Origin of the sequence: Nitrobacter sp. 62-23 (genome assembly GCF_001897285.1) — a bacterium.
Classification (GTDB): domain Bacteria; phylum Pseudomonadota; class Alphaproteobacteria; order Rhizobiales; family Xanthobacteraceae; genus Nitrobacter.
In genome coordinates this window covers 1-57,671 of the sequence record NZ_MKSM01000128.1, presented here as the reverse complement: position 1 = coordinate 57,671, position 57,671 = coordinate 1, and the positions used below count along the sequence as shown (strand labels likewise).

50 protein-coding genes, 1 tRNA gene and 1 other RNA gene (1 of these 52 running past the window's edge) are annotated in these 57,671 nt (G+C 62.2%); 29 read left to right on the top strand and 23 right to left on the bottom strand.

The window, feature by feature from the left end; genetic code table 11:
• On the bottom strand, window positions 1-513 hold the start of the coding sequence (locus tag BGO16_RS15040) for a UDP-glucose/GDP-mannose dehydrogenase family protein (protein WP_292619690.1). The gene continues 798 nt to the left of window position 1, outside the view; 513 of the gene's 1,311 nt are visible here — the first part of the coding sequence; it begins with the start codon at window positions 511-513; its stop codon lies beyond the left edge, outside the window.
• A gap of 218 nt (window positions 514-731) precedes the next feature.
• On the opposite strand from BGO16_RS15040, the gene BGO16_RS15035 reads away from it, so the two are divergent.
• The 3 genes from BGO16_RS15035 to ahcY all read left to right on the top strand — a co-directional run bounded on the left by BGO16_RS15035 (window position 732) and on the right by ahcY (window position 5,320).
• Window positions 732-2,084, top strand: coding sequence for a hypothetical protein (locus tag BGO16_RS15035; protein WP_292619688.1), 1,353 nt, complete (start codon window positions 732-734; stop codon window positions 2,082-2,084).
• A 384-nt stretch (window positions 2,085-2,468) separates the two neighbouring features.
• Window positions 2,469-3,665 (top strand): methionine adenosyltransferase, encoded by a 1,197-nt coding sequence (metK, locus tag BGO16_RS15030; protein ID WP_292619686.1) that lies wholly within the window; start codon window positions 2,469-2,471, stop codon window positions 3,663-3,665.
• A gap of 194 nt (window positions 3,666-3,859) precedes the next feature.
• Entirely contained in the window at window positions 3,860-5,320 is a 1,461-nt protein-coding gene (gene ahcY, locus BGO16_RS15025) for an adenosylhomocysteinase (protein WP_292619684.1), read from the top strand.
• A 234-nt stretch (window positions 5,321-5,554) separates the two neighbouring features.
• On the opposite strand, the gene BGO16_RS15020 is transcribed toward ahcY, so the two are convergent.
• Window positions 5,555-5,839: a hypothetical protein gene (locus BGO16_RS15020; RefSeq protein WP_292619682.1), complete on the bottom strand. Its 285-nt coding sequence runs from the start codon at window positions 5,837-5,839 to the stop codon at window positions 5,555-5,557.
• A gap of 232 nt (window positions 5,840-6,071) precedes the next feature.
• On the opposite strand from BGO16_RS15020, the gene BGO16_RS15015 reads away from it, so the two are divergent.
• Entirely contained in the window at window positions 6,072-6,281 is a 210-nt protein-coding gene (locus BGO16_RS15015) for a cold-shock protein (RefSeq protein WP_292619680.1), read from the top strand.
• A gap of 490 nt (window positions 6,282-6,771) precedes the next feature.
• On the opposite strand, the gene BGO16_RS15010 is transcribed toward BGO16_RS15015, so the two are convergent.
• From BGO16_RS15010 to BGO16_RS15000, 3 genes are read right to left on the bottom strand one after another with little or no spacing between them, the layout of a single operon-like run.
• Complete coding sequence (locus BGO16_RS15010; RefSeq protein WP_292619678.1) at window positions 6,772-8,595, bottom strand: aminopeptidase P family protein; 1,824 nt, start codon at window positions 8,593-8,595, stop codon at window positions 6,772-6,774.
• 57 nt (window positions 8,596-8,652) lie between these two features.
• On the bottom strand, window positions 8,653-9,549 hold the full coding sequence (locus BGO16_RS15005) for a 50S ribosomal protein L11 methyltransferase (protein WP_292619676.1): 897 nt from the start codon (window positions 9,547-9,549) through the stop codon (window positions 8,653-8,655).
• Between the two features lie 21 nt (window positions 9,550-9,570).
• Window positions 9,571-9,855 (bottom strand): hypothetical protein, encoded by a 285-nt coding sequence (locus BGO16_RS15000; RefSeq protein WP_292619675.1) that lies wholly within the window; start codon window positions 9,853-9,855, stop codon window positions 9,571-9,573.
• 460 nt (window positions 9,856-10,315) lie between these two features.
• Between BGO16_RS15000 and BGO16_RS14995 the strand changes: the two genes are divergently transcribed.
• Window positions 10,316-10,462 (top strand): hypothetical protein, encoded by a 147-nt coding sequence (locus tag BGO16_RS14995; protein WP_292619673.1) that lies wholly within the window; start codon window positions 10,316-10,318, stop codon window positions 10,460-10,462.
• 4 nt (window positions 10,463-10,466) lie between these two features.
• Here BGO16_RS14995 and BGO16_RS14990 read toward each other — a convergent pair whose 3' ends face one another.
• Window positions 10,467-12,074, bottom strand: coding sequence for an NAD(P)/FAD-dependent oxidoreductase (locus BGO16_RS14990; RefSeq protein WP_292619671.1), 1,608 nt, complete (start codon window positions 12,072-12,074; stop codon window positions 10,467-10,469).
• A 38-nt stretch (window positions 12,075-12,112) separates the two neighbouring features.
• Window positions 12,113-12,925 carry a L,D-transpeptidase gene (locus BGO16_RS14985; RefSeq protein WP_292619669.1) on the bottom strand — a complete coding sequence of 271 codons (813 nt, stop codon included), beginning with the start codon at window positions 12,923-12,925 and terminating at the stop codon, window positions 12,113-12,115.
• Window positions 12,926-13,207: 282 nt separating this feature from the next.
• On the opposite strand from BGO16_RS14985, the gene BGO16_RS14980 reads away from it, so the two are divergent.
• A complete protein-coding gene (locus tag BGO16_RS14980; protein ID WP_292619667.1) occupies window positions 13,208-13,543 on the top strand; it encodes a hypothetical protein in 336 nt (111 codons plus the stop codon).
• Between the two features lie 75 nt (window positions 13,544-13,618).
• On the opposite strand, the gene BGO16_RS14975 is transcribed toward BGO16_RS14980, so the two are convergent.
• The 3 genes from BGO16_RS14975 to BGO16_RS14965 form a co-directional block, all read right to left on the bottom strand.
• Window positions 13,619-14,380: an ABC transporter permease gene (locus BGO16_RS14975; RefSeq protein ID WP_292619665.1), complete on the bottom strand. Its 762-nt coding sequence runs from the start codon at window positions 14,378-14,380 to the stop codon at window positions 13,619-13,621.
• 1 nt (window position 14,381) lies between these two features.
• Window positions 14,382-15,302, bottom strand: a complete 921-nt coding sequence (locus tag BGO16_RS14970) for an ABC transporter ATP-binding protein (RefSeq protein WP_292619663.1) — start codon at window positions 15,300-15,302, stop codon at window positions 14,382-14,384.
• A gap of 119 nt (window positions 15,303-15,421) precedes the next feature.
• Window positions 15,422-17,971, bottom strand: a complete 2,550-nt coding sequence (locus BGO16_RS14965) for a UvrD-helicase domain-containing protein (protein ID WP_292619661.1) — start codon at window positions 17,969-17,971, stop codon at window positions 15,422-15,424.
• Between the two features lie 243 nt (window positions 17,972-18,214).
• Here BGO16_RS14965 and BGO16_RS14960 point away from each other — a divergent pair, with 243 nt between their 5' ends.
• Entirely contained in the window at window positions 18,215-18,391 is a 177-nt protein-coding gene (locus tag BGO16_RS14960) for a DUF1328 domain-containing protein (protein ID WP_292619659.1), read from the top strand.
• Window positions 18,392-18,403: 12 nt separating this feature from the next.
• Here BGO16_RS14960 and BGO16_RS14955 read toward each other — a convergent pair whose 3' ends face one another.
• Window positions 18,404-18,919: a thioesterase family protein gene (locus BGO16_RS14955; RefSeq protein WP_292619657.1), complete on the bottom strand. Its 516-nt coding sequence runs from the start codon at window positions 18,917-18,919 to the stop codon at window positions 18,404-18,406.
• Window positions 18,920-19,178: 259 nt separating this feature from the next.
• On the opposite strand from BGO16_RS14955, the gene BGO16_RS14950 reads away from it, so the two are divergent.
• Complete coding sequence (locus tag BGO16_RS14950; RefSeq protein WP_292619655.1) at window positions 19,179-23,084, top strand: AsmA family protein; 3,906 nt, start codon at window positions 19,179-19,181, stop codon at window positions 23,082-23,084.
• A gap of 221 nt (window positions 23,085-23,305) precedes the next feature.
• Here the strand turns inward: BGO16_RS14950 and BGO16_RS14945 are convergent, their stop codons facing one another.
• The 6 genes from BGO16_RS14945 to ssrA form a co-directional block, all read right to left on the bottom strand.
• Window positions 23,306-23,704: a ribbon-helix-helix domain-containing protein gene (locus tag BGO16_RS14945; RefSeq protein ID WP_292619747.1), complete on the bottom strand. Its 399-nt coding sequence runs from the start codon at window positions 23,702-23,704 to the stop codon at window positions 23,306-23,308.
• A 437-nt stretch (window positions 23,705-24,141) separates the two neighbouring features.
• Window positions 24,142-24,393, bottom strand: a complete 252-nt coding sequence (locus tag BGO16_RS14940) for a ribbon-helix-helix domain-containing protein (RefSeq protein WP_292619653.1) — start codon at window positions 24,391-24,393, stop codon at window positions 24,142-24,144.
• Window positions 24,390-24,578: a DUF4169 family protein gene (locus tag BGO16_RS14935; RefSeq protein WP_292619745.1), complete on the bottom strand. Its 189-nt coding sequence runs from the start codon at window positions 24,576-24,578 to the stop codon at window positions 24,390-24,392. The genes BGO16_RS14940 and BGO16_RS14935 overlap by 4 nt, the downstream gene beginning before the upstream one ends.
• A 241-nt stretch (window positions 24,579-24,819) precedes the next feature.
• Window positions 24,820-26,229: a class II fumarate hydratase gene (fumC, locus tag BGO16_RS14930; protein WP_292619651.1), complete on the bottom strand. Its 1,410-nt coding sequence runs from the start codon at window positions 26,227-26,229 to the stop codon at window positions 24,820-24,822.
• A gap of 89 nt (window positions 26,230-26,318) precedes the next feature.
• Window positions 26,319-26,831: a ClpXP protease specificity-enhancing factor SspB gene (locus BGO16_RS14925; protein WP_292619649.1), complete on the bottom strand. Its 513-nt coding sequence runs from the start codon at window positions 26,829-26,831 to the stop codon at window positions 26,319-26,321.
• A gap of 181 nt (window positions 26,832-27,012) precedes the next feature.
• Window positions 27,013-27,383, bottom strand: a transfer-messenger RNA (tmRNA) gene (gene ssrA, locus BGO16_RS14920).
• Between the two features lie 171 nt (window positions 27,384-27,554).
• On the opposite strand from ssrA, the gene BGO16_RS14915 reads away from it, so the two are divergent.
• The 6 genes from BGO16_RS14915 (at window position 27,555) to BGO16_RS14890 (ending at window position 33,011) form a co-directional block, all read left to right on the top strand.
• Window positions 27,555-28,349: a thymidylate synthase gene (locus tag BGO16_RS14915; protein WP_292619647.1), complete on the top strand. Its 795-nt coding sequence runs from the start codon at window positions 27,555-27,557 to the stop codon at window positions 28,347-28,349.
• Between the two features lie 20 nt (window positions 28,350-28,369).
• The gene (locus BGO16_RS14910) at window positions 28,370-28,882 is read left to right on the top strand and encodes a dihydrofolate reductase (RefSeq protein WP_292619743.1); all 513 of its coding nucleotides are present in this window, start codon (window positions 28,370-28,372) and stop codon (window positions 28,880-28,882) included.
• Window positions 28,883-29,041: 159 nt separating this feature from the next.
• The gene (gene hflK / locus BGO16_RS14905) at window positions 29,042-30,190 is read left to right on the top strand and encodes an FtsH protease activity modulator HflK (protein ID WP_292619645.1); all 1,149 of its coding nucleotides are present in this window, start codon (window positions 29,042-29,044) and stop codon (window positions 30,188-30,190) included.
• On the top strand, window positions 30,187-31,083 hold the full coding sequence (locus tag BGO16_RS14900; protein WP_292619643.1) for a protease modulator HflC: 897 nt from the start codon (window positions 30,187-30,189) through the stop codon (window positions 31,081-31,083). The genes hflK and BGO16_RS14900 overlap by 4 nt, the downstream gene beginning before the upstream one ends.
• Before the next feature lie 23 nt (window positions 31,084-31,106).
• Window positions 31,107-31,307, top strand: coding sequence for a DUF2065 domain-containing protein (locus BGO16_RS14895; RefSeq protein WP_292619641.1), 201 nt, complete (start codon window positions 31,107-31,109; stop codon window positions 31,305-31,307).
• Between the two features lie 207 nt (window positions 31,308-31,514).
• On the top strand, window positions 31,515-33,011 hold the full coding sequence (locus BGO16_RS14890) for a Do family serine endopeptidase (protein WP_292619639.1): 1,497 nt from the start codon (window positions 31,515-31,517) through the stop codon (window positions 33,009-33,011).
• Window positions 33,012-33,190: 179 nt separating this feature from the next.
• On the opposite strand, the gene serB is transcribed toward BGO16_RS14890, so the two are convergent.
• On the bottom strand, window positions 33,191-34,084 hold the full coding sequence (gene serB, locus BGO16_RS14885) for a phosphoserine phosphatase SerB (RefSeq protein WP_292619637.1): 894 nt from the start codon (window positions 34,082-34,084) through the stop codon (window positions 33,191-33,193).
• Between serB and miaA the strand changes: the two genes are divergently transcribed.
• From miaA to ilvC, 4 genes are all read left to right on the top strand, one after another.
• The gene (miaA, locus tag BGO16_RS14880; RefSeq protein WP_292619635.1) at window positions 34,083-35,042 is read left to right on the top strand and encodes a tRNA (adenosine(37)-N6)-dimethylallyltransferase MiaA; all 960 of its coding nucleotides are present in this window, start codon (window positions 34,083-34,085) and stop codon (window positions 35,040-35,042) included. The genes serB and miaA overlap by 2 nt on opposite strands.
• A gap of 444 nt (window positions 35,043-35,486) precedes the next feature.
• A complete protein-coding gene (locus BGO16_RS14875; protein WP_292619633.1) occupies window positions 35,487-37,262 on the top strand; it encodes an acetolactate synthase 3 large subunit in 1,776 nt (591 codons plus the stop codon).
• A 58-nt stretch (window positions 37,263-37,320) separates the two neighbouring features.
• Window positions 37,321-37,863, top strand: a complete 543-nt coding sequence (gene ilvN / locus BGO16_RS14870) for an acetolactate synthase small subunit (RefSeq protein WP_292619631.1) — start codon at window positions 37,321-37,323, stop codon at window positions 37,861-37,863.
• A gap of 181 nt (window positions 37,864-38,044) precedes the next feature.
• Window positions 38,045-39,064 (top strand): ketol-acid reductoisomerase, encoded by a 1,020-nt coding sequence (gene ilvC / locus BGO16_RS14865; protein WP_292619629.1) that lies wholly within the window; start codon window positions 38,045-38,047, stop codon window positions 39,062-39,064.
• A gap of 79 nt (window positions 39,065-39,143) precedes the next feature.
• On the opposite strand, the gene BGO16_RS14860 is transcribed toward ilvC, so the two are convergent.
• Window positions 39,144-40,703, bottom strand: coding sequence for an ABC transporter permease/substrate-binding protein (locus tag BGO16_RS14860; RefSeq protein ID WP_292619627.1), 1,560 nt, complete (start codon window positions 40,701-40,703; stop codon window positions 39,144-39,146).
• Complete coding sequence (locus tag BGO16_RS14855) at window positions 40,700-41,491, bottom strand: ATP-binding cassette domain-containing protein (protein ID WP_292619625.1); 792 nt, start codon at window positions 41,489-41,491, stop codon at window positions 40,700-40,702. Before BGO16_RS14855 ends, BGO16_RS14860 begins: the two co-directional genes overlap by 4 nt.
• Window positions 41,492-41,668: 177 nt before the next feature.
• Between BGO16_RS14855 and BGO16_RS14850 the strand changes: the two genes are divergently transcribed.
• The 4 genes from BGO16_RS14850 to BGO16_RS14835 all read left to right on the top strand — a co-directional run bounded on the left by BGO16_RS14850 (window position 41,669) and on the right by BGO16_RS14835 (window position 45,336).
• A complete protein-coding gene (locus BGO16_RS14850; RefSeq protein WP_292619623.1) occupies window positions 41,669-42,373 on the top strand; it encodes an NUDIX hydrolase in 705 nt (234 codons plus the stop codon).
• 459 nt (window positions 42,374-42,832) lie between these two features.
• On the top strand, window positions 42,833-44,395 hold the full coding sequence (locus tag BGO16_RS14845; RefSeq protein ID WP_292619621.1) for a 2-isopropylmalate synthase: 1,563 nt from the start codon (window positions 42,833-42,835) through the stop codon (window positions 44,393-44,395).
• A gap of 115 nt (window positions 44,396-44,510) precedes the next feature.
• Entirely contained in the window at window positions 44,511-45,092 is a 582-nt protein-coding gene (locus BGO16_RS14840) for a Spy/CpxP family protein refolding chaperone (protein ID WP_292619619.1), read from the top strand.
• A gap of 168 nt (window positions 45,093-45,260) precedes the next feature.
• A tRNA-Lys gene (locus tag BGO16_RS14835) sits at window positions 45,261-45,336 on the top strand.
• Window positions 45,337-45,762: 426 nt separating this feature from the next.
• Here BGO16_RS14835 and BGO16_RS14830 read toward each other — a convergent pair.
• Window positions 45,763-46,191, bottom strand: a complete 429-nt coding sequence (locus BGO16_RS14830; RefSeq protein ID WP_292619617.1) for a DUF202 domain-containing protein — start codon at window positions 46,189-46,191, stop codon at window positions 45,763-45,765.
• Window positions 46,192-47,205: 1,014 nt separating this feature from the next.
• Complete coding sequence (locus tag BGO16_RS14825; protein ID WP_292619616.1) at window positions 47,206-47,541, bottom strand: hypothetical protein; 336 nt, start codon at window positions 47,539-47,541, stop codon at window positions 47,206-47,208.
• A gap of 37 nt (window positions 47,542-47,578) precedes the next feature.
• On the opposite strand from BGO16_RS14825, the gene BGO16_RS14820 reads away from it, so the two are divergent.
• Together BGO16_RS14820 and BGO16_RS14815 are read left to right on the top strand one after the other, a co-directional pair.
• Window positions 47,579-48,031: a MaoC family dehydratase gene (locus tag BGO16_RS14820; RefSeq protein ID WP_292619615.1), complete on the top strand. Its 453-nt coding sequence runs from the start codon at window positions 47,579-47,581 to the stop codon at window positions 48,029-48,031.
• Entirely contained in the window at window positions 48,028-48,903 is an 876-nt protein-coding gene (locus BGO16_RS14815) for a CoA ester lyase (protein WP_292619614.1), read from the top strand. The genes BGO16_RS14820 and BGO16_RS14815 overlap by 4 nt, the downstream gene beginning before the upstream one ends.
• Window positions 48,904-48,962: 59 nt before the next feature.
• On the opposite strand, the gene BGO16_RS14810 is transcribed toward BGO16_RS14815, so the two are convergent.
• Window positions 48,963-50,237, bottom strand: coding sequence for a serine hydrolase domain-containing protein (locus BGO16_RS14810; protein ID WP_292619613.1), 1,275 nt, complete (start codon window positions 50,235-50,237; stop codon window positions 48,963-48,965).
• Window positions 50,238-50,460: 223 nt separating this feature from the next.
• Between BGO16_RS14810 and BGO16_RS14805 the strand changes: the two genes are divergently transcribed.
• The 5 genes from BGO16_RS14805 to BGO16_RS14785 all read left to right on the top strand — a co-directional run.
• Window positions 50,461-51,681, top strand: coding sequence for an FAD-dependent oxidoreductase (locus BGO16_RS14805; protein WP_292619612.1), 1,221 nt, complete (start codon window positions 50,461-50,463; stop codon window positions 51,679-51,681).
• Between the two features lie 244 nt (window positions 51,682-51,925).
• The gene (locus BGO16_RS14800; protein WP_292619611.1) at window positions 51,926-53,185 is read left to right on the top strand and encodes a Glu/Leu/Phe/Val dehydrogenase; all 1,260 of its coding nucleotides are present in this window, start codon (window positions 51,926-51,928) and stop codon (window positions 53,183-53,185) included.
• Window positions 53,186-53,327: 142 nt separating this feature from the next.
• A complete protein-coding gene (locus BGO16_RS14795) occupies window positions 53,328-54,029 on the top strand; it encodes a TetR/AcrR family transcriptional regulator (RefSeq protein ID WP_292619610.1) in 702 nt (233 codons plus the stop codon).
• A 1-nt stretch (window position 54,030) separates the two neighbouring features.
• Window positions 54,031-55,242 carry an efflux RND transporter periplasmic adaptor subunit gene (locus BGO16_RS14790; RefSeq protein WP_292619609.1) on the top strand — a complete coding sequence of 404 codons (1,212 nt, stop codon included), beginning with the start codon at window positions 54,031-54,033 and terminating at the stop codon, window positions 55,240-55,242.
• Between the two features lie 96 nt (window positions 55,243-55,338).
• Window positions 55,339-57,671, top strand: a 2,333-nt coding sequence (locus BGO16_RS14785) for an efflux RND transporter permease subunit (RefSeq protein ID WP_292619608.1), incomplete at its 3' end; no start/stop codon positions are given.

Below are 57,671 nucleotides of genomic sequence, written 5' to 3'. Positions count from 1 at the left end.
CCCGATCACGATGCGGTCGGGAAACTTGAAATCGCGGATCGCGGCGCCCTCGCGCAGGAATTCTGGATTGGACGCCACCACCACGTCGGCTGACGGATTGGCCTCAAAGATCAGCCGCTCCACCTCGTCGCCGGTGCCGACCGGCACGGTCGATTTGGTCACCACCACGGTGAAGCCGCGGATCGCCGCAGCGATTTCGCGCGCGGCGGCATAGACGTAGCTGAGGTCGGCATGACCGTCGCCGCGGCGCGACGGGGTACCGACGGCGATGAACACCGCATCCGCCTCCGCCACCGGGGCGGCAAGATCGGTGGTGAAATCGAGCCGCGACGCCGCCACGTTGGTCGCGACCAGCGCCTCCAGGCCCGGCTCGAAGATCGGGATCTCGCCGCGGCGCAGCGCCGCGATCTTGTCCGCATTCTTGTCGACGCAGGTGACCTGGTGTCCGAAATCGGCAAAGCAGGCTCCGGACACCAAGCCTACATAGCCGGTGCCAATCATGGCGATGCGCATCGAAATAAACCTATCGGCAGGCGGCCGCCGGAGGCGGCGGTCAGGGCCGCGTCTTAGCAGACGGGCGCGGGGCTGACGAGGCGTCCGCGGCCGTCATAGAGGATTTGAAATCCGGATCGGCAGGGAGATGCCGGCAAGGGTTTCAATGGTGGGCAGATGGTGATAGGAAGGCTAACTTCATTTTTGTTGCCCATTCATATGGCCCATATCGAACCACTGTGACAAACGACCAGCTGCTGAGCCAGATATCCGACTATTGCCGCCGGGCCGGGATGGCGGAATCGACCTTTGGCCGGCGCGCCGTCAATGACGGCAAGCTCGTGCAGCGGCTGCGCGAGGGCAAGCGCATCACCATCGACACGCTGAACCGGATCGAGGCTTGTATCGCCTCGGGCTCGCCGGATGGCGCGGCCTCCATCCGCCGGCCGGAGCCGATCGAGCGGCGCGATCCCCGCGCCAATTTCCGTTTTTTCGAGAACCGGCAGAAATATCTGCTGTTCGTCCATACCTGCAGCGAGAAGCGCGTCATCGCCGACCGCGTCGCTTTGGAGTTCGGCAGCATTCACCCGCGCCCGCCGGCGCTGCGGGTGTTCGACGCGGGCGTCGGCGACGGCACCGTGCTGGCGCGGGTGATGCGCTCCATGCACGTCCGCTTTCCCCACATGCCGTTCTATGTCGCGGGCAAGGAACTCAGCCTCGAGGACATCAAGCTGACGCTCGACAAGGCGCCGGACCGGCTTTTCGAGCATCCGGCGACCGTCATGGTGCTGACCAACATGCACTACGCGGAAGCGCCATGGCTTGCGCCCCGTTCACCCCAGGCCGCGGCCGGCACGGTATGGCGCGAGGTGCCGCTGCGGGGGACATCCTCGGGCGAGTTCGAGACGCAGATCCGGGACCTGTGGCCATATCTCGAGGAGAACTGGCGAGCGAACGTCAGTCCGGTCACGGGGATGCCGATCTACGAGCGGCCGGTCGTCCTGGTGATCTACCGGGAAGACCACCAGTTCCTGCTCGATTCGGTCATCCCGCGGGCAGGGCGGGTCGAAGCCAACTTCGATCTGGTGATCGCTTCGCAGCCTTACCGGGCCAGGTCTTCCCTCAATTTCAGGGCCCGACGGATCATCGCCCCGCTGGCGCGGGCGTTGCGGCCCGGCGGGCGTTTGATAGGAATTCATTCTCACGGTGGTGATCCCGGGCTGGAGATCGTCCAGGCGGTCTGGCCCGGAGAAAACCCTTTCGCCGTGAGCCGTCATGAGCTATTGCGCGCTGTGAAATACGAGCTCGGCTCGGTGGGGCGCGACCTTAATTTCAACGCTTATGCCGATCACCGTTCGATTTTTCGCTACGATATGGAAGCGCTGCCCAATGAGGTCACGGGATCGATCGGTACCTCGACGGCCTTCGCAGCGTGGAATGCGGCGGTTTACGTTGCCCAGGTCGAAGACGACCGGTTGACGGAGATGACCCAAAGCGGCCGCTATCTGGACGCCACCAGGGAGGTTTTGCGCAAGCACAACGGCCTCTGGTTCTACGACGAATCCTACGTCATTTCGCGTCGCCGCGACTGACATCTAGTACCGCCGATTTGAAATTCCTGCACCACTTGCAGCGGGTTCATCTTCGGGAATTTCAAATCGAAAGCGGTACTAGAATCATAAAGTTACTAGTACCCCTTGCTTTCCGAAGTTCGTCAAGGGGGGTGTTGCGATGTCTCACGAACTTCGGAAAGCGGGTACTAGTGTTCCGGTTCGAACATTCGCATCACTTCGCAGCGAGTTGTTATGCGAATGTTAGAACCATGGGAACATTAGCAAAATAAAATATTCTGGTGTGGTTTTGGCTCTGACATTCGCTTGTCGGACTCGCGGCAATACTGAAGCGAATGTCAGAGCCACCACACCAGGTCAACAGCACGAAAGGACCGCCACCTCTGGCGGATGAAGGGACGATTGATGCGCGGATCTTATTTGTTCACGAGTGAATCGGTTTCGGAGGGGCATCCCGACAAGGTGTGCGACCGGATCTCGGACGAGATCGTCGATCTGTTTTTCAGCGAGGGTCCGAAAGCCGGCATCGATCCGTGGGCGATCCGCGCCGCCTGCGAGACGCTCGCCACCACCAACAAGGTGGTGATCGCCGGAGAAACTCGCGGGCCCGAATCCGTCACCAAGGAGAAGATCGAAAGCGTTGTCCGCGCCGCGATCAAGGACATCGGCTACGAGCAGGATGGTTTTCACTGGAAGACCGCGGACATCGAGATCCTGCTGCATCCGCAGTCGGCCGACATCGCGCAGGGGGTCGACGCCTTGCAGCCCGGCGCCAACAAGGAAGAGGGCGCCGGCGACCAGGGCATCATGTTCGGCTACGCCTGCAATGAGACGCCTGACCTGATGCCGGCGCCGATCTTCTACGCGCACAAGATCCTGCGGCTGATTTCCGAGGCGCGCCACTCGGGCAAGGAAAAGGTGCTCGGGCCGGACTCCAAGAGCCAGGTCACGGTGCAATACGAGAACGGCAAGCCGGTCGGCGTGCGCGAAATCGTGGTGTCGCACCAGCACCTCGTCGAGGACATGAGTTCCGATCAGGTGCGCGAGCGCGTCGAGCCCTATGTGCGCGAGGCGCTGCCGAAGGGCTGGATCACCGACAAGACCATCTGGCACATCAACCCGACCGGCAAGTTCTTCATTGGCGGTCCTGACGGTGATGCCGGCCTGACCGGCCGCAAGATCATCGTCGATACCTATGGCGGCGCTGCGCCGCATGGCGGCGGCGCGTTCTCCGGCAAGGATCCCACCAAGGTCGACCGCTCGGCGGCCTATGCCGCGCGCTACCTCGCCAAGAACATCGTCGCCGCCGGTCTTGCCGACCGCTGCACCTTGCAGCTCGCTTACGCCATCGGCGTGGCGCGCCCGCTGTCGATCTACGTCGATACGCACGGCACCGGAAAGGTGCCGGAAGACACGCTGGAGCGGATCGCCTCCGAGGCGATGGACCTCACGCCGCGCGGTATCCGCAAGCATCTCGATCTGAATCGGCCGATCTACGCCCGTACCTCGTCCTACGGCCATTTCGGCCGCACGCCGGACAACGAAGGTGGCTTTTCCTGGGAGAAGACCGACCTTGCCGAGGTGATCAAGCGCGCGGTGTGATATTTCCCTCTCCCCTCGCGGGAGAGGGTTGCCCGAGCAAAGCGAGGGCGGGTGAGGGGTTGATCCGAGAGAGATGAAGAACCCTCTCACCGAGTTGAGTTTGTAGTGCCGCTGACGATGCCCTCTCCCGCAAGGGGAGAGGGCGCAGCAATGGGCGCTACTTTTGCTAATCCCGTGCGATATCAGAGAGTGCCATGACCCAATCCGCTACCGCCACCGCCAAGACGTCCGCCGGCTTCACCGATTACATCGTCAGGGACATCGGCCTTGCCGATTTCGGCCGCAAGGAAATCTCGCTCGCCGAGACCGAGATGCCCGGACTGATGGCGACGCGCGAGGAATACGGCCCCAGGCAACCCTTGAAGGGCGCGCGCATCGCAGGCTCCCTGCACATGACGATCCAGACCGCGGTGCTGATCGAAACGCTGAAGGCGCTCGGCGCAGACATCCGCTGGGTCTCCTGCAACATCTATTCGACGCAGGATCACGCCGCCGCCGCGATCGCGGCAGCCGGCATTCCGGTGTTCGCCGTCAAGGGCGAGACCCTGACCGAATACTGGGACTACACTGCAAAACTGTTCGACTGGCACGGCGCGAAGTCTGGTGAAAGCCTGCATCCCAACATGATCCTCGACGATGGCGGCGACGCGACGCTGCTGATCCACCTCGGCGTGCGCGCCGAGAAGGGCGACGTGGCATTTTTGGATAAGCCCGGCGCGGAAGAAGAGGAGGTGCTGTTCGCGCTGATCAAGCGCCTCTTGAAAGAGAAGCCGAAAGGCTGGTTCGGCGAAGTCGCCAAATCCATCAAGGGCGTTTCGGAGGAGACCACCACCGGCGTGCATCGTCTCTACGAGATGCAGAAGGCCGGCACGCTGCTGTGGCCCGCGATCAACGTCAACGACAGCGTCACCAAGTCGAAGTTCGACAATCTCTACGGTTGCCGCGAGTCGCTGGTCGACGGCATCCGCCGCGGCACCGATGTGATGATGAGCGGCAAGGTCGCCATGGTCGCGGGCTTCGGCGATGTCGGCAAGGGCTCGGCTGCATCATTGCGACAGGCCGGCTGCCGCGTCATGGTGTCGGAAATCGACCCGATCTGCGCGTTGCAGGCGGCGATGGAGGGCTATGAGGTCGTGACCATGGAGGACGCAGCACCCCGCGCCGACATCTTCGTCACCGCCACCGGCAACAAGGACATCATCACCGTTGAGCATATGCGTGCGATGAAGGATCGCGCCATCGTTTGCAATATCGGGCATTTCGATAACGAAATTCAGGTCGGCGCGCTGAAGAATTTGAAGTGGGATAACATCAAGCCGCAGGTGGACGAGATCACCTTTCCAGATGGCAAGCGTATGATCCTGCTCTCGGAAGGCCGCCTCGTGAACCTCGGCAACGCGATGGGGCATCCGTCGTTCGTCATGTCGGCGTCGTTCACCAACCAGACCCTGGCGCAGATCGAACTGTTCGCCAACAACAAGGACGGCAAATACAAGCGCGAAGTCTACGTGCTGCCGAAGTCGCTCGACGAGAAGGTGGCGCGGCTGCATCTGAACAAGATCGGCGTCAAGCTCACCGAATTGCGCAAGGACCAGGCCGACTACATCGGCGTCAAGGTCGAAGGCCCGTTCAAGAGCGATCATTACCGCTATTGAGCGGCCAATTATCTGTCATTCCGGATCGGCTTGCATGGCAGGCTGATCCGGAATCCAGCTTCGCGCGATAACTGGATTCCGGAATAGTCGCGTGTCGATACCCATAGATGCGCAAGCGCGCATCGGGAATGGCGAGAAAGAAAACACGGAAGCCCCGGAGCGATCCGGAGCAGTGCGCGCCTTGTCAATCACTGGCGCTCGGCGGTCACGCAATCAGCCTCACGTCGTTCAGCCTCACGTCGTCCGGCCGTTGCTCTTTTGTGCCGCGAGAAAATCCGACAGCTTGGCGGTTTGCTTGGGCGCTGCCTTCTTGCCCCGGGCCGGTGCTTTTACCGGCTTGGGCTGCGCGGCCTCTTCGGCTTCCTTTGCGAGCCGCAGCGCGCGCAGGCGTTCCATGTTCTTGCGGACGGCGATGTCGCGGGCTTCGATATCGGCGCGCGCCTTCGCGCCCTCGATGGCGGCCGTGCGCATGCGTTCGCTGCGTGCCTGTTGTGCCGGGCTTGGCGGAGACTTGGTCATGGAACCGATATAGTCATGATCCGCCAAAATGCCAGAGCAGGCCGGGATTTGCCTTTTCAGCCGAGAAATGCTATAGTTAAGGGTATTCGATTGCCGGCATTGGTTTTGTTAGAGCGCCGCGGGTCTTTCAAAGACCGAAGGCTCCTTTCCAAAGACATCGCTGAGATTGGATGGCTTGCGCAATCCTGCGCGAGAACGCGCATGTGCGCGCTTTGGAACAAGGACGACTCCGATGACGACAGGGACAGTGAAGTGGTTTAATGGCCAGAAGGGTTTCGGCTTTATCCAGCCGAACGACGGCGGCAATGACGTGTTCGTGCACATCAGTGCGGTGGAGCGCGCGGGCCTCAGCGGCCTCAATGAGGGCCAGAAGGTCAACTTCGAGGCCAAGACCGACAAGATGCGCGGCAAGGTCAGCGCGGAAAACCTTTCCCTCGCATAAAGCGGGATGAGGGCTCGACCGTGCATCCATCCTGTCTTGAAGATTGATGGATCGCCGGGCCAAGCCCGGCAATGACGGACAATCGAGATGCTTCCGTCAAGGTGTGAAGCACCCTATAGCGTTTTCGAGCGAAGTGGATGCCGGTTCACGTGAAGAAAACGCGTCAAATCAAGAGCCTATAGCGTTTTCGAGCGAAGTGGATACCGGTTCGCGTGAAGAAAACGCGTCAAATCAAGAGCCTGAAGTCTTTCACTGTTTCCATGAAACGGTGAAAGACTCCAGGTCTCATGCTTCGTTTCACGGATGTACTGAAACGGACGCTCAGGAGCCTCGTCAGCGATGACGGGGCTTTTTGTTACGCCGCCATTCCCCACGAGACGGGACATGGTTGGCCGCCCGGAACTCGTTTCCGGGTCCTTGCCGGATTGTGTCTTGCGCGAATGGTGCCACGCGAGTTTTCGTGACATGAACGAGGCAGCCCTCGCGCGCGCTATGCCAGCGGTTCGGTCGCCGCGTCGAGCCAGACCTTTGTGGCCTCATCGAGGTGCGGGCGCACCTCGCGGCGGACGCGGGCGTGATAGTCGTTGAGCCAGCGCACCTCATCGGTGCTGAGGCTGCGGTCGATCAGGCGGCGGTCGATCGGCGCCAGCGTCAGGGTCTCGAAGCCGTTCATGGCTTTCTCGGCACCCGGTATCTCGACGGCCGCGACCAGCACCAGATTTTCGATCCGGATGCCGAATGCGTCACGTTTATAATAGCCCGGCTCGTTGGACAGGATCATGCCGCGCTTCAAGGGCGTGGTGCCGAGCTTCGAAATCCGCGCCGGGCCTTCATGCACTGACAGATAGCTGCCGACGCCGTGGCCTGTGCCGTGCTCGAAATCGACGCCCGCCTGCCATAGGAACTGCCGCGCCAGCGTGTCGAGCTGCGCGCCGGTGGCGCCGTCGGGAAACACCGCACGCGCAATGGCGATGTGGCCGCGCAGCACGCGGGTGAAGCGGTCGCGCATCTCGTCGGTCGGTTGGCCGATCGCGACGGTGCGGGTGACGTCGGTGGTGCCGTCCTCGTACTGCGCGCCGGAATCGATCAGCAGCAGGTCGCCGGGCGCGATGCGGCGGTTGCTCTTGCGGGTGACGCGATAATGCACGATGGCGCCGTTCGGTCCGGTGCCCGAGATGGTGGGGAAAGAAACGTCCTTCAGCGCACCGGTGTCGCGGCGAAAGGTCTCCAGCGCCTCGACCACGTCGATCTCGGTCAGCGTGCCCTTCGGCGCCTCGCGGTCGATCCAGGCGAGAAACCGCGCCAGCGCCACGGCGTCGCGCTGATGCGCGCTGCGCGCGCCCGCGATTTCGGTCGGGTTCTTCACCGCCTTCAGCAGCGCGACCGGATCGTTGCCGCGTACCGGTTTGCCGCCGGCGGCCGTGATCAGGCGGTTCAACGCGTCGGCGGCGGTGGCATTGTCGAGCCCGATGGCCGCGCCGGATCTGGCCGTTGCGGCCAGCGCCTCGGTCAACGCATCCGGCTCGCGGACGTCGGCTTCGCGCTCCAGATGATCGCGGCTGACGTTGGAGAGTTTACGGGAATCGATGAACACGACAGGGCGGCCGTCCTTGGGCACCAGCGCATAGGACAAGGGCAGGGGGGTGTGCGAGACGTCGGCGCCGCGGATGTTGAAGGTCCAGGCCACCGCATGTGAATCCGACAGCACCAGCGCATCGACGCCGAGCTTGGTCATCTCGGCGCGGATGCGCGTCAGCTTGTCGGCCTCGGTTTCGCCCGCGAACGCCGCCTTGTGGATCGTGACCGGGCCAAGCGGCGGCGCGGGCCGATCGGTCCAGATGCTGTCGACAGGGTTGGTCTCGACGGGTATCAGGTCGGCGCCGGCCTTCGCGCAAGCCTTTGCCAGGCGCTCCGCCGCCGCGGACGTATGCAGCCAGGGATCGTATCCGAGCCGGTCGCCGGCGCTGAGATGCTCCGCCAGCCAGTTTTCGGGAGGCGGATCGACCAGTGAGACGATGGCCCAGGCGTGGGTATCCACCTGTTGCGCCGCCTGCAACGTGTAGCGGCCATCGACGAACACCGCGGCTTCCTTCGCGAGCACGACGGCGAGGCCGGCCGATCCGGTGAAGCCGGTGAGCCATGCCAGCCGCTCCTCGGAGGGCGCGACATATTCGTTCTGCTGCTGGTCGGCGCGCGGGATGACGAAGCCGGTCAATTGCCGCCGGTGCAGCTCCTCGCGAAACGCGGCGAGGCGGGCGGTGAGCGCGACGCCGCCCTCTAGGTCCTCGAAGGTCTGAAAGTGGGCTTCGAACATTACGCGAGTATTCTAGAATTCCGGGATGGCGGCCGCAACGGCGGAGCAGGGCAAGCGTTACCTTCTATTCTGCATCAGCAGGCTGCACCATCCGTCGATCCGCATCTGCCGGATCAGAACGAGCCCCTGCGCGCGATAGGCCGCGATCACGCCGCGGGTCTGATGCGGCAGCAGCCCCGACAAAATCACCATGGCCTCGGACGCAAGGTGGGTTGCCATAACCGGCGCCATCTGCCGCAGCGGATTGGCCAGAATATTCGCCAGCACCAGATCGAACGGCGCGCGGGCGCGAAACAGCGGTGCTGAAAAGCCGGTCGCGCAGATCGACTCCACAAGATCGCCGACGCCGTTCAGCGCGGCGTTCTCTTTCGCCACGATCGCTGAACGCGGGTCGATGTCGCTGGCCAGCACCTTCCGACGCAGCGCCTTCGCCGCGGCGATGGCGAGGACGCCGGTGCCGGCGCCGAGATCGAGAACCCGCCGCGGCATCTTGCTGCGCAGCACCTGATCGAGCAGCAGCAGGCAGCCGCGGGTCGTGCCATGGTGACCGGTACCGAATGCCAGCGCGGCCTCGATCTCGATGCCGAGTTTGTTTGGCGGGACGCGCGCGCGGTCATGGCGGCCGTGGACGACGAAGCGGCCGGCCGGGACGGGCGCCAGTCCTTCGAGGCTGGCCTCGACCCAGTCCCTGGCGGCGATGGTATCGAAGACGACGGTTTGGGCGACCGCATCGCCGGCGACCAATGTGATCTGCGCGCGAATTCGCTCTTCATCGGGCGGGGCGGCGAAGTGCATCGAAACGCCCCAGCGCCCGTCGCTGTGTTCAAATGCGGCGATCGCAAGTTCGCCGTCGTCCAGTGTCTCGGTCAGGAGGTCGACCACCCGCCGCGCGACCTGCTCCTCGCCGATGGCGAAGGTGGCGCGACTGGTCGCCGGCGTGACGGTGTTGGTCATGGAAGTCCGACGGACAGGAGTTCAGGATCCGGTCGTGCTCCAGGCCCTGGCGATGAGATAGCCGACGCCATAGGCCGGTCCGGCCACCATGAGAATGGCGATGGCCATCAGAAGCCAGCCTTTCAGAACACCGGCCCAGCCACCCGTTTGCCAAAGCTCCCGGGGCCCCGGTTGCGCGTAGGCCCAGAACGACCATGACGTGGCCAGGAGCAGGTAAATGTCGAAGGTGTTCAATGATGTGCCGAGGTAACCTCCGATTATCGGGATAACGATCGTGAGAAAGACCCGGCCAAGAATTTGCAGCACATAGACCCCCGGTTATTTGCCTGCCTTTGCCCAATATTTGCTTTGGTGCAAATGCGAAACTTATAGCGTTTTCGAACGGCGTGGATACCGCTTGGCGTGAAGAAAACGCGTCAAATCAAAATCATAAAGTTCTGCTCCTGGTCGGTCCGATGCCGGAATACTCCGGACGATCACTGTGTCCTCCAGCAAATCCGAACGGCCGTTGCACGCTTTCCGGGATCGTTTTCCACAGTTTTTCCACAGGTGTATCCACAGACTTGTCCATGGCCTGATATCAAGTTTTGCGTGGGATTTCGACGGCCTTGTCAGCAGACGGGAGCGACGAGTTGCCGCGAATTGCACGGGTGCCCGCGAGGGTTAATCCCCGGTAACTCCTGTGTCCAAATCACAGCGAAATCGCGGCGAAGTTTTTTAGAGGTTGACCGATATCGATGCTTCCCAGGCAGAACGCGGGGGCGTCATGGAATCGCAAAACATCGGCGAGGTCGAACCGGCGGAAGGAATGTCCGGGATCGCGGCCGAGGACATCATATGGGCGTTTGTTGTCAGCGCCATCGTGCTCGGGCTGACGCCGGCGGTATTCATTTACGCACTGTTGGTTGCTTGAGCCGTCACCGGCGAGCGAACGGCGCCCGGTGATCGCGCAGGATCGTGCGCGCTGCGTTATGGCCGGGCGCGCCGGTGACGCCGCCGCCGGGATGCGCGCCGGAGCCGCAATGATAGAGACCCTTCAGCGGTCCCCGGTAGTCGGCGTGCCCCAGCATCGGACGGGCGGAGAACAACTGGTTCAGCGCCAGCGCGCCGTGGAAAATGTCGCCGCCCAGCAGTCCGAATTCGCGTTCGAGGTCGAGCGGTGACAGGATCTGCCGGCCGATCACGCTGGCGGCAAAGCCCGGCGCGTAGCGATCGACGGTTGCGATCATGAGGTCGGCGACCTGGTCGCGGCAATCGTCCCAGGACGCGCCGTCAGGCAATTGCGGCGCGACATGCTGGCAGAACAGGCTCGCGACATGGCGGCCGGACGGGGCGAGTGAATCATCGATCACGGATGGGATCAGAACCTCCACTACCGGTTCGCGGCTCCAGCCGAACCGGCGCGCATCCTCCCAGGCGCGGTCCATGTAGCCGAGGCCGGGCGCGATGATGATGCCGGCGCTGAGATGGTCGCCCTTGCCCGGCAACGCGGAGAACGAGGGCAGGGCGGAGAGCGCCACGTTCATCCGGAACGTTCCGGAGCCATTGCGCCAGTTCTTGATGCGGTTGAAGAAGGCGGGAGACAGGGAGCCGGCGGGCAATAGCCGGGTATAGAGCAGCTTCGGGTTGACGTTTGCCGCGACATATCTTGCACGGATCGTTCGTCCGTCGTCGAGGATCACGCCCGCCGCGCGGCCGCGCTCGACAACGACTTCGCTGACGCCGACTCCGGTTTCAATCTCGGCGCCATGCGCACGGGCGGCCGCTGCCATGGCCTGGGTGATCGCGCCCATGCCGCCGATTGCGTGACCCCAGACCCCCTTCTTGCCGTTCACCTCTCCGAAAGCATGGTGCAGCATCACATAGGCAGAGCCTGCCGCGTAGGGGCTCGCATAGTTGCCGACGATGGCGTCGAAGCCGAACAGCGCCTTGACCAGATCGGTTTCGAAGCGCTCGTCGAGCATGTCCCCGGCCGATCGCGCAAACAGGTCGAGCAGGTTGCGCTGCTGCTCCAGCGACAGGCCGCGCAGGATGCCCGCCGTGCCGACGGCATTGACGAACTCATGCGCGGTGTTGATGCTGAACCCTTCAACAAGGTTGGGCGGAGCGCGCAGCACGAACTGCCGGATCACGTCGGCGATTTCGTCCAGTTCGCGCATGAATTCGCCGATCGCGACCGCGTCCCGTTGGCTCAGGCGGGCGACCGAGGCCGCGGTGCGGCCTTCGCCGGTGAGGAGGTACCGACCGTCGGGCGCGGGCAAAAAGTTCTGGGCGCGGCGTTCGACGATCCGCAGGCCGTGGTCGTGCAGCCGCAAGTCGGCGATGACCTTCGGATTGAGCAGGCTGACAGTGTAAGCCGCGACCGAATTGCGGAATCCGGGATGAAATTCCTCGGTCACCGCAGCGCCGCCCACCACCTTGCGCCGTTCCACGATCCTGACCCGCAGTCCGGCCATCGCAAGATAGGCCGCGCAGGTGAGCCCGTTATGGCCTGCGCCGATGATGACGACGTCGGTGTCCGGCATGATCCGCTTCGACTGCTACGGGGACGTCGTCTCGTCGGTCAGTCGCCGAAGTCCGTGAAAAGGCCGCGAGGCCGATAGGGCTGCGGCGCGTAAACCTGCGGCGGATAGGGCTGCGCATAACCGTAATCGGCTTGATCGCTGTAGTAATATTGCTGCCGCCGGGGAACGTTCTGCGCATCGCGGAGACGGCGAGAACTGCGCGGCGCAGGATAGCGCTGATCGCTGGAACTGCCGTCGGCCGGGTAGATATAGCCGTCGTCGCCGCGAATGGCGGCCTGCGGCTGCTGAGTTGGCGCAATCTGTCCCGGCGTCAGTTCGATCGGATTTCCGGCATTGTCATAAGACTGATCGTCCGCCGGCGGATTATGGCGGGCGACATCGGTTTTGCGCTTGCCACGGGGATTGCGCGCCAGCGCGACACGGGACGATCCGGTCAGCGTGACGGTTGTATTGAGGACGCCTTCTTTCCGGACCAGCGCATAGAGGGTCGATGCATTGGCGCGCGAGATGCGCACACAGCCATGCGAGACGGGACTGCCGAGACTGCCTTCGGAAAACGTGCCGTGGATGGCATGACCGGCCTTGGTGAAGAAGATCGAGTGCGGCATCGGCGCGTCGTCGAACTCCTTGGAGAAATGGTCGGCTTCCATGCGGAAGGTCTGGAAGCGGCCGTTCGGGGTTTCGTGAGACGGATTTCCGCTCGACACCGGCCAATGATAGCGCTCGACGCCATCGACGGAGACGGTCATTTTCTGATTGTCCTTGTCGACAAGGATCGACACCTTCGCCTGCGCCACGCTGACCGCGCCAAGAAGCAGCAGACCGGCGACGGGAATACAAAACATACGCATGTACCTGGGCCTCGGATGCAGCCTGAAATCCCCGTCTCTTATATGCGCTCAAAACGGTTCTGCTTCCAGTAGCGGATTTCGTCATCGTTAAATGTCGAAACGGCATAACCAGGGCCGAGACAGCGCGCGAAAATCAAAAAGCCCTATGGACAAGGAGTTCGGCAGCAAGCGACCGCCACCCCCGCGGTTCGGAACTTTTGGAACACGATTGCGTTATATTCATCCCGATCCGTTTTGATCATGGCCCGTTCGCGGCCGAACCAGCAGAGGATGTAGGCACACATGAAGACCAGAATCGCAGCATTGCCGATGACAGCTTCTATCCGGATTCAGTTCGCGGCGGTGGCCGCGGCCGCCGCGCTGGCCCTCGTTTCCATTCCGCATCTGGCGCACGCACAAGGCGTGTTTGGCGGCATGGAGCGTGGCGCGAACCAGGGTGCGCGTGAAGGCAGTCGTGCGGCTGGTCCGGTCGGCGGTGCGATCGGCGGCGCAATCGGCGCCGGCGTCGGCGGTGCGGTCGGTGGCGTCAAGGGCGTGCTCGGCATCCCAGATCATCACCACCACCATCGATGCCGCGGTTACTGGAAGCATGGGCATTATCACTGCTACCGCCGATAAATACGTCCTGCAACGCAAGGCGGGCGGTCCGGGAGCAACCGGGCCGCGCCCTTTGTGATCCGCATCAAGCGTGGCTCAGCTTTTCAGCCGATAGCCGGATTTGAAAATCCACCACACAACCGTCATGCAGATCACGAGAAAACTCAGCGTCATGCCCATGCTGACGGACAGGCTGACGTCGGCGATCTCGTAGAAACTCCAGCGGAAGCCGCTGATGAGATAAACGACCGGATTGAACAGCGCGACCGTCTGCCAGCTTTGCGGCAGCATGCCGATTGAATAGAAGCTGCCGCCGAGGAATGTCAGCGGCGTGATGATCAGCATTGGAATCATTTGTAGCTTCTCGAAACCGTCGGCCCAGATGCCGATGATGAAACCGAAAAGGCTGAAGGTCACTGAGGTGAGCACCAGGAACAACAGCATCCATACCGGATGCTGGATGTGCAGCGGCACGAACAGGCCCGCGGTCGCCAGGATAATCAGGCCGAGGATGATCGACTTGGTCGCGGCCGCTCCGACATAGCCCAGCACGATTTCGAAATAGGATACCGGCGCTGACAGGATCTCGTAGATGGTGCCGATGAACTTCGGGAAATAGATGCCGAACGATGCATTGGTGATGCTTTGCGTCAGCACCGACAGCATCACCAGCCCCGGCACGATGAAGGTGCCGTAGCTGACGCCTTCGACTTCTGTGATGCGCGAGCCGATCGCCGCCCCGAACACCACGAAATAGAGCGAGGTCGACACCACCGGAGAGACGATGCTTTGCAGCAGTGTGCGCCAGGTTCGCGCCATCTCAAAACGGTAGATTGCTTTCACGGCCTCGAAGTTCATGTCAGGCCCTCACCAGGCTGACGAAGATTTCTTCCAGCGAACTCTGGGTGGTGTCGAGGTCGGAAAACCTGATGCCGGCGGCCCGGAGGTCGCTCAGCAGGCTGGTGATTCCGGTATGCTCGCTTCGGGTGTCGTAGGTATAGATCAACTCGGTGCCGTCTCCCGCAAGCTCGAGGTTGTAAGCCGCCAACGGCGTCGGCACGGCGTCGATCTTGCCCTGAAGATGCAGTTTCAGCCGCTTTTGGCCGAGCTTCTGCATCAATGCGGCCTTTTCCTCGACCAGGATGATTTCTCCCCTGTTGATGACGCCGACGCGATCGGCCATCTCTTCGGCCTCTTCGATGTAATGCGTTGTCAGAATAATCGTGACGCCCGAAGCCCGCAGCGTTCGCACCACGTCCCACATCGCTTTGCGCAGTTCGACATCGACGCCCGCGGTCGGCTCGTCGAGAAACAGGATCTGCGGCTCGTGCGACAGCGCCTTCGCAATCATCACGCGCCGCTTCATGCCGCCGGACAGCGTGACGATCTTGCTGTCCTTCTTGTCCCACAGCGACAGGTCCTTCAAAACCTTCTCGATGTGAGCCGGGTTCTTCGGCTTTCCGAACAGCCCGCGGCTGAAACTGACCGTGGCCCAGACCGTTTCGAACGCGTCGGTGTGCAGTTCCTGCGGCACGAGGCCGATCAGCGAGCGGGTCGTCCGATAGTCGCGCCGGATGTCGTGGCCATCGACCAGCACCTCTCCGCTTGATGCGTTCGCGATGCCGCAGATGATGTTGATGAGCGTCGTCTTGCCCGCGCCGTTGGGACCAAGCAGTGCGAAAATCTCGCCCGGTTTGATGCCGAGATTGATCGATTTCAGCGCTGTGAACCCGGAGGCGTAGGTCTTCGACAGGCCAGAAACGGAAATAATAGGCGACATGCGGGCTGACACGCTGTGAACGGGCGGAACAGGAACGAAGACTGGTTATCGCGGCGCGATGGCAGGACGATGGAGAACGCGGGTCAACAGATAGGAACGTGCGTGTTGTTTCGCAATCGCTACACCCGCTCCACGAAACTATCGACCACCTTTTTTTCGCCGGCTTTGTCGAAGGCGATGGTCAGCTTGTTGCCGTCGATCCGCGTCACCTTGCCGTAGCCGAATTTCTGGTGAAAGACCCGGTCGCCCGTTGAAAAGGCGGACGTTGTGCCGCTGGACTTGGCGACCAGTTCGCCTTCGATGGTGACCGGTGCGCGCTTCGCATTCGACCTGCCGGCATATGCCGCGCCGGCCTCGTTGAAGCCGCCGCGGCCGCGGTTGGCCTGTGCGCGCTGCCAGCCGGGCGTCGCATAGCTCGAGCCGAAGGACTCCATATTGTCGAAGCGCGAGGGGCCATAGCCGCCCGTTCCGCCCCAGCCCGAGCCGCCCTTCGATTCCGTGATCTCGACATTTTGCGCGGGCAGTTCGTCGAGAAAGCGTGAGGGGATCGTCGTCGACCATGAGCCATGAATGCGCCGGTTGGTGGCGAAGTAGAGTTTTGCGCGACGGCGTGCCCGAGTCAGGCCGACATGGGCGAGCCGGCGTTCTTCCTCGAGGCCGGCGCGTCCCTGCTCATCCAGCGCGCGCTGATGCGGAAACAGTCCTTCCTCCCAGCCGGGCAGAAAGACGTTGTCGAATTCGAGTCCCTTGGCGGAATGCAGTGTCATGAGGGAGACGGCATCCTCATCCGCGCCGCCTTCGCGATCCATCACCAGCGAGATGTGTTCGAGAAAGCCCTGCAGGTTCTCGAATTCCTCCATCGAGCGCACCAGTTCTTTCAGGTTCTCCAGCCGGCCCGCGGCGTCGGCCGAGCGGTCCTTCTGCCACATCTCGGTGTAACCGCTTTCGTCGAGCACGATCTCGGCAAGCTCGGTGTGCCGCATGGTGTCGCGCTGCGCGCGCCAGCGATCGAAGCAGTCGAGCAAGGCGCGCAGCGAGCCGCGCGCTTTCGGCTTCATCTCGTCGGTCTCGACGACGGCGCGGGCGGCCTCGCTGAGCGGGATGCGCCGCTTGCGGGCAATCTCGTGCAGCATCTGCACTGTGGCCTCGCCCAGGCCGCGTTTGGGCACGTTGACGATGCGCTCGAAGGCGAGATCGTCGGCCGGGGAGTTGATGACGCGCAGATAGGCGAGCGCGTCGCGGATTTCGGCGCGTTCGTAGAAGCGCGGGCCACCGATGACGCGATAGGACAGGCCGAGCGTGATGAAGCGGTCTTCGAATTCGCGCATCTGGAACGAGGCGCGCACCAGAATCGCAATCTCGTTCAGCTTCTCGCCGGCGCGCTGAAGCTGTTCGATCTCCTCGCCGATGGCGCGGGCTTCCTCCTCGGAGTCCCAGGACCCCGTGACGGTGACCTTCTCGCCATCGACGTCCTCGGTGCGCAGCGTCTTGCCAAGACGGCCTTCGTTATGTGCGATCAGATGCGAGGCGGCGGCGAGAATATGACCGGTGGAGCGATAGTTGCGCTCCAGACGGATCACCTTGGCGCCGGGAAAATCGTGCTCGAAGCGCAGGATGTTGTCGACCTCGGCGCCGCGCCAGCCGTAGATCGACTGGTCGTCGTCGCCGACGCAGCAGATGTTTTTCTGTCGCAGAGTTTCGATCGGTGCTGACGAACCCTCTCCCCTTGCGGGAGAGGGTGGCGAGCGCAGCGAGCCGGGTGAGGGGTGATTGGCTGCGGACAGCGACCCCTCACCCGCTTCGCCGCTTTGCGGCTCAGCACCCTCTCCCGCAAGGGGAGAGGGAAGTGGAGTGCGTGTCGGCGCTTGCGACAGCAATCGCAGCCACAGATATTGCGCGACGTTCGTGTCCTGATACTCGTCGACGAGGATGAATTTGAAGCGGTTCTGGTATTGCCGCACCACATCCGGATGTTCGCGGAACAGGCGGATGTTCTCCAGAAGCAGATCGCCGAAATCCGCGGCATTGAGGATTTTCAGCCGCGCCTGATAGGCGGCGTAGAGCTTGCCGCCGCGACCGTTGCCGAACACGGCCGCTTCGCCCGAGGGCACCTGGGCCGGCGTCAGGCCGCGATTCTTCCAGCCGTCGATCAATCCCGCGAGCATCCGCGCCGGCCAGCGCTTGTCGTCCACGTTGTCGGCTTGCAGAAGCTGTTTGAGCAGGCGGATCTGGTCGTCCACATCGAGGATGGTGAAATTGGACTTGAGCTGCACAAGTTCCGCGTGTGCGCGCAGAATCCTGCCGCCGATGGAATGAAAGGTGCCGAGCCACGGCATGCCTTCCACGGCTTGGCCGAGCATCTGGCCAAGCCGCTGCTTCATCTCGCGCGCGGCCTTGTTGGTGAAGGTGACCGAGAGGATTTCGCCGGGGCGAGCGCGGCCCTGGCTGAGGATATGCGCGATGCGGGTCGTCAGCACGCGGGTCTTCCCGGTGCCCGCACCGGCCAGCACCAGAACAGGCCCGTCCAGTGTTTCCACCGCGTCGCGTTGTTCCGGATTGAGCCCGGCAAGATACGACGGTGCTGCCGCCGCCCGCGCGCGCGCGGCAATGCCACCGGCGGCAGGTCGGTGCTCGGGAACGTCACGAATCAGTCTGTTCGGCTCGGTCATGCGAATCGTCTTCTCCCCACGATGGCACCGCGGGGCGGCGAAAGGGAGCCTTCTTAGCAGGATGGGGTGGATATATAGGGACGATGACGGGTTTGCATCGGTTTTCCTGCCCGGCACCCGCGATCCGCGCCAGCTATCGCAGTTTTGTTCCGCAAAAACCTCCACCTCCCGACAGGGAACTATTGTTTCGAGGGCGGATTGTTTTCTCAGGCGCGGGCGCCGAAAAAGCACGGAGATCAAGTCATGCTGAACTGGGTCGTGACGTTTCTGATTATCGCGCTGATTGCCGGTATCCTCGGCTTCGGCGGTATCGCGGGCGCCTCGATTGAAATCGCCAAGATCATCTTTTTCATCGCGTTGATCCTGCTCGTGGTATCGGCGGTGGTCGGATTTATGCGGGGTCGTCGCACCGGAGTGTAGGCGGCCGCCGGCCTAACGCGGCTGCGAGGGCATCGCGATTCGCCGGCCGATGCCCTCGGGCCGCATGGCGAGTTTATGGGCATCAGCGACGGCTTGAACGCGCGCACGGATGTCAGGCGGAAACGGCGCGACCTTGCGAGCAGCCATATCGACGTGAAGGGTCATGTTTTCGGAGGTTGCCGACAGCCATCCTTCCGTCGCGTGCCGCAATTCCTCGAAGGTATGCAGACGTTTTTCGTCCGCGGCGACCAGCAGAATGGACACCCGCACCGGGTCATCCAGATGAATTTCCCGGAGATAACGCACATGGCACTCGGCGGTGAACGTCGAGCCGTTGCGTGCCTCCATGTAGTCGGGCCCCAAGCCAAGCTCCACCCAAAACCGATCGATGGCCTGGTCGAACAGGACATTGTAATAGGCCATGTTGAGATGGCCGTTGTAGTCAATCCACTCCGGCTCGATCCGCATGATGGATGACTGAAACAGGTCCGGCTGACGGTCCGGATCAGTGGGGGGCGTGAACTTCATTCTCGTTTCCTGCATTTGTCGGGCCGTTTTCAATCAACCTATTCCACTGGCGCGACGTGAAAGTCCCGTTGCCGCGGGAACCGATGCGGTCGTTGCTGCCACTTCGCCACAGTTAGCCATATTATATGATGTCGATCGGCTCGTTTGGCCCGGTCTTGCGGGCTCGGGATCGATACGGCAGTCTCGGGCCTCCGGCACGCGTCCGAACCGCGACCGAAGCGGAATCGATTTTTGCCGGAATGTTTCAAGGGGAGACACCGTGCAGACTACGCTGCTCGGCTTGGCGATCACAGTCATTGTCGCGCTCGTCGCCGCGCTGATCGGGCCGTATTTGATCGACTGGAACCGCTTTCGGCCCCGGTTCGAGGCGCAGGCGGCGCACGTGATCGGTGCGCCGGTTCGGATCGAGGGCGGGCTTGACGTCAGGTTGCTGCCGTCGCCGTCCTTGCAGCTTCGCTCGGTGGTGGTCGGGGGCTCGAATGATCCGGGCAAGGTGCGTGCCGGCAATCTTGGCGTCGAATTCAGCCTGGGTTCGCTGATGCGCGGAGAATGGCGCGCGACCGAAGTGACGATCAACGACGTGGCACTTGACCTCGGCCTCGATAGCGACGGCAGGATCGATTGGCCCCTGTCGCGGTCGTTCAATCCGCTTTCCATCGACCGGTTGAACCTCACGGGCCGCGTGGCGCTTCATGATGCGGCCAGCCGCACCACGCTTGAACTGAGCGACATCGCTTTCAGCGGCGACGTGCGATCCGGAGCGGCCGTTCGCGGCGACGGCAATTTCGTGCTGTCAGGAGAGCGCTATCCATTTCGGATATCGTCCGGACCGGCGAGCGATGGCGACGCCAGCCGTGTTCATGTCACGATCGACCCCGGAATGCGCGCCGCATCGATCGATCTGGACGGCATTCTGTCATTCGATGAGCGCGTGCCGCATTTCGAGGGTACCGTAGCTCTGGCGGGCGCTGCCGAATCCGCCGCCAAGAATTTTTCCGGCGATCCGTCTCAAAGACCATGGCGCGTATCGGCCAGGACCAAGGCCGCCCCGAGCGGCGCGCGGCTGGAGCAGGTCGAAGCGAGCTACGGTGCCGGCGAGGCTGCGCTGGAGCTCGTAGGCGTTGGCGACGCTCGTTTCGGTGCATCGCCCCGGATTCACGCCGAATTGTTTGCACGTCAGCTCGACGCGGATCGTCTGTCGGCCAAGGACGCGCCCGCAACGATGTTGGCGACGCTGCAGGGTATTCTGGCCAAAATTCCGCCAGCTCCGCTGGCTGCTGACATCGGGATCAGTGCCGACCAGATCATGCTGGGCAGTCGTCCGATACAAAATTTCCGCATTGACTTGCGCGGCGATGCTGCGTCATGGGCCGTCGGCCGAGTGGAATTCCGCGCGCCCGGCGCAACGCAGGTGGTGCTTGACGATCAGGGGGCGCGGGCGGGGCAATCGACCCAATTCAACGGTATGCTCGACATTCAATCGTCCGATCCAGATACCTTTGTCGGCTGGCTGCAAGGCCGAGACAAAATCGCCCGCGAAAGCCAAAAGCCGTTGCGTCTGCGCGGTAATTTGAATGTCGATTCAGGCCATGTCGCCTTGGACCAGTTCAAGGCTGATATCGAGGGTGGCAGCGTTGAAGGGGGACTGGCGTTTATCAATCCGACGGCCGGGAAGGGGGCGCGCCTCGATGCCGAACTCAAGGCGGATCGTCTCGATCTCGATGCAGCGGCCAGCCTGATCCGCGCCATTGCTGGCCCGCAAAGCGGCTGGCCGGATGAAGGACACCTCGCATTGAACGTCGGAAACGCGATATCGGCGGGGCAGGAGTTGCGTCCGTTCATCGCCAGATTGAACTATGGGTCAACGGCAATCTCGCTCGAGCAGTTGAAAATCGGCTCGCCCGGAGGCCTTGCGATAGAGGGGTCCGGCACGTTCGACCGCGTGAATGCAACCGGCCGGTTGACGTTGAATGCGACGTCGGCGTCGATGGCACAGGTGACGGGCCTGATTGCTCCGGTGGCGCCGACTGTCGCGGCTCGACTCGATGCGATGCCGGCAGCCGCAGGAGCCGCGCAGTTTCACCTCACGTTGAATGCCGATAAAAGCCCTGCCGATGAGAACAAGGTCGAAGCCAGCGCCAAGCTCGATGTCGATCTGCCGCAACTGAAAGGCACGCTGTCGCTGGCTGCGGCGTCCTCGCTTGCGGATTTGCGCGCAGCCGATCTCGATGCATTGGCACGAAGCGAGGTTACGCTCCGGACGAAGCTGACGGCGGAACGAGGCGGAGCCTTGCCGGCCTTGCTCGGTCTTGATCGCGTGATCGCAGTTGGCGATGGCGCCGTGCTGAAGGCGACAGCGACGGGCGCATGGCATGCCCCGATACGGCTGAATGCGAAGGTGTCGGGAACGGATCTGGATGCCGAGATAAAAGGAACGATGGAGCCATGGTCATCGGATCGGAAGGCTGATCTCAATTTCGCAGTGCGCCGCCTCGATCTCGGACCGCTGCTGGATCTCAAGTCATCCGATCCTCGCGCCCGGAACGTCAGCCTGTCGTCACATGTCACGCTGGCCGGCAGCAAAGCGATCTTCCATGATCTCGACGGCACTGCGGCGGGTAGCCACATGCGCGGGCGCGTTGCGGTGAATTTCGGCAATGAAAACGTCGTCGAGGGCGAGATCGGAATGGACATGCTCGATCTGGCCTCGGCGTTTGGATTCGTTGTCGGCACCGCGCGCCACGATACCGCAGAGCCGCTGCGTGCCGGTCTGCCGGCAGGTTGGCGCGGTCAGCTCGTATTCGAGGCGCTGCGCGGCGTATTGCCGGGAGGCATTGAGTTGCGGCCTGTCAAAGGCATTGTCAAAGGGGATGGCCATTCCCTGACGTTCGATGCGATGAAAGGGAAGATCGGCGAGGGAGACGCCACAGCGCGTATCGAGCTAGGGCAAGCCGCCGAAGGTGTTGCCCTCAATGCGGACGTTCAACTCAGGAACGTCGACGGACCGGCGTTGCACTACGGCAAGCTGGCGATGCCTGCAGGCCGCGCCTCGGCGCAGATCACGCTTGCGAGTCAGGGTCGCAGTGCGACCGCGCTGTCGGGAGCCCTGTCCGGCAACGGTCTCATCACGCTCGACCGTGCCCGCATTCCAGGACTTGACCCGCACGCGTTCAACGCTGCGATCAATGCAGGAGAGGGAGGTCCGTCGGACGACGCCAAACTGCAACAGACCGTGGAGCAGTCTCTGTCCGAGAATCCGTTGGCTGTCGCGTCAGTGCAAATTCCGTTTACCGTGAAAGATGGCCGCGTGCGCGTCAGCGCAACCGCTCTGGAAGGTGAGGGCGCGCGCGCCATCGTCTCCGGCGGTTATGACATCGCTGCGGATCAGGTCGATATTCGCGCCGGCCTTGCCTCGACCACGGTCGGGGCTGCAAACGATCGTCCGGAAATTCAGATCTTCGCGGCTGGGTCGCCCGATACGATCAGTCCGAGCGTGGATGTTGCGGCGCTATCCTCCTGGCTTGCGTTGAAGGCGATCGATCGCGAAACCCGCAGGCTCGATTCGATGGAGCAAAGCATGGCGGCGCCACCCAAGCCGCCTTCTGAGCCTCCGCCGGCAGTGACGGCATCGCTTCCGGCTGCACCGCCTGACGTTTCCGCCGAACCATCGGCGACAGATGACGTGCCCATCGCTAATGCGCCCGTGCCGAAACGTGATCCGCGGTGGTCTCGCGCGAAAGCCCGGATGAGCATTTCGGAGCCGGCGGTGGCATCGCTTCCGGCTGCGGCACCTGAGGTTTCGGCCGAACCGTCGGTGGTGGATGACGTGCCCATCGCCAACGCGCCCGTACCGAAGCGTGATCCGCGATGGTCTCGCGCGAAAGCCCCGATGAGCGCTCCGGCGCCAGCAGTGACGGCGTCGCTTCCAGTTGAACCGGCTGATGTTTCTGCCGAACCATCGGCGACGAATGACGTGGCCATCGCCAACGCGCCCGTGCCGAAGCGCGATCCACGCCGGGTTCGCGCGAAAGCGCGGTTGGCTGTCCCGCCGCGTCCGGCCGCCGCGCCGCAGACATCGAGTGCCTCGGCGCTGCCATGGCTCGGGCGTCTGCCTTGGCCGTTCCAGACCCGGCCTGCGCCGATTTCGAGACCTGCCTCTCGCTAGAGCATGATCCCGAAAAAGCCTGCTCCGGACTTGATCCGGGATGGAAACAGGTTTTCGGAAAAGATCATGCTCAAACAAAAAGATAAGCGGTGAGTCTGATTCAATGCAGTTAAAACAGACTCTAGGTTCTTGACCGAGGATCTGCTTCGCTCGAAAACGCTAGAGCCGCTGGTGCAGAGGCCGCCGGCCTCAGCGCGACCGGCTCTTTAGACTTGAAAACTTTAGACTGAGAACTTGTCGGAGCGAGGTTCTGTCAGAACCGGGGGTGTCGCGGCTATTTCCGAGCCAAACGGTGTAAGTCGCGTCGACGGGGTCTGGCGTTCGCCGATGAACATGGCGCTCGCCGCCCGCGTACGAAAATGCTCCAGCACGTACAGGCGGATCGCCGAGGACAGATTCCCGGTCCTGCGAGTGGTGTCGATCGAGGCGATCTGCGTGGAAAGGGTCAGGCCTCGCCGCATCGCGATGTCTTTCAGGCCTATCCAGAATGCATCCTCAAGGCTCACGCTGGTCTTGTGACCGCCGACGACCACCGATCGTTTGACGACGGCATATTCGCGTAAAGATCCTGGCTTGCCGTTTTGATCGCCGTTTTGATCGTTTCGCATGGTTGGCTCCATCTGGTTTCCGGCAAGCATGGTCATCTGTCAGCCGTCGTCATCGGCGCACGATGATATTTCACCGGACGCGTGGTGGTTTGAATTGCGTTGGAGCATGATCCCGAAAGTGGAAACCGGTTTTCGGAAAAGATCATGCTCAAACAAAAAGATATGCGACGAGTCTGGTTCAACGCAGCTAAAACAGACTCTAGCGACACTGCAGACCATCGGTGGACCGCGCCCGCGGGCATGCAGGTGATCTTCCGCGGCCCACCTCCGATCGGCACCGTGTGGATCATCGAGGTGCAGATATAACTAGCTGAAAAGGCCGAGCGCCGGTATTCGGGAAACAACCTAAGTGTATTTCGTTACCCCTACGCCGACGCAAGCGGGCCGAAGTACACGACCTGTGGAGAGGATTTACGGACGGGGGTTGTCGACGGGATTCGATGCCGCCATCAGGCGCCGGGGCTGTTCTCGGATTCCGAGGCGGCCGCGCGGCTTCGAAAGTAGTCCAGGACGAAAAGGCGGATAGCCGAGGAGAGGTTACCCTGCTGACGGTTGCTGTCGATCTCACCGACCAGTTCGGACAGCGTCATCTCGCGGAGACCCGAGATTTCTTTCATCCCGTTCCAGAACGCTTCCTCGAGGCTCACGCTGGTCTTGTGGCCGGCCACCACGATCGATCGTTTCACCACCGGCGATTTCATGGTGCGTCCTCGGCGTCGAGGCGGTGCTGATCGAGCAGCTTTTTCTCGCGAATCATCCGCTGTTCGTTGAGATCGCGTTCCGCCTTGGGTCGGCCGAAGCGTGCGCGATTGGCGTCGGCAACCGCAGCCATGCGCTCCCGTTCGGCGCGTTTTCTCCGCCTGTTCAGATTGACCACGTCCCCCATGACCGATTCCGCCATCTCAAAAACGCCGGGAACGCGTACCTGCAAAGCTGAAAATATCGCGCTCTGCACAAGAGGCTATGCGTGCCCTACCATGATGCACCGCAACAGTGATAGAAAATATTCGCTAAATCAAGAGACGAATATGAAACATAACTATTTCGGAAAGGTCGTTTTTTAGAATGTCGGCCTTCCGGCCGGCGTGGTCGGGAAAGTGCATCCGGAGAAGGGCGTTAAAGGGGCGTCATCCGGGGTGCGTCATTTTGTCAGGCTGCACCAGCCGGTCGAACTCCGCGGCCGTGACGAAGCCCAGCCGTTGAGCCTCCTCCTTCAGGGTCGTGCCGCGGGCGTGGGCGGCTTTGGCGACCTTTGCGGCGTTATCGTAACCGATCCGTGGTGCGAGCGCCGTAACCAGCATCAGCGAGCGTTGCATCAGCTCGCTGATCCGCTTCTCGTCGGCGCGGATGCCCTCGATGCAGTGCTCGGTGAAGGAACGCACCACGTCGCTGAGCAATTGGATGGAGTTGACCATGCAATAGGCGAGAACCGGCTTGTAAACGTTGAGTTCGAAGTGACCCTGGCTGCCGGCGACGGTAATCGTGGCCTGGTTTCCAAACACCCGGCAGCAAACCATGGTGACCGCTTCGCACTGTGTCGGATTGACCTTTCCCGGCATGATCGACGATCCGGGCTCGTTTTCGGGAAGGATCAATTCTCCAAGGCCGGAACGTGGCCCGGACCCCAGCAGGCGAATATCGTTCGCGATCTTGAACAGGCCGGTTGCGACCGCGTTGATCGCTCCGTGAGCAAAAACATAGGCGTCGTTGGAAGCCAGCGCCTCGAATTTGTTGGGCGCACTGATGAATGGAAGTTTCGTCAGCGCCGCCGCGTGCTTTGCGAACAGCTTCGCAAACTTCGGCTTCGAGTTCAGCCCGGTGCCGACGGCGGTTCCGCCTTGAGCCAGCGGGTAGAGGTCCTCCAGCACGGCTCGAAGCCGCGAGAGGCCGCTCTCGACCTGCGCCGCGTAGCCGGAGAATTCCTGGCCGAGCGTCAGCGGGGTCGCGTCCTGGGTGTGAGTCCGGCCGATCTTGACGATACGAGCGAACGCCTTTTCCTTCTTGCGCAGCGCCTTTAGCAGCGCGGCGAGAGCGGGAACCAGGTCGGACGTAATGCCTTGGGCCGCGGCGATGTGCATGGCCGTCGGAAACGAGTCGTTCGACGACTGGCTCATATTGACGTGGTCGTTGGGATGAACAGGCTTTTTGGCGCCAAGGTCTCCGCCGAGCAGTTCGTTGGCGCGGTTCGCGATCACCTCGTTGAGGTTCATGTTGGTCTGGGTGCCCGAGCCCGTCTGCCAGACCACCAGCGGAAAATGATCGTCGAGCTTGCCGTCGATAACTTCACGCGCGGCGCGGATGATTGCGGTCGCGCGCCGCCGGTCGAGCAGGCCGAGTTCGCGATTGGTCTGCGCGGCTGCGAGTTTGACGATGCCAAGCGCCCGGATGAGCGGCATCGGCATACGATCGTCGCCGATACGGAAGTTCTGCCGGCTGCGCTCGGTCTGGGCTCCCCAGTAGCGGTCGGCCTGGACGTCGATGGGGCCGAAGCTGTCGGTTTCCGTGCGCGTTGCTGCTCTGCGTGATGACGAAGCCATGGATCAAGTCCGTTGTGCTCGGCGCGGCGACGGCAAATGCAACCAGCCCATCGCCGCGGATTGGGACAACTCGGCGAATGCAACGCGCACTACTTCTTGCGGAAGCGGTCCAGCCTGACAACCTCGGCGCCTGCGCCGGGCTTGGGCTTGTCTTCGGTCTCGGCGGGCGGGGCGGAAGCTTGCGGAACGGCCAGGGCCTCCGGCGCAGGCGCTGCCGAGGGCTCGGCAGCCTTGGCTGTCGCGGTGTCGGCCGGCTCGAACTGCAGACCGAACTGGACGGACGGGTCGAAAAAGCTCTTGATCGCGTTGAAAGGAACCACCAGGCGTTCGGGAACGCCGCCGAACGACAGGCCGACCTCGAAGTGATCCTCGCTCACCGTCAGATCCCAGAACTGGTGCTGGAGAATGATGGTCATTTCCTCAGGATACTGCGCCAGAAGGCGGGACGATATCTTCACCCCGTCGGCCTTCGACAGGAAGGTGATGAAAAAGTGATGCTCACCCGGCAACCCCTGTTCGGCGGCGTCCGTCAGCACCCGACGCAGAACGCCGCGCATCGCCTCGCTCGTAAGCACATCGTAGCGGATATGATCGGTTGCCATCGGCTGGTCTCGTCGCTTCTGCGGTATCGTGCAAATCTGGTTGCGTAAATCTGGTTGCGGATGTCTTTAGCCGACTCGCGCCCTCCGCCTATGATACTCCGGCAATCTCGCCGGGTCAGCAGCGGTTGGGTCCGGCCGGTGAAACTCTCGCCGCCGGTTTGCCGGAGAGTGGAATGGATAAAGTGGAGGCTTCTGTTGCCAGGTGCCTCCGAACCCCGCCTGACGGAGCTTAACCCATCAGGACTTCAGAGTGGTCTTTCAAACCGCGTTACGCAGCCTGAGCAACCGGAGCATAGTTGTCGTTTGCAACTATTGCATAGCCCGATAACGGCGGAACCATACCGGGAAAAAGCGAGCCCTTTACGCCCTCGTCGATCCTGTTTCGCCCCCGCCGGAACCCGCAGTTTTAAAGAACGAAAGCCGGGTCGGGCTCTGGTGGAGGCGCCGGGTACTGCCCCCGGGTCCGAATGGTTTATTACGGCGGCCATTTATTTCCATAGCCGGCGAACCGGCGACCCCAATATAATCCTCAATCCCGGATGAAAAAAGATGCTTGGCGGCATATTTGAGCGGGGAAATCTCGCCCGGTCCCGCAGCCTTACGACGCAGCCGGTCTTGCCAGGGAGGCCGCGCGAATCCATTCTGAGATGAACCGCAGGCTCCAGTCGCCGCCACCCGAAGACGGGTCAGGCGCTCGGTTCAGCCGTCCAGCAGCGCCAAGCCATGAACCAGTACCACGATCTGCTCGAACGAATACTCAGCGACGGTGTGGAGAAACATGACCGCACCGGGACCGGAACGTTGTCCATTTTCGGGCATCAGATGCGCTTCAATCTCGCATCCGGATTTCCGATGCTGACCACCAAGAAGCTTCCGCTCAAATCGATCGTGCATGAACTGCTCTGGTTCCTGAAGGGCGATACCAATATCAAGTACCTGACAGACAACGGCGTCTCGATATGGGATGAGTGGGCGGACGCCAACGGCGATCTCGGCCCCGTCTACGGTTCGCAGTGGCGCTCATGGCCTGCGCCGGACGGACGCAGCATCGATCAGATCGCCAGTGTCGTCGACATGATCCGGCGCAATCCGGATTCGCGGCGGCTGATCGTCAGCGCTTGGAATCCGGCCGATGTCGACAGGATGGCGCTGCCGCCGTGTCACTGCCTGTTTCAGTTCTATGTCGCCAACGGAAAATTGTCGTGCCAGCTTTATCAGCGCTCGGCGGATGTGTTTCTGGGCGTGCCCTTCAACATCGCGTCCTATGCGTTGCTGACGATGATGGTCGCGCAGGTCACGGGGTTCAAGCCCGGGGACTTCGTGCACAGCCTCGGCGATGCGCACCTCTATTCGAATCACCTCGACCAGGCGCGGCTTCAGCTCACGCGGCCGACGCGTCCGCTGCCGACGATGACGATCAATCCCGAGGTGAGGGATATCTTCGCATTCCGCTACGAGGATTTCAAACTCGAGAACTACGATCCCCATCCGCACATCAAGGCCGAGGTCGCGGTGTGATCGCGACGGCCTCCCGACGTTTGGAAGTGGTCCTGATTGTCGCGGCCGCTGAGAACGGCGTGATCGGGAGGGGCAACGAGATCCCGTGGCGGCTGCGCGCCGATCAGCAGCGATTCAAGGCCATCACCATGGGCAAGCCGATCGTGATGGGCCGCAAAACCTTCGACTCGTTGCGCCGGCCGTTGCCGGGGAGAACCAATATCGTCGTCACCCGCGATCCAGACTTCGCTTCAATCGGGGCGGTGGTGACGCGATCACTGACGGATGCCCTTATCGTGGCAAGAGGGGATGCGCTGCGACGTTCGGTCACCGAGATCGCGGTGATCGGCGGCGCGGAGATTTATGCTGCGACAATGCCTGCGGCCGATCGTCTCGAAGTGACGGAGGTTCATGCCGAGATCGATGGCGACGCCGTTTTTCCCGCGATCGATCCGTCAGTCTGGCACGAAACCGACCGGAGCCGAAACGGGGCGGCAGCAGGCGACACCAGCGACTATTCTTATGTGACATATCGCCGTCGGACGCCGCAGTAATCGTACCCCGCAACGTTAACATTGACAATCTTCTGTTCGGATATAGCTCCTTGCAGCCAACAAGCCGCGTTGTAAGGGCCGTGTGCGTCCCCTATAAGGTCGAACAGACAGAGCGAGGCTGGGTTTGCGAAGCCCGGATCCGCGCGGAGGAGAGTATCGATGCCGTGGAAGAATCAAAGCGGAGGTCCGTGGGGCTCTGGTCCGAAAGGACCATGGGGATCCGGCCCGCAACCGGCGGGGGGGCCGAAGCCGCCCGATCTCGAGGATCTGCTGCGCCGTGCTCAGGAACGCATCCGGCAGTTGCTGCCGGGCGGACATCTGAGCGGCATGGGCATCGCGGTGATCCTGATCGGCGCCATTGTGATCTGGGGCATGTCCGGCTTCTTCCGGGTGCAATCGGAAGAACTCGGCGTGGTCCTGCGCTTCGGCAAGCATGTGCGGACCGTGCAGCCGGGCCTCAACTATCACCTGCCGTACCCGATCGAGACCGTATTACTGCCGAAGGCGCTGCGCGTCTCGACCCTCAATATCGGTTTGACGCTGGCGCAGGATCCGGCGCGCAACACCAGCACGATGCGCGATGTGCCGGAGGAAAGCCTGATGCTGACCGGCGACGAAAACATCGTCGACGTCGATTTCACCGTGTTGTGGCGGATCAAGCCGGGTGGAGTTGGTGACTTCCTGTTCAACATCCAGAACCCGGAAGGCACCGTCAAGGCCGTGGCGGAAAGCGCGATGCGCGAGCTGGTCGGACGTTCGGATATTCAACCGATCCTGACCTCCGAGCGTACCAAGATTGAAGTCTCCGTGCAGGAGCTGATGCAGAAGACGCTGGACCAGTACGGCGCCGGCGTTCTGATCCAGCAGGTGCAGATGCAGAAGGTTGACCCGCCCGCGCAGGTCATCGATTCATTCCGCGACGTGCAGGCAGCGCGCTCCGACCTCGAGCGGCTGCAGAACGAAGCCCAGACCTACGCCAATCGCGTCATTCCCGATGCGCGCGGGCGAGGGGCGCAGATCATGCAGGCCGCTGAAGGTTACAAGGAGCAGGCGATCGCCGAAGCCAAGGGTCAGAGTTCGCGGTTCCTTCAGGTTTACGAAGCCTACAAGGCGGCGCCTGACGTGACGCGCGAGCGCATCTACCTGGAGACCATGGAGCATGTGCTCGGGAACGCCGACAAGCTGGTGTACGATCTCGGCTCATCGTCATCGCCGGGTATTGTGCCGTACCTGCCGTTGAACGAATTGACATCGCAGCGCGGCGGCACCACGAGCCAGCCCGCCAAGACGAACGGGAGCGCGCGATGAAAATCGGAGTTTTGGGAATTGCCGGACTGCTGCTCGGGCTGGCCTTGCTCGTGGTGGGATATAGTTCGGTGTTCACTGTGAGCCAGACCGAACAGGTGTTGGTGGTGCGACTCGGCGAACCGGTGCGCGTCGTCACCGAACCGGGATTGCATTTCAAGGCGCCGTTCGTCGATTCCGTGATCTCGATCGATAACCGAATTCTTGACCTCGAACAGGCGTCGCAGGAAGTCATCGCTTCGGATCAGAAGCGGCTCGTCGTCGATGCATTCGCGCGCTATCGCATCAAGGATGCGCTGCGATTTTACCAGAGCGTGGGCACTGTCCAGGCCGCCAATATCCAGTTGACGACGTTGCTCAACGCATCGCTGCGCCGGGTTCTCGGCGAGGTAACGTTCATCCAGGTCGTGCGGGATGAGCGCGAACTGCTGATGGGCCGCATCCGCGACCAGCTCGACAGGGAGGCCGCCGGATACGGTATCTCGGTGGTCGACGTCCGGATTAGACGCGCCGATCTGCCGGAACAGAACAGCCAGGCGATCTATCAGCGCATGCAGACCGAGCGGCAACGTGAGGCGGCCGAATTCCGCGCTCAGGGTGGCCAGAAAGCGCAGGAGATTCGGGCCAAGGCCGATCGCGAGGTGACCGTGATCATCGCCGACGCCAATTCCGCGGCCGAACAAATCCGCGGCCAGGGCGATGGCGAACGCAACCGGCTGTTCGCCGCGGCCTACAATCAGGCGCCGGCGTTCTTTGCGTTCTACCGCTCGATGACTGCCTATCAGAACGGCTTGAAGGGCAGCGACACCCGCTTCCTGCTGAAGCCCGATTCCGATTTCTTCCGCTTCTTCGGGAACATCGGCGGAAAGCCGTCGGCATCCGCACCGAAGCCGTAGCCGAAACGTCGGGACGTCGTCCGATGGGCTCGATCGCCTTCGCCGATTTCCTGATCGGTCTTGGTATTGTCTTCGTGCTCGAAGGCATCCTATTCGCCGCGGCCCCGGATTTGACGCGGCGCGCCATGAAAAGCGCGCTCGCTTCGCCGGAACACGTCTTGCGCATGATCGGCATCGGCTCGGCGGTCGTGGGGCTGATCCTGATCTGGCTGGTCAGGCGTTAAAGCGGTTGGCGTTTTGATGGAAACCCGCTGATCCGTCGGCCATGGCATAGAGCCTGCCCCTGGCAACGGCATCGTGAAGGCGGCGCCAGCTTTTCGCCGTAATCGAGCCGCTGGTGACGGATGGACGCTGTTTCCGCCGCTTGCGCGGATGTGATGTTGGGGCGCACTGTGGGGGCGGCAACATGCGTTCCCAGGAGAGATTCGAACATGACCGGAGCGATCCCCGCGTTGAGACCTCGCCGGCGTTCCCTGCTCGCCGCGCTTTGCCTCGGCGTCGCGAGCGCCCTGATATCCGCGCCCGCCTTGGCCCGCGGTCCGGATGGCATTGCCGACGTCGCGGAAAAGGTGATCGACGCGGTGGTCAATATCTCAACGACCCAGACCGTTGAAGCCAAGAACGGTGGGAGTGAGGGTCGTCGGGCGATCCCGCAATTGCCGCCGGGCTCACCGTTCGAGGAATTCTTCGACGATTTCTTCAAGAACCGCCGTGGCGGCAAGGGCGGCGGCCTGCAACCGCACAAGACCAACTCGCTCGGCTCCGGTTTTATTGTCGACACCGCGGGCGTCGTCGTCACCAACAATCACGTCATCGCCGATTCCGACGAGATCCATGTCATCCTGAACGACGGCACCAAGGTGAAGGCGGAGATCGTCGGCGTCGACAAGAAGACCGACCTTGCGGTGCTGAAGTTCAAGCCGCCGCACCCGCTGACGGCCGTCAAGTTCGGCGATTCCGATAAGCTGCGGCTCGGTGAATGGGTGATCGCCATCGGCAATCCGTTCAGCCTCGGCGGCACCGTTACCGCGGGTATCGTCTCAGCACGCAACCGCGACATCAATAATGGCCCTTATGACAGCTACATCCAGACCGACGCCGCCATCAACCGCGGCAACTCCGGCGGTCCGCTGTTCAACCTCGACGGCGAGGTCGTGGGGGTCAACACCTTGATCATCTCGCCGTCAGGCGGCTCGATCGGCATCGGCTTCGCCGTGCCGTCGAAAACGGTTGCGGGCATCGTCGATCAATTGCGGCAGTTCGGTGAACTGCGGCGCGGTTGGCTCGGGGTCCGCATCCAGCAGGTTACCGACGAAATCGCCGATAGCCTCAATATCAAACCGGCGCGCGGGGCGCTGGTGGCCGGGGTTGAAGACAAGGGGCCGGCCAAGTCCGCCGGCATCGAACCCGGCGACGTCGTTATCGTCTTCGATGGAAAGGACATCAAGGAGCCGAGGGACCTGTCGCGCATCGTGGCCGACACCGCCGTCGGCAAGACCGTCAACGTCGTCCTGATCCGCAAGGGCAAGGAAGAGACCAGGAAAGTGACCCTGGCGCGCCTCGAGGATAACGACAAGGCCACGCCCGTGTCGGTCAAGACCAGGTCCGAGGGCGACGACAAGCCTGTGACGCAGAAGACGCTCGGCCTCGATCTCGCGGCGCTGAGCAAGGATCTGCGGGCGCGCTACAAAATCAAGGACAGCGTCAAGGGCGTCGTCGTTACCGATGTGGAAGCGGATTCCGACGCGGCCGGAAAGCAGCTCAGCGCCGGCGACGTTATTGTCGAGGTGGCGCAGGAGGCTGTGAGCAGCGCTTCTGATATCCGCAAGCGCGTCGACCAGTTGAAGAAGGACGGCGAGAAGTCGGTGCTGCTGAAGGTCTCCAATGGCGCCGGCGAAGTGCGGTCCGTGCGGCTGATCCTGAAATAGGCGACTGCTCTTTCGTCCGTCATTCCGGACGGCTCGCATCGCACGCTGATCCGGAACCTATCTCGACGCATCGGATAAGGTGGTCGCAGGCGTTATGGATTCAGGGACTCGCACCGGTGTGCATCCCGGCATGACGATATTTGTCGAAATTCATGTATCTGCTCTGCCTCAGAACAGATCTACGCGCTGACAAACTCGTCGCGACGATACCCTTGCGCATACAACAGCGCGGTGAGATCGCCGTGATCGATTCGCGCGGCCGCCGCCGCGGCAACCGCGGGCTTGGCGTGATAGGCGACGCCGAGGCCGGCGTTCTGAATCATGCCGAGGTCGTTGGCGCCATCGCCGACAGCAAGCGTATCGACGTTGTCGAGATCGAAGGCCTCGCGCAATTCGACTAGCGTCGCAAGTTTTGCCTCGCGGCCGACGATCGGTTCTGCGGCCTCGCCCGATAATTTACCGTCTTCGATAAGCAGTGTATTGCCGCGATTTTCCTGGAAGCCGATCATGGGCGCCACCGCCTCGGTGAACAGCGTGAAGCCGCCGGAGATCAGGCAGGTATAGGCGCCGTTGGCGCGCATAGTCATGACCAGCTCGCGGCCGCCCGGTGTTGGTGTGATGCGTTGTGCCAGCACGTTGTCGACAACGGTGACGGGAAGTCCTTTCAACAACGCCACCCGCTCGCGCAGCGCGTCTTCAAATTTCATTTCCCCGAGCATGGCGCGTTCGGTGATGGCGGCGACCTGCGCCTTGAGACCGGCGAAATCGGCGAGTTCGTCGATGCACTCCTGGCCGATCATGGTGGAATCCATGTCGGCCAGAAAGAGCTTCTTGCGCCGGCCGAGTTGCGGCTGGACCACCACGTCGATCGGCAGATCGCCGCGCGCCTCAAGCAGGCGCCGCACGATCGCGGCAATCGGCTCCCCGCTTTCGAAGGGAATGTCTGCCGCAACTTCGTCCCATAGCCAGTGCGCCGGGCCCGCATTGCCAAGAATCGCGCGCGCCCCGTCCAGCACCGTGCTATCGAGCGCGGGGTTGGCAGGATTGCAGATCAGCGTGGCGACGAGCGACATGAGCGGGGTAAATCCTGGCGAGGCGGAAGGGGAGGCGATGGATGCCGTGCTTATTGCAGGGCCGACGGCGAGCGGCAAGTCCGCGCTGGCGCTTTCGCTTGCCGAGCGAACCGGCGGCATCGTCATCAACACCGACTCCATGCAGGTGTATCACGATCTCCGCATCATCACGGCACGCCCGACGCCGGACGAGGAAGCGCGCGTGCCGCACCGACTCTACGGTCATGTCGATGCGAGCGTGAACTGCTCCGCCGGGATGTGGGTTGGCGATGCGGCCAAAACTCTCCAGGACGCGCGTGCGCAAAGCCGGCTGCCGATCTTCGTCGGCGGCTCCGGTCTTTACTTCAAGGCGTTGACACGCGGCCTGTCGGCCGTGCCGCCAATTGCGTCCCGGGTGCGCGACGCCGTGCGGGCGCGACTCGAAAGCGAAGGGCCCGAGGCGCTGCATGCCGCTCTCGCGCGCCACGATCCGGCGGCGGCGGACCGTCTGAAGCCGCGCGACCGGGCCCGCATCGCCCGCGCTTTGGAGGTCGTCGAGGCGACCGGCCGCTCGCTGACCGACTGGCATCGCGATGGCTTGCCGCCGTTGCTGCCGCCCGAGGGGGTGAAGGCGATCTTCCTTGCTCCGGATCGCGAAGCGCTCTACGCACGGATCGATGCCCGCTTCGGTGCGATGCTGGCAGCCGGGGCGCTGGACGAGGTCGCGGCGCTGGCCGAACGCCGCCTCGATCCGCTTTTGCCCGCGATGAAGGCGCACGGCGTGCCGGCGCTGATCCGCCATCTGCGCGGCGAAATTTCGTTGGAGCAGGCGGCCGGGATCGGCCGCGCCGACACCCGCCATTACGCCAAGCGGCAGTTCACTTGGTTCCGCCACCAGTTGCCGGAGTTCGAATGGGTGAGGCCGGAGGAAGCGGAAGCAGCGATGGAGTTGCGCGTCTGTCCCCGTGCAAGCGCATAGCTGTTGGGGCCGGTGGCCCCAGAGCATCTGGCCCTTTCATGCGTTTTCGAGCGAAGTGGGGACCGGTTCGCGGGAAGAAAACGCGTCAAATCAAAATCATAGAGCCACGCTCCTGATTCTATCAGAAGCGTGGCTCTAGATGCCGAATGCCAAAACGTCAGGCATCGGGATATTTCTCTCCCCAACCGGGATATTTCTCTCCCCAACGCCCTGCGGCCGACATATTTACGTCGAAACACGGTTGACGTCGGTGAATCCGACCTCTATAAACCGCGCAACCTTTGGGAATTCTGGCGATAAAATGCGTAATTTTGTTACCCAAGCGGTGCCCGTTATCGTCGTACCCTGGAGCGCCGCCCGGGACGGCTGAGGCCGTCCGAATCCAAGGCGGTGCACCGGGGCCCTTCAGAGGCCCTTTTTTATTTTGACGATCCGGAGCCGACCATGAGTGAAAGCAAAAGCGATTCCAGGCAGATGACCGGCGCGGAAATGATTGTCCGTGCCCTGGCGGATCATGGCGTCAAGCACATCTTCGGCTATCCGGGCGGCGCGGTGCTTCCGATTTACGATGAGCTTTTTCAGCAGGACAAGGTCGAGCACGTCCTGGTGCGGCACGAGCAGGGCGCGGGACATGCTGCCGAAGGTTATGCGCGTTCCACCGGCAAGCCGGGAGTGGTGGTGGTGACGTCGGGTCCCGGCGCGACCAACATGGTGACGCCGTTGACGGATGCGCTGATGGATTCGATCCCGCTCGTCTGCATCACCGGACAGGTGCCCACGCACCTGATCGGCAATGACGCGTTTCAGGAATGCGATACGGTCGGTATTACGCGGCCATGCACCAAGCACAACTGGCTGGTGCGTGACGTCAAGGATCTGCCGAAGGTTTTGCACGAGGCATTCTATGTGGCGACCTCTGGACGTCCGGGACCGGTCGTCGTCGATGTGCCGAAGGATGTTCAGTTCGCGACCGGCACCTACACGCCGCCACGCAAATCGGACGTCCACGTCTCGTACAAGCCACAGATCAAGGGTGATGCCGGGCAGATCCGCAAGGCTGTGTCGCTGCTGGTCAACGCCAAGCGGCCGGTGATCTATACCGGCGGTGGCATCATCAATTCGGGCCGCGACGCGTCAAAGACGCTGCGCGCGCTGGTCGCGGCCACGGGTTTTCCGATCACATCCACGCTGATGGGACTCGGCGCCTACCCCGCCTCCGGCAAGAACTGGCTCGGCATGCTCGGTATGCACGGCACCTATGAAGCCAACATGGCGATGCACGATTGCGACGTCATGCTGTGCATTGGCGCGCGCTTCGATGATCGCATTACCGGGCGCACCGATGCGTTCTCGCCGGGGTCAAAGAAGATTCACATCGATATCGATCCCTCGTCGATCAACAAGAACATCCGCGTCGATGTGCCGATCATCGGCGATGCGAGCAGCGTCATGACCGACCTGTTGCAGGCGTTCAAGGCGGAAGGCAAGACGCCGAAGATCGATCCGTGGTGGTTCGAGATCGGACGCTGGCGCGCGCGCAACTCGCTGGCCTACAAGAAGAACAACGACGTGATCCTGCCGCAGTTCGCGATCCAGCGCCTGTTCGAGGCGACGCGCGGACGGGACACCTACATCACCACCGAAGTCGGCCAGCATCAGATGTGGGCGGCGCAGTTCTTCGGCTTCGAGGAACCGCACCGCCTGATGACATCGGGTGGCCTTGGCACCATGGGCTATGGCCTGCCGGCTGCGCTCGGCGTGCAGGTCGCGCATCCCGACAGTCTTGTCGTCGATATCGCCGGCGACGCCTCCGTGCAGATGACGATGCAGGAAATGTCGACCGCCGTTCAGCACGAGCTTCCGATCAAGATCTTCATTCTCAACAACCAGTACATGGGCATGGTGCGGCAGTGGCAGCAGTTGCTGCACGGAAACCGGCTGTCGCATTCGTATTCCGAGGCGCTGCCGGATTTCGTCAAGCTCGCTGATGCTTTCGGCTGCGTCGGCATTCAGGCGACGAAACCGTCCGAGCTTGACGGTGCGATCAAGGACATGATCTCGGTGAAAAAGCCGGTGTTGTTCGACTGCCGCGTTGCGGCGCTGGAAAACTGTTTCCCGATGATCCCATCCGGAAAGGCGCACAACGAAATGCTGCTACCGGCGGAAGCCAATGACGATGCGACCGCAGCCGCCTTCGCCGGCGGCAAGGCGCTGGTGTGAAACGTCCATGAAAACTGAATGCCTGCTTTCGCGGACATGACCAATTGAGAGAGCGTAAATGAGCCAGCCCGCTTCCGCCTACTTTCTCGAAGAGCGCCACGATCCGAACGAGACGCACACGCTGTCGGTGCTGGTCGCCAACGAGCCAGGCGTGCTGGCGCGGGTGATCGGTCTATTCTCCGGCCGCGGTTATAACATCGAAAGCCTCACGGTGTCGGAGACCGAAAGCCAGAAGCACGTCTCGCGCATCACCATCGTCACCACCGGCACGCCGATGGTGATCCAGCAAATCAAGCATCAGCTCGATCGCATGATCCCGGTTTACCAGGTCGTGGATATGACGCTGACCGGCAAGTCCATCGAGCGCGAACTGGCGATGGTCAAGGTCAAGGGCTCGGGCGACCAGCGCATTGAGGCGATGCGGCTCGCGGAGGTGTTTCGCGCCCGCGTGGTCGATGCCACCAACGCGAGCTTCGTGTTCGAGATCACCGGCGGCACGTCGAAGATCAATCAGTTTGTCGACCTGATGCGGCCGATCGGGCTCGTCGAGGTGTCGCGAACCGGCGTCGCGGCGATCGGGCGCGGACCGGAACGGATGTAGATCATGTTGGTGCGTGGCCGTTCGGCGAGGCCGGCAGACAGCCTTGCCGCTCATCGCGCCGTTGCGGGCTTGTCTCCCGGCAAGCATCGCCCTAAAAGCGGGCACGCTTCTTTCGGCTGAGTGCTCGCGCTACCCCGCAAATGTTGATCCGGCCGATGATGGCCGCAAAAGAGGAACGACCATGCGTGTTTATTACGATCGGGACGCCGACTTGAACCTGATCAAGGGCAAGAAGGTGGTCATCGTCGGTTATGGCAGCCAGGGCCACGCCCATGCGCTGAACCTGAAGGACTCCGGCGTCAAGGAAGTCGCGATCGCGTTGCGCAAGGGTTCCGCCTCCGCCAAGAAGGCCGAGGGTGCGGGCTTCAAGGTGATGGAAGTCGCCGAGGCTGCGAAGTGGGGCGATGTCGTGATGATGCTGACGCCCGACGAATTGCAGGGCGACATCTACCGCGAGCACCTGCACGACAACATGAAGAAGGGCGCGGCGCTGATCTTCGCGCACGGCCTCAACGTGCATTTCAACCTGCTCGATCCGCGCGCCGATCTCGACGTGCTGATGATCGCGCCGAAGGGCCCCGGACACACCGTGCGCGCGGAGTATCAGCGCGGCGGCGGCGTGCCTTGCCTGATCGCGGTCGCCAAGGACTCGTCGGGCAACGCCCATGACCTTGGCCTCAGCTACGCCTCGGCGATCGGCGGCGGCCGCGCCGGCATCATCGAAACCACCTTCAGGGAAGAGTGCGAGACCGACCTGTTCGGCGAGCAGGCGGTGCTTTGCGGCGGCCTTGTCGAGCTGATCAAGAACGGCTTCGAGACGCTGGTGGAAGCCGGCTACGCGCCCGAGATGGCCTATTTCGAGTGCCTGCACGAGGTGAAGCTGATCGTCGACCTGATCTATGAAGGCGGCATCGCCAACATGAATTATTCGATCTCCAACACCGCCGAATACGGCGAGTACGTCACCGGTCCGCGGATCGTGACCGCGGAGACCAAGAAGGAGATGAAGCGCGTGCTCGACGACATTCAGTCCGGCAAGTTTGCCCGCGACTGGATGCTGGAGAACAAGGTCAACCAGACCTCGTTCAAGGCGACGCGCGCCCGGCTTGCGGAGCATCCGATCGAGCAGGTCGGCGCCAGGCTTCGCGACATGATGCCGTGGATCAAGAAGGCGGCGCTGGTCGATAAAGCCAAGAATTGACACCTCTTTCCCTCTCCGCGTGAGGGGAGGGACGAAAGGTGGTGCCGCGCTGTAAGGCGCGGCAGGTAAGTCATTTCTTTCATTTCTCGCTGATCTTCGTCCACATCCAGCGCGCGACCGCCATCGGCGAACTGTTTGCATCGCTGCCGCTGGCGCGCAGATTGGCTTCGCGCATGAGGCGGATGTCGATTTTTCCAAGCAGAGGCCGAAGCGCATCACGCAGCTTTGCGTCATGAGCCCGACGTGGCGCGAGCAGCACGATCGCGTCATAGGGCGGAATAACATGGCGGGAATCGTCGAGCACGGTCAGGCCATATCTGGCGATCAGGCCGTCGCTGGTGTAGCCCGCGATCACGTCGACCTCGCCGGAGGCAATGGCGGCATACATGAAGTTCGACTGCATCTGCCGTTGCTCGTGGAATGACAATCCATAAGCCTTCTTCAAGGCTGCCCACTCCGGCCGGGCAAAGAATTCGTAATCGCCGGCGATCGACATCGTGCCTGCATGGGCGGCGAGGTCAGCGATCGAATGAATGTTCATTGCGTCGGCGCGGGCCTTCGGCATCACCAGTGCGTAGGCGTTTTCGAAGCCGAGTTCGCCGAGCAGGGTGACGTTGTGCCGCGCCAGCGTCGTCTTGATGTCGGCGAGCAATTTTTCGCGCGGTGCAATACCCGTGTTGTGAAACTGGTTGGCCCACAGCGTGCCTGAATAATCGACATAGACATCGATGTCGCCGTTGACCAGCGCCTCGAAGATCACGTTGGAGCCGAGCCCCTCGCGCGTGGCGGCCGGGAGACCGGCCGCCTGCAGCCGTTGCGAGATCAGCGCCGCCAGCACGTATTGCTCGGTGAAGGTCTTGGCGCCGACGATGTAGCTGGATTTCGTGCGCGTGAACGAGGGCGCCAGCGCGGCAGCCATCAGCATCGCGATGATGGTGAGGCCTGCCGTGACGCGGATATGGCTTCGAACCCGCAGGCCGGATTCGATCAGCGCCAGCAACTGGTCCACCACCAGCGCAAGAATGGCCGCGGCGATGCAGCCGAACAGCACGAACACCCAGTTCTGGGTTTGCAGCCCGGCGAAGATGTAATTGCCGAGGCTGGTCTGGCCGATCGGCGTGGACAGCGTCGCGGTGCCGATCACCCACACCGCGGCCGTGCGGATGCCGGCCATGATGACCGGCAGCGCTAGCGGCAGCTCGACCATCGTGAGCGATTGCCGCGGCGTCATGCCGACGCCACGCGCCGCTTCGGTCAAAGCGGGGTCGATGCCTTGCAAGCCCGTGATGGTATTGCGCAGAACCGGCAGCATCGAATAAAGCGAGAGCGCCAGCACTGCTGGCAAAAATCCGAAAGCGGAAAATCCGAAACCGAACCATCTCGACGTCAAAGCCGCGAGCGCCAGCAACAGCGGATAGAACAGCGCCAGCAGCGCCAGTCCGGGCACCGTCTGCACAATGCTGGCGCCACCCAGCAGCACGGAGCGCATCACCGGCCTGTTGCGGGCCATCAGGGCGAGAGGAAAACTCGCAGCCAGTCCAAGCAACAGCGCGGTGACGCTGACACGAATGTGATTGCCGAGATAATCGGGCAGGTGGCCGATCGCATCGCTCCAGCGCGGGTCGGACAGCAGGCTCATGATGCGCCGTTCCGCGAGAGCGCTGCCTGGAGGCGTTCTGCCTGGCGGCGCGGCGTGCCGAGCAACTCGCCGACATAGGGATCGTCGCTGCGGGACAACTCCGCGGCCGTCCCCAGTGCGAGCAGGCGGCCGTCGCGCATGACGCCAACGCGATCCGCAAGCAGCAGCGCCTCCGTCATGTCATGGGTAATCATCACGGTGGTCAGGCCGAGCCTGGCATGCAGCGCGCGATAATCGTTGCCGAGCGCGTCGCGCGTCACCGGATCGAGCGCGCCGAATGGCTCGTCCATCAGCACGATGCGCGGCTTCGCGGCGAGCGCCCGCGCTACGCCGACGCGCTGGCGCTGGCCGCCGGACAATTCGTGCGGGAAGCGGTCGCGGTGTTGTGCGCGGTCGAGCTGCACCAGATCGAGCAACTCGTCGACCCGCGCAGTGATCTCTGATTGCGGCGTGCCGAGCAGGCGCGGCGTGATGCCGATGTTGGCGGCGATGCTCATATGCGGGAACAGGCCGCCGCTCTGGAATACATAGCCGATCCGGCGTCGCAACAGAATGGGATCGGTATCGGCGATGTCCTCGCCCGCGATAGCGATGGTACCGGCGTCGGGATCGATCAGCCGGTTGGCGAGCCGTAGCAGAGTGGTCTTGCCGGAGCCGGAGCCACCGACGATCGCGAGAAATTCCCCTGCGGCGATATCGAGCGAGACGTCGTCCACGGCCCTGACGCGCCCGTCATCGAATTTTTTGACGACGTGTGAGAACGCAATCAGCGGCGAGTTATCGCTCATGCCCTGGTGAGTTAACACAGGGTCGCTTGCGCACCAAGCTGCGCTCCGATGTTCCCGCGACGATCATGCTCTGTTCCCGACGATTCCGAGCGCGGCCTTGCAGCCGTCCCGACAGGAGGACTAGAACAGGAGCGTGACGATCTTTGCCGATGCATCAGTGGGAAAGCACGCTGAGCGATGACGATTGCGATCCATTGCGTCACCCGGCTTGATCTCACGGTTGGTCCGTGGCGCTGGGCCTTCGCTGACGAGCGCCGCCGCGAGATCGATGCGTACTTCGCCGCACAGCGCGTCAAAACGCCGGCGCTGTGGAACGGTCACGTTCTGCTCGGCCGCAACCGGCGGTTCGACGGCGGCTGCTTTCGCGCGGACTACTTCGAGACCGATTTCGCGAGCTTTCTGGCATGGCGTGACTGGGGCTTTCCCGACAAGAACGTCTTCAACGGTTTCGGCATGGGCGCGCTGCGCGGCAGCGATGGCCAGTTCGTGCTGGGCGAAATGGCGGCGACGACGGCGAATGCGGGCCGCATCTATTTTCCTGCCGGCATGTCAGATCCCTGTGATATCCGGGACGGCAAGTTCGATCTTGCGAACGGTATCATCCGCGAGGTGGGCGAGGAAACCGGTCTTTCCCGCGACCTGTATCGCGCCGATCCGCGCTGGTATTGTGTCGACCGCGGTCCATCGATCGCGGTCATCCAGCTTTTGGACGCAGTCCTGCCGGGCGAAGAGTTGCGTACGCGGATCGTTCGCACACTGGCTGGACAGCCCGAGCCGGAACTCAGCGCGATCCATCTGGTGCGGGACCGCCGGGATTTTACCGCGGCGATGCCGGCCTATGTGACGGCGTTTATCGAGCACATGGCGGCGATGGCGGTTTGATATCGGCGGTGCCGGCAATTGTCCTTGAGGCTGCCGGAACCAGAGTTCATTCTGGACAGGTCTGGCAGCCTTGCTGACATTCTTTGCCGTTGCGAGGGCACGCCATTCTCGTCTAGAACCTTAGGGGAGGGGTCGGCAACGAACTGTCAACGGTTTTTGTCGAGAATAGCCTTCATGCGTATTCCGCTAAAGATGCGATCAGAATACGCGCAAGCTCCAAGGGTCCGGTGATGCTGGCTCGCAGCGACATGAGGGGAATTCACGGGAAGGCGGCGTTAGCCGTTGGGCCCGAAGCGATTCCGGCTGCGTCCTTGCCCACCCTGCTGATCGGCGGGCTTCTGCTTCTTATCGGCCCCTGAGCGCCGGCCGGGCAATTGTTGCCTGGGCACTCAGGGGAACCGCCGAAGCCACAGACCCCCTTCGAGCGCGCGCCGCGCGCATGGACCAGAGGAATTTCCCATGAATACAGCGAACAAGTCCGACAAGGACCGCGTCATCATATTCGACACCACCTTGCGCGACGGCGAGCAATGCCCCGGCGCCACCATGACCTTCGAGGAGAAGCTCGAGGTTGCCGAGATGCTCGACGAAATGGGTGTCGACGTCATCGAGGCCGGCTTTCCGATCGCTTCGGTCGGTGACTTCGAGGCAGTGGCGGAGATCGCCAGGAACGCCAGGAACGCAATGATCGCGGGTCTGGCCCGCGCCATTCCCGCCGACATCGCCCGTGCCGGCGAGGCGGTGCGCCACGCGCGGCGTGGCCGCATCCACACTTTCGTTTCCACCTCGCCGATCCATCTGGCGCATCAGATGCGCAAGAGCGAAGCCGATGTGCTGGAGATCATCACCGCGACGGTGACGCAGGCCCGTAACCTGGTCGAGAACGTCGAATGGTCGGCGATGGATGCGACCCGCACCCCGATCGACTATCTCTGCAAGTGCGTGGAGACCGCGATCGCGGCCGGCGCCACCACCATCAACCTGCCGGACACCGTCGGCTATGCGGTGCCGGATGAGTACCGGCGAATGTTCAGGACCATTCGGGAGAGGGTGCCGAACGCCGACAAGGCGATCTTCTCGGTGCATTGCCATGACGATCTGGGGCTCGCCGTCGCCAACTCGCTGGCCGGCGTCGAGGGCGGCGCGCGGCAGGTGGAATCCACCATCAACGGCATCGGCGAGCGGGCGGGCAATGCCGCGCTGGAAGAGGTCGTGATGGCGATCAAGACGCGCGCCGACGTCATGCCGTACTGGTGCAACGTCGAGAGCACGATGCTGACGCGCGCTTCCAAGCTGGTGTCGGCGGCGACCTCGTTCCCGGTGCAGTACAACAAGGCGATCGTCGGCCGCAACGCATTCGCGCACGAGAGCGGCATTCATCAGGACGGCATGCTGAAGAATGCGCAGACCTACGAGATCATGACCCCGGAGAGCGTCGGCGTGAAGCAGACCTCGCTGGTGATGGGTAAGCATTCCGGCCGCCATGCCTTCCAGCACAAGCTGGAGGAACTAGGCTACAAGCTGGCCGAGAACCAGTTGCAGGATGCGTTCGTGCGCTTCAAGGCGCTGGCCGACCGCAAGAAGGACATCTACGACGAGGACATCGTCGCGCTGGTCGACGAGGAAATGGCGGTGTCGCACGATCGCATCAAGCTGGCGTCGCTGACGGTGATCGCCGGTACCCATGGTCCGCAGCGCGCGACCATGAAACTCACGGTCGATGGCCAGACCCGGATCGAGGAAGCCGAGGGCAACGGCCCGGTGGACGCTGTGTTCAACTGCATCAAGAGGCTGGTGCCGCATGAGGCCAAGCTGGAACTCTATCAGGTTCATGCGGTGACCCACGGCACCGACGCGCAGGCGGAAGTGTCGGTGCGTCTCAGCCAGGACGGCCGCGCGATGACTTCGCGCGCCGCCGATCCGGATACGCTGGTGGCGTCGGCCAAGGCCTATCTCGGCGCGCTCAACAAGATCGTGATGAAGCACCGGCGCGATCTGCCGGCGGCAGCCGCGGCGAGCTGATCTCTTCGGTTGTGTCAGATTACATCTTCGTAAGAGAGAACATTCTTGCGAAGATGTAATTTGCGTGGCGCCTCTCGCACCCTCATCTTCATGGGAGTTTGCAAAGGAGACTCCCATGAAGAAGGTCATTCTCGCCGGCGTCGCAGCCCTCGCCATTGCCGGTTCGACCGCGGTGTATGCCCACCAGCATCGTGCCTGGTCGCATGACCACTCGCGGTTCAGCCCGCAGGATAGGGCGGCTTTCGCCGATTCGAGAATCGCCGCGATCCACGCCGGCCTCACCCTGACGCCGGATCAGGAGAAGCTGTGGCCGCCAGTGGAAAAGGCTATTCGCGATTTCGCCAAGCTTCGGATCGATCGGGCCAACGCCCGGATGGAGGCTAGGAAAGAGAGCAAGAGCGAGTCCGGGACTGAAGCGAAGAATGGCGCGCAGAAACAGGCGCCTGTCGATCAGGTCGCACGGCTGCGCGAGCGCGCAGATCGCATGGCCGAGACGGCGGCCGCTTTGAAGAAAATCGCCGACGCCGCCGATCCGCTTTACAAGACCCTCGACGACGGCCAGAAGCGGCGCCTGATGGTTCTTACCCGCATGGAGCGTGGCCTCGGTATGGGAGGCGGATGGCGCCACCATCGCTTCGATCGCGGCGGTGATCGGGATCGCGACCGTGGCGGCTCCGAGCAGCCAGGGCGGCTCTGACAGCCGGCCGCGAGAGGTCCCGGGATACGAGGAAGCCGCCGGATCCGGCGGTTTTTTCGTGGTTGGCGAAATGCCGCGGCCGCAGCGGGAAACAGCCGCCGCTCTGCTGGACATCGGGAGTTCGCTTTGCTACACGAACCCCGTTCCGCAAGGAAGTTTCGACGGTTCGGGCGATTAGCTCAGTTGGTAGAGCAGCTGACTCTTAATCAGCGGGTCGTAGGTTCGAGCCCTACATCGCCCACCACCAAAATCAAAAACTTAGCTTCATCAGACCGCAAACCGCTGGACCGTTTTGTTGTCAATTTGAAGAGTTTGTGCTCCTTCTATACACGGCATGGAGCTTTTGATCACGGCCTCCGCCAGTTCAAGCCGACCGCTCAGGTCATGCCGATCCAGAATTTCTTGCACTGTCTTGAGGTTGTGGCCGGTGATCGACGCGATCTCCGGGACCTGGTCTTAGTTGCAACCATGTCTGTTTGGACACGCAGCTCGTCATCGCCTCTCCCAATCAATGGGCCGGACAATCAATTATGAAGCGGTGAAGCGGAATGCGTTCCGGGATCAGGGAATTGTGGTCGCCAAGATGACGATCACAGGCTCAACGAGTTCGAGCGCCAGTTTTTGCGGAACGTCGGCCGCAAGCTGTTCGGCGCGCTGACGCGCTAACCGCTCAATATAGCGCGACATAAGCGCCCAAAGCTGCGGCGATCAAGGCCAGCGACAATATGAGTTCGACCCGGATGCTGGTCGCTTGATGGATATCGTCGGATTCGATTAAGCGGCTGGTCCGGACGAAGCGCCAGGCTGCCATCGCGATCAAGGTAATGCCGAGGAAGATAAGCGCGGTCCCATCGTATCGTCCGAGCGCGCTGTGCTGGACTTCTATGGACTTGCCCGCCGGGAAGTCGGCGCTGGCAAGGGTTCTCAGGAACAGGTTGAACTTATCGATCACAAACCCGAATGCGATCGTTGCGATGCCAGTTCGAACCCATGCCAGGAAGGTTCTTTCGTTCGCCGCGTGGTCGCTGAATCTCGGTATCATTCGGTGTTCTCTGACAGTTTGAGTGCGCCGCGGGTTCGATTTGTAGTCGCCAGACACTAACGTGAGGTGGAATAGTCCGGTAGCTCGCTAGGCTCATAATCAAGAGGGACGCGGGTTCGAATCTCGCATTTGACGGACGGGTTAGCTTAAGCTCCCGACGTCTTTTTCAATTATATAGCCTCGCGTCGTGCTAACAATATTTCTGGGGCCACTATGGCTCCCATCTTGGGAGCCGCGCGAAGCAGTCCAGTGCACAAGCGCGAATGCTGCGATACGAGGTGCCGGGCGAATCGGGCGGGCTGAGGGAAATGTCGGTGCCGTGGCGCTCAGTCATACAGGCGATCCGGTCAGCGGTGAATTTGCGGATTCTATCGTGTTGAAGGCGTTTGATGAGTGCCGGATGATTTGAGTGAATTGTGACGGGAAGTCTGATGGTCATTTCTTCGCCAATGTCGTAGGTTCATTCATGAGCGATCCGGACATAGTTCCGGCGATGGCGCGCGTTGGCCGGCTTGAAGAGAATTGCCCAATGCGGAAGACGTTGATTGCTGCGGCTCTGTTCGGGTTCACCGCTTGGGCGATCGTCACGTTTGCTATGATGGTCTCGAAGTGGACCAGCCAAGTGCAGGGCAAGTCAGCATCCAGCGTCAGTCGCGCTGACCATAAGTGACGGCCCAACGCCGGAGCCTGATGAAGCGGCGTGACTTGGAGATAATCCCGTTTTGATAATCGCGGAGCAGCAGCGCCTGAGATGGCCGATAGTCTGCGCTGAGGCAGGTAGGGACATTCCGTTGTCCAAGATACCCATTTCAATGCCTTCGACATCTTGTTCGACGTGAAGCTTGCCCCGCTATCCGGCGGGCTTTTTGTCGCATCGTGCCGAGGAACACGTCGCCGCCTCGTGGATTGTACCTACAGGACTGGCCGCACCCCCTCGGCTTGTCTTACCCCAACCCGCCGGCGCACCCCCTCGTCGGCGGGTTTTGGTGTCGGTGCCGCTTTCGTCATCCCGTCAGTCCTTCCTGGCGAGCCTGCAAGCTGGAACCGGTGGATGCCCGGATCGGCGAAGCCTTATTCCACCGTGCGGTGCGGATCGATTCTGCGCTTGACCCATTGTCCGAGGACATAGAACGCGACAAATATCACTGTAGCGATCGCTGCGATGGCGAAATCGGAGTACTTGCCCTTGAGTGCCGAGGCGAGAATGTAGACGGCGGCGAGCCCGACGCCAAAGACAGCTAGCGAGGCAATTTCGGCGGTTATTTTTTTTGTCAATTGAGTCTCCGCATAGGCCGACCAGTTGCTGATGACGGGAATTAGAGCATAAAAAGAGCGAATATCGAGCCCGTTTTTGATTTGCAGGTCATTCCATTCCTGGACGGAATCAATCGGCCTGACCTTAATCATTTTCAGGTATCTATCTGCTGCGGGAGAGGAGCCGGAAATGGCGGGTCTATATTTCGAGCAGTTTTCCGTTGGGCAAACCTTCGTTCATGAAATCCGGCGAACGGTCACAGACATGGACAATATTCTGTTCTCGTCGCTGACCTGTAATCCCGCGCCGGTGCATATCGATCACGAATATGCCAGGTCAACCGAATTCGGAAAACCGCTGATGAACTCGATCTTCACGCTTGGTCTTATCATCGGCCTTTCGGTGCAGGATACGACGTTGGGGACCACGGTCGGAAACCTCGGCATGGAGGAAACCAGATTTCTGCATCCGGTGTTCGCCGGCGATACATTGCGTGCGGAATCGAAGGTGGTTGCGGTTCGCGCCAGCAAGTCGCGTCTGGGGCAGGGTATCGTCACACTGGAGCACCGCGGCTTCAACCAGCGGGACGAGGAGGTGGTGTTCTGCCGCCGCAACGCGCTGATGATGGGGAAGCCGGCATGAAGTTGCGCTCGCTTCTGTTCGTCCCGGCCGACAGCGATTGCAAGTTCGCGAAGGCCGCCATCTGCGGCGCGGACGCCCTGATCCTCGATCTGGAGGACTCTGTTGCGCTCTCCCGCAAGGCGTTCGCGCGGGATGCGGTGAGGGACCGCGTAAGCGGGGCGCATGACTGGACGTTTCTGGTGCGCATCAACCCGTTCGAAACGGAGCTGGCGCTGGAGGATCTTGCCGCGGTCGTCCGTCCGGGGCTCGACGGCATCGTGATTCCGAAGGTGGACGGCTATCACGACGTCGAGCGGATTTCACGCTACATTGATGACCTTGAGGCCGCTGCCAGCGTGGCCCCCGGGCATGTGAAATTGCTGGTCATTGCAACCGAGACTCCGGCGGCGATGCTGGGCCTCGCCGGTTATGCCACATCACGCGCAACGCTAGGCTCGAGGCTGGTGGCCATGACATGGGGCGCGGAAGACCTCAGCGCCGCGCTCGGCGCCTTGACCAATAAAGAGCCGAACGGCGAGTGGACTTTCCCTTATCAACTCGCGCGCGCCCAATGCCTTTTCGCCGCCGGTGCGGCGGGCGTGGTTGCGCTTGAAACGCTCTATGCTGATTACAGGGATCATGAGGGCCTTGCCGAGAGTTGCCGGATCGCGCGCCGCGACGGATTTTCCGGGCGTCTTGCGATACATCCGGATCAGGTCGCGATCATCAACGCCTGCTTCACGCCGTCGGAAGCCGACCTCGCTCATGCGCGACGGGTGGTTGCGGCCTTCGCCTGTCAACCCGATGCCGGCACGGTGGGCCTCGACGGCAGGATGTATGATCGTCCGCATCTCGTCGCAGCGAAGCGCACGTTGGCCTCGGTGGGCGAATGATGATGAACAAACGCAGGCAGGGAAACGTTTGATCCGCCACGTTTCGAAGAGGAAGCAGGTCAAAGGTTGCTGTCTTTGATGGCGGCATAAACCATGGTGCGAAGCTCGCGCCGGACTGGATAAGCGGTCGAAGGTATCACCTGTGTCATGAAGATTGTGATCAACTCTTCCGCCGGATCGATCCAGAACGACGTCGTCGCAGCGCCGCCCCAGGCGTATTCTCCGGGGCTTCCGGCGATCAGCGTCTTTGCAGGGTTCATGGTGACGGAGAACCCGAGGCCGAAACCGACGCCGCTGTAGGTTGTTTCGGCAAACATCGATCGCGACATGTCCGTCAGATCGCGGTTGCCGGGCAGATGATTGGCCGTCATCAGCGCCAGTGTTTTCGGCCCGATCAGCCTCACGCCGTCGAGCGCACCGCCGTTGAGCAGCGCACGGCAGAAGGTGAGGTAGTCGGCTGCTGTCGAGCACAGACCGCCGCCGCCGGAGATGAAAGAGGGCGGCGAGAGGTAGGGGCTTGTCGCCGGATCGTCCTGCAACGTCAGGCCGCCTTTTGCACTTGGCGAATTAGCCGACATCATGCCGGCCGCGGTCGCATTGTAGCAGGCCGCCAGCCGATGCGCCTTTTCGGCGGGAACGAAGAAGTCGGTGTCGGCCATGCCCAGCGGATCGAAAATGCGGTCCTTGAGAAACCGCTCGAACGGAACGCCGCTGATCTTGCCGATGAGATATCCGATCACGTCGGTGGAGACCGAGTAATTCCAGGCATCGCCGGGCGAGAACTCCAGCGGGATTTTGGCGAGGTCCGCGATCATCGTATCGATCGTGCCGGCGAGTTCGATCGTGCCGATCTGCCGGTCGCGGTAGGCTGCGTCGACATTACTGCGCTGCTGGAAGCCGTAGGTCAGCCCGGACGTATGACGAAGCAGGTCGACGATCTGCATGGGCCGTGCCGGCGGCCGGGTGACGAAAGCGGGCGCGACGCCTGCCTGGAACACGCCGAGGTTTTTCCACTCGGGAATATACCTGTGAACCGGTTCGTCGAGCGCAACAAGACCTTGCTCCACCAGCATCATGAAAGCGACGGACGTGATCGGCTTGGTCATCGAATAGATGCGAAAGATCGTGTCGTCGTTCAGCGGCACCTTGCGTTCGACATCGGCAAGGCCCTGCACGGAGCTATGCGCGATATGTCCGCGCCGGGACACCACAAGCTGCGTGCCAGGAAATCTGCCCGCGTCGATGTATCGCCGCTTCAGATGGTCATCGATCCGATCAAGCGCGGCCCTGGACATGCCGGCGGCTTCAGGCGAGGCGGGAGCGAAGGCGGGCATCTGGCGTCACTCCGATGATGTCGGATCGGGCGGCCGCGGATTCCGCGCAGCGTCCGGTGGCGGTTGGTGTGTTACTTAAATCGCAGATGCGAAGGGGTGGCAATCGCCGTCAGGCCATGCAAAGAAAACGTCGCGCGCAGGATGCTCCCGCGCCGCAAAGATCATGTTTTCCGGAGGTCATATGACAGGCGATCAGACAGTCTCGATCGGGCCGGTTTGACGAATGGCGGACCAACCGGTTCTGATCGTAGGCGCGGGCCACGCGGGTTTTCAACTCGCGGTGTCGCTGCGCCAGGCGGGTTACGAGGGACCCGTCGGGCTGATCAATGACGAGTCGCATCTGCCCTATCAGCGGCCGCCGCTGTCGAAAGCCTATCTGAAGGGCGGCGGCAGCCCGGACTCGGTGATGTTCAGGCCGGAGAAATTCTATCATGACCAGCGCATCGAACTGATCGCGGACCGGGCCGTCGCCATCGACCGTGGCGCGCGCCAGCTTGTCTGCGCGTCAGGCGTATCCCGCGCTTACAGGCATCTCGTGCTGGCGACCGGTGCACGCAATCGGCTGCTGGATATTCCCAACGCCGGCCTGGAAAATGTTCTCTATCTGCGCACGCTCGACGAAAGCGAGGCGCTGCGGCAACGCTTCGAAATTGGCGGGCGGGTGGTCGTTGTCGGCGCGGGCTTCGTCGGCCTCGAATTCGCGGCGACGGCGCGGGCGAAGGGTCTTGAGGTCGATGTGGTGGAACTCGCGCCGCGCGTCATGGCGCGCGCGGTCACGCCGGAGATTTCGGAGTTTTTTCAGCGTCGCCACGGCGAGGCGGGAATCCGGCTTCATTTCGGCGTGCAGGCCACGAGCATCACCAGCGAGGAGGGTCGCGTGACCGGCGTGACCTTGAGCGACGGCAGGCCGATCGCGGCTGATTTCGTGGTGGTCGGCGTCGGCGTGCTGCCCAATGTCGAACTGGCGGCCGAGGCGGGCCTGCCGGTCGCTTCCGGCGTTATCGTCGACGACAATCTGCTCACCGCCGATCCGGACATTTCGGCGATCGGCGACTGTGCGCTGTTTGCGAGCGTGCGTTTTGGCGCACCGCTCCGGCTCGAATCCGTGCAGAACGCAACCGATCAGGCGCGCTGCGTGGCGGCGCGGTTGACCGGCGACGCAAAGAGCTATGACGGTTTGCCGTGGTTCTGGAGCGATCAGGGGCCGGACAAGCTGCAGATCGCGGGCCTCACCACGGGCTATGATCAGGTCGTGGTGCGCGGCGACGCCGGGCAGGGATCGTTCTCCGCGTTCTGTTACAAGGACGGTCGCCTGATCGGAATCGAATCCGTCAATCGCGCGTCGGATCACGTTTTCGGCCGCCGCATTCTCGCGGTGAACGGTTCGATCCCGCCTGAGCAGGCCGCCGACACCGGCTTCGATCTGAAGCAGGCGCTTGCCTGAGCTTCCCTTATAGGTTCAGTTGAACGATACGCGGCGCCTGCCGAGCGCGTCGCCATCAATCCCGGATGAGCAGACATCGATGTCACGGGCCTTTGCGCGGGTTGCGCTTGAGCGTCGGATGCATCGCCTCGCCCGCATCACTATATCGTAGAGACACCACCGGTGTTCGGTCTGGCAAGCCCATCCGTTGGAAGGGAGCTGAACGCGCGCGGTGGCGGAGGCTGGATCACGGAAGGAGGGAGCGATGACGGTTTATGCCGGCCCGGTCTTCGACATGGCGGCTCGGCAGTTCGAGGTGATCGCCGATCACCTGTCGATCCCGATGGACGAGCGCGAACGCATCCTGATGCCGAAGCGGGCGATCACGGTGTCCTGCCCGATCCACCGCGATGACGGGTCGATCGCGGTTTTCGAGGGATACCGCGTCCAGCATCATCTGACGCTCGGTCCCACCAAAGGCGGGACCCGCTTCGCGCCGGGCGTGGATATCGGCGAGGTGGCTGCGCTCGCCATCTGGATGAGCTGGAAATGTGCACTGGTCGGGTTGCCCTATGGTGGAGCCAAGGGCGGCGTCAGGGTCGATCCCCGATCGATTTCGATACGCGAACTGGAAGGTTTGTCGCGCCGCTACATGCAGGAGATGATCCCGTTCGTCGGGCCGCACACCGACGTGATGGCGCCGGACATGGGCACCAACGAACAGGTAATGGCATGGTTCATGGACACGTATTCCATGTATCAAGGCCGCACCGTCCCCGAGATTGTCACCGGCAAGCCGGTGAGTTCGGGCGGTACGCTCGGTCGCCGCGAAGCCACCGGCCGCGGCGTCGCCCATCTCGCCCGCCGCGTGATGAGCGACCTGGGCATCGCGGCCGGCGGCGCAACCGCGGTCGTTCAGGGTTTCGGCAACGTCGGCTCCCATGCCGCGCTCGAGCTTCACAATTCCGGCATCAAGGTCATCGCGGTCAGCGATCACACTGACGCGCTTTATGACCGGAAAGGGCTGGATATTCCTGCGCTGGCGCGCCACGCTGCAACTCACGGCGGCATTGCCGGCTATTCCAGCGAACTTCACTATGATCCGGCGGCGATCCTGACGCTGCCGTGCGATGTGCTCGTTCCAGCCGCCATCGAGCGCGTGATCGATGCGCATGTCGCCGAGAATCTGAAATGCCACGTGCTGGCCGAGGGCGCCAACGGGCCGACGACGCCGGAGGCCGATCTGGTACTGGGGAAGCGCCAGCACGAGATTTTCGTGATTCCCGACATTCTCTGCAATTCCGGCGGCGTCGTGGTCAGTTATTTCGAATGGGTGCAGGACCTGCAGCAACTGTTCTGGGAAGAAGAGGAAGTCGTGCGCCGCGAATACCAAACCCTGGATCGGGCGTTCGACCAGATGGTCAGCCGCGCGAAAAAGGACCGCATCCCGCATCGCACCGCGGCAATGGCGATTGGCGTCGAGAAGGTGCGGGCCGGCAAGATCACGCGGGGGCTTTTTCCGTGAGGGACTGAAGGTCCCGAAACAGCCGCGGCCGCGCATTATCCCCGCCTTCGTGCGGATTTACCTCAGTCTTTAGTCGAATCTGGAATGATGCAACGCAGCATTTTCTTGACTTTCGGCAAAGTGAGTATTTACTCACGTCGCCATGAGCAACCTGCGGATGACCGGCGATCTTCGCCGCGAACTGATCTTGAGCGCCGCGAAGCAGTGCTTTGCGCGTTACGGATTCGCGGGCACGACCACCAGGAGCGTGGCCGCCGCCGCCTCGATCTCCGAAGCATTGCTGTTCAAGCACTTCCCCAGCAAGTCGGCGCTCTATGCCGAAATCCTGGCTGAAGCCTGCCAAGCCGATCCGGCGCTGCACCGCCTGCTCGATCGCGAACCATCGACGGAAACGCTGGTCGTCCTCATCCGCGGCATGGTGGAGCATTTCCTGAATGCTTCGGCCTTTCCGGATCAGCAGGAGGCGCAGCGCTTGCGCCTGATGATCTCGAGTCAACTCGACGACGGCGAATTTGCTCGCCTTCTGTATGAAAAAATCCGGGATCTGATCGGACAGGCCTTTGCGGCGTCGCTTGAGCGTGCGATCGCCGCGGGAGATGCCGTGCCGGTCGGGCGCGATCCGCTCAACCTGTTCTGGTTTGCCCATCATACGGTTCTCATGATGGTTCTAACCAAGCTTCCTTCGGTCCCGACCCTGACCTATGGGGCCGCGCCCGATCTGGAACGGCAGATTTGTGAATTCATTCTTCGTGGTGTCGGTCTGAACGCAGCGGCAATTGCCTTGCATCTGAACCGGGAACCTGTATGCAACGCCGCCCAAACGCCGGCCGCAGAAAGTGCATGACATGACGGTAACAAGGGAAGGCAGCGCTAGCGACAAGGCTCGTGTTTCGACACAAGACCTGGACGAGAAGTCTCGCGCGCGTCCGATACGCTTGAAGCGCTGGTTCATCATTATCGGCTTGCTGCTTACGCTGCTTGTCGGCGCGCTGGTCGGCTTCAACGCCTTCCGTGCGCAAAAGATCAAGGAGTTTTTCGCCAGCAACAAGCCGCCGCCCGTGACGATCAGCGCGGTCGAGGCGAAATCCGAAGTCCTGCCGAACCTGCAACGGGCCGTGGGCAGTCTGGCTGCGGTGCATCAGGTCAACGTCACGTCCGATGTCAGCGGCCGCATCACCGATATCCTGTTCACCGCCGGTAGTCGCGTGACAAAGGGTACGCCGCTGGTACAGTTGTTCGATCAGCCGGACCAGGGCGATCTTGCCAATTACAAGGCGCAGGCCACCGTCGCCAGACTCGCTCTGGAGCGGGCGCAACAGCTCGCGGCGCGGCAGGTCGGCCCGCAGGTCACGGTGGATCAGGCGCAGGCCGCGTTCGACCAGGCCAATGCCGGCATCGCCAAGACCGAGGCGATCATTTCGCAGAAACTGGTGCGTGCTCCGTTCGACGGCGTGCTCGGCGTCCGTCAGGTGGAGGTGGGGCAATTTCTCACCGCAGGGACGCAGATCGTCTCGCTGACCGATCTGTCGACGCTGTTTGCGAACTTCACCGTCACCGAAAAGGACAGCGGCCGGCTCAAAGTCGGCCAGACCGCGCGGGTTTCGGTCGACGCCTATCCGGGCAAGCAGTTCGACGGCAAGATCACCACTATCGAACCGCAGATCGCGACCGACACCCGCAACATCCGCGTCCAGGCGACCATCAACAACCCCGGCGATATCCTCAAACCCGGCATGTTCGCGGAAGTAACCGTGGTGCTGCCCGACAAGCCGGCGGTCGTCACTGTGCCGGAAACCGCGGTCGAATACTCGCTGTATGGCGACTCCGTGTTTCTCATCAAGGAGCATAAGGACGATGACGGCAAGACCAGCCTGACCGCCGAGCAGACCTTCGTGCGCACCGGAGACCGGATCAACGGGCGCGCGGTGATCGAGAAGGGGCTGAAGCCCGGCGATAAGGTGGCTGCGGTCGGCCAGCTCAAGCTGCAGTCGGGCGCCGCCGTCGAAATCTCCAAGGATCCGCTGCCGCCGATTCCGGAGAAGCCGCCGCTGAATTGATTGCGCTCGGGACCGCCGCAGGCGACCCGCATCGATCGAACGTCTCGCGGTCCTGCTCCGGTCAGTGGAGCGGATCCGCGTCAAGGGAGCGCCTGCATGGCATTCACCGATATCTTCATCAAGCGGCCGGTCCTGTCGGTCGTCGTCAGCCTGCTGATCCTGCTGATCGGCCTGGCGTCCGCCTACAATTTGCCGATCCGCCAGTACCCGAAGTTGTCCAACACCGTGATCACGGTCACGACGACCTATCCGGGCGCGTCTCCGGAATTGATGCAGGGCTTTATCACCACGCCGATCGAACAGGCGGTCGCGTCGGCCGAGGGCGTCGACTACATCACCTCCGCCTCGACCCAGAGCCAGAGCCAGATCAAGGTCTTCGTCAAATTGAACTTCGATCCGAACGCGGCGCTCACGGAGGTGCTGTCGAAGGTCAATTCGGTGAAGTACCTGATACCGAAGGAAGCCAACGATCCGGTGATCGTGAAGTCCACCGGCGAGACCACGGCGGTGATGTATATCGGCTTCTCGAGCGACGAACTGTCCGGATCGGCGATTTCCGATTACCTGACGCGCGTGGTGCAGCCGATCCTTTCAACCGTGGACGGCGTGGCCTCCGCCGACATCCTGGGCGGCCAGACCTTCGCGATGCGGGTCTGGCTCGATCCGCTGAAGATGGCTGGGCGCAACGTGACCACCACGGAGGTCGCCTTAGCGATCGCGGCCAACAACTTCCAGGCGGCAGCCGGCCAGACCAAGGGATTCTACACGATCTCCAACGTCTCGACCAATACCGACCTGCAGAGCGTCGAGCAGTTCAAGCGCATGACGGTGAAGGCCAAGGACGGCGGCTTCGTGCGCATGGAGGACATCGCCCAGATCGAGCTTGCCGCGCAGAGCACGGATGCCAGCGTCGCCTTCAGCGGCCAGCGCGCGATCTTCATCGGCGTCCAGGCGACTCCGCAGGGTAACCCGCTGAACATCGTTTCGGGCGTGCGCGCGCTGTTCCCGGACATCGAGCGGAATCTTCCGCCCTCGATGAAGATGAAGGTGGCCTACGATTCAACCAAGTTCATCACCTCTTCGATTCACGAGGTGCAGAAGACCTTGATCGAGGCGGTCATCATCGTCATCATCGTGATCTTCCTGTTCCTCGCCTCGTTGCGCTCGGTCATCATTCCGGTGGTGACGATCCCGCTGTCGCTGATCGGCGTTTGCGCGTTGATGATGGCGGCGGGATTCAGCTTAAATTTGCTGACGCTGCTTGCGATGGTGCTGGCCATCGGACTGGTGGTCGATGACGCCATCGTGGTGGTGGAAAACATCCACCGCCATCTGGAGGAGGGCAAGACACCGGTTCAGGCGTCGTTGCAGGGCGCGCGCGAAATCGTCGGCCCGGTCATCTCGATGACGATCACGCTGGCTGCCGTCTATGCGCCGATCGGTTTTCTCGGCGGCCTTACCGGCGCGCTGTTCCGCGAATTCGCCTTCACGCTGGCGGGGGCGGTGATCGTCTCCGGCGTGATCGCGCTGACGCTGTCGCCGATGATGTGCTCGGTGCTGCTCAAGCACGGCAACCAGAGCTGGTTCACCGTCAAGGTCGACAAGATCTTCACCTCGGTCACGCATTGGTACGGCCGCAAACTGGATCGTTCGCTCGATTACCGGCCGATCACGGCGCTGTTCGCGGTGACGATTCTCGGACTCGTCGGCTTCCTCTACATGAACACGTCGAAAGAACTGGCGCCGGAGGAGGATCAGGGCATCGTCTTCGCGGTCATCAAGGGACCGAAATACGCCAACCTCGACTATATGGATTTTTACGGTGAGAAGCTCGACAAGGCGTTTGCGAGCTTTCCCGAGACCGACCTGCGCTTTATGATCAATGGCACCGCCGGCATCAACAACGGCATCGCCGGCATGTTGCTGAAGCCGTGGGACGAGCGCAAGCGCAGCGCGATGGATCTCAAGCCGCTGGTGCAGGCCGACATCAGCAAGGTCGAAGGTGTGAATGCCTTTGCCTTTAACCGGCCGCCGCTGCCGGGCGGCCCGGGTGGCCTGCCGGTGCAGGTCGTACTTTACACCACGGCCGGCTTTCAGGCGGTCTACGACGAGATGAAAAAACTCAAGGACGCGGCGCGCAAGAGCGGTCTATTCATCGTCACCGACAGCGATCTCGACTACAACCAGCCGGTGGTGCGCGTCACCATCGACCGGACCAAGGCGAACGACCTCGGCGTCAACATGCAGCAGATCGGCGCGACGCTGGCGACGCTGCTCGGCGGCAACTACGTGAACCGCTTCAATCTCCAGGGACGTTCCTATCAGGTCATCCCGCAGGTGCCGCGCGGCCTTCGCCTGTCGCCGGAATCGCTCGACGGCTACTATGTGCCGAGCAATACCGGCCAGCAGATTCCGCTGTCCACGCTGGT

Coding starts and splice junctions, on each gene's coding strand:
- BGO16_RS14940 (WP_292619653.1), bottom strand. CDS start 24,393: ATGAAATCGCCGGTGGTGAAACGATCGATCGTGGTGGCCGGCCACAAG.
- ilvC (WP_292619629.1), top strand. CDS start 38,045: ATGCGTGTTTATTACGATCGGGACGCCGACTTGAACCTGATCAAGGGC.
- BGO16_RS14990 (WP_292619671.1), bottom strand. CDS start 12,074: ATGCCGGACACCGACGTCGTCATCATCGGCGCAGGCCATAACGGGCTC.
- BGO16_RS14840 (WP_292619619.1), top strand. CDS start 44,511: ATGAAGAAGGTCATTCTCGCCGGCGTCGCAGCCCTCGCCATTGCCGGT.
- BGO16_RS15020 (WP_292619682.1), bottom strand. CDS start 5,839: ATGACCAAGTCTCCGCCAAGCCCGGCACAACAGGCACGCAGCGAACGC.
- BGO16_RS14960 (WP_292619659.1), top strand. CDS start 18,215: ATGCTGAACTGGGTCGTGACGTTTCTGATTATCGCGCTGATTGCCGGT.
- BGO16_RS14860 (WP_292619627.1), bottom strand. CDS start 40,703: ATGAGCCTGCTGTCCGACCCGCGCTGGAGCGATGCGATCGGCCACCTG.
- hflK (WP_292619645.1), top strand. CDS start 29,042: ATGCCGTGGAAGAATCAAAGCGGAGGTCCGTGGGGCTCTGGTCCGAAA.
- BGO16_RS14805 (WP_292619612.1), top strand. CDS start 50,461: ATGGCGGACCAACCGGTTCTGATCGTAGGCGCGGGCCACGCGGGTTTT.
- BGO16_RS14890 (WP_292619639.1), top strand. CDS start 31,515: ATGACCGGAGCGATCCCCGCGTTGAGACCTCGCCGGCGTTCCCTGCTC.
- BGO16_RS14970 (WP_292619663.1), bottom strand. CDS start 15,302: ATGTCGCCTATTATTTCCGTTTCTGGCCTGTCGAAGACCTACGCCTCC.
- miaA (WP_292619635.1), top strand. CDS start 34,083: ATGAGCGGGGTAAATCCTGGCGAGGCGGAAGGGGAGGCGATGGATGCC.
- BGO16_RS14795 (WP_292619610.1), top strand. CDS start 53,328: ATGAGCAACCTGCGGATGACCGGCGATCTTCGCCGCGAACTGATCTTG.
- BGO16_RS14925 (WP_292619649.1), bottom strand. CDS start 26,831: ATGGCAACCGATCATATCCGCTACGATGTGCTTACGAGCGAGGCGATG.
- BGO16_RS14825 (WP_292619616.1), bottom strand. CDS start 47,541: ATGATTAAGGTCAGGCCGATTGATTCCGTCCAGGAATGGAATGACCTG.
- BGO16_RS14900 (WP_292619643.1), top strand. CDS start 30,187: ATGAAAATCGGAGTTTTGGGAATTGCCGGACTGCTGCTCGGGCTGGCC.
- ilvN (WP_292619631.1), top strand. CDS start 37,321: ATGAGCCAGCCCGCTTCCGCCTACTTTCTCGAAGAGCGCCACGATCCG.
- BGO16_RS15010 (WP_292619678.1), bottom strand. CDS start 8,595: ATGTTCGAAGCCCACTTTCAGACCTTCGAGGACCTAGAGGGCGGCGTC.
- BGO16_RS14855 (WP_292619625.1), bottom strand. CDS start 41,491: ATGAGCGATAACTCGCCGCTGATTGCGTTCTCACACGTCGTCAAAAAA.
- BGO16_RS14980 (WP_292619667.1), top strand. CDS start 13,208: ATGAAGACCAGAATCGCAGCATTGCCGATGACAGCTTCTATCCGGATT.
- BGO16_RS14800 (WP_292619611.1), top strand. CDS start 51,926: ATGACGGTTTATGCCGGCCCGGTCTTCGACATGGCGGCTCGGCAGTTC.
- BGO16_RS14975 (WP_292619665.1), bottom strand. CDS start 14,380: ATGAACTTCGAGGCCGTGAAAGCAATCTACCGTTTTGAGATGGCGCGA.
- metK (WP_292619686.1), top strand. CDS start 2,469: ATGCGCGGATCTTATTTGTTCACGAGTGAATCGGTTTCGGAGGGGCAT.
- BGO16_RS14965 (WP_292619661.1), bottom strand. CDS start 17,971: ATGACCGAGCCGAACAGACTGATTCGTGACGTTCCCGAGCACCGACCT.
- fumC (WP_292619651.1), bottom strand. CDS start 26,229: ATGGCTTCGTCATCACGCAGAGCAGCAACGCGCACGGAAACCGACAGC.
- BGO16_RS14955 (WP_292619657.1), bottom strand. CDS start 18,919: ATGAAGTTCACGCCCCCCACTGATCCGGACCGTCAGCCGGACCTGTTT.
- BGO16_RS14945 (WP_292619747.1), bottom strand. CDS start 23,704: ATGGAGCCAACCATGCGAAACGATCAAAACGGCGATCAAAACGGCAAG.
- BGO16_RS14995 (WP_292619673.1), top strand. CDS start 10,316: ATGGAATCGCAAAACATCGGCGAGGTCGAACCGGCGGAAGGAATGTCC.
- BGO16_RS14895 (WP_292619641.1), top strand. CDS start 31,107: ATGGGCTCGATCGCCTTCGCCGATTTCCTGATCGGTCTTGGTATTGTC.
- BGO16_RS14850 (WP_292619623.1), top strand. CDS start 41,669: ATGACGATTGCGATCCATTGCGTCACCCGGCTTGATCTCACGGTTGGT.
- BGO16_RS14845 (WP_292619621.1), top strand. CDS start 42,833: ATGAATACAGCGAACAAGTCCGACAAGGACCGCGTCATCATATTCGAC.
- BGO16_RS14820 (WP_292619615.1), top strand. CDS start 47,579: ATGGCGGGTCTATATTTCGAGCAGTTTTCCGTTGGGCAAACCTTCGTT.
- ahcY (WP_292619684.1), top strand. CDS start 3,860: ATGACCCAATCCGCTACCGCCACCGCCAAGACGTCCGCCGGCTTCACC.
- BGO16_RS14935 (WP_292619745.1), bottom strand. CDS start 24,578: ATGGGGGACGTGGTCAATCTGAACAGGCGGAGAAAACGCGCCGAACGG.
- BGO16_RS14810 (WP_292619613.1), bottom strand. CDS start 50,237: ATGCCCGCCTTCGCTCCCGCCTCGCCTGAAGCCGCCGGCATGTCCAGG.
- BGO16_RS14985 (WP_292619669.1), bottom strand. CDS start 12,925: ATGCGTATGTTTTGTATTCCCGTCGCCGGTCTGCTGCTTCTTGGCGCG.
- BGO16_RS15005 (WP_292619676.1), bottom strand. CDS start 9,549: ATGACCAACACCGTCACGCCGGCGACCAGTCGCGCCACCTTCGCCATC.
- BGO16_RS14915 (WP_292619647.1), top strand. CDS start 27,555: ATGAACCAGTACCACGATCTGCTCGAACGAATACTCAGCGACGGTGTG.
- BGO16_RS15015 (WP_292619680.1), top strand. CDS start 6,072: ATGACGACAGGGACAGTGAAGTGGTTTAATGGCCAGAAGGGTTTCGGC.
- serB (WP_292619637.1), bottom strand. CDS start 34,084: ATGTCGCTCGTCGCCACGCTGATCTGCAATCCTGCCAACCCCGCGCTC.
- BGO16_RS14875 (WP_292619633.1), top strand. CDS start 35,487: ATGAGTGAAAGCAAAAGCGATTCCAGGCAGATGACCGGCGCGGAAATG.
- BGO16_RS14790 (WP_292619609.1), top strand. CDS start 54,031: ATGACGGTAACAAGGGAAGGCAGCGCTAGCGACAAGGCTCGTGTTTCG.
- BGO16_RS14815 (WP_292619614.1), top strand. CDS start 48,028: ATGAAGTTGCGCTCGCTTCTGTTCGTCCCGGCCGACAGCGATTGCAAG.